The organism is Bradyrhizobium sp. (assembly GCF_027307225.1).
In the GTDB taxonomy this organism is placed as follows: domain Bacteria; phylum Pseudomonadota; class Alphaproteobacteria; order Rhizobiales; family Xanthobacteraceae; genus Bradyrhizobium.
This window is the reverse complement of record NZ_DAHUXJ010000082.1, coordinates 1-57,236: the sequence shown is the minus strand read 5'-3', so window position 1 is coordinate 57,236 and position 57,236 is coordinate 1. Positions and strand designations below refer to the sequence as shown.

The window sequence follows — 57,236 nt, the reverse complement described above, 5'->3', positions numbered from 1 at the left end:
GCGCGCAGCAGCTCTATCTCGACCGTGTCAGCCAGATCAGGATGGAAAGCTGGTCGCAAGGCCGCGTCGTGCTTGCGGGCGATGCCGCGTTCTGCGTGTCGCTGCTCGCCGGACAAGGCTCGGCGCTCGCCATGATTGCAGCCTATGTGCTTGCTGGCGAACTTATGCGCGCCGACGGACAGCACGAGAAAGCCTTCACCAGATATGAAGCATTGCTGCGCGCTTTCATGGACGGCAAGCAACGCGGCGCCGAACGGTTTGCGGGAGTGTTCGCACCGAAAACCGAATGGGGCTTACAATTTCGCAACCAGATGATAAAGGCATTTGCCATTCCAGGGCTGGCGAAACTTGCAGTCGGAAGAGATATTGCCGACAAGTTGCAACTGCCGAGCTACGATTGGCCTTTCTTGAAATAACTAGGCCTTCAACCCGGTGCCGCCGTAGAGCCAGGCGAGATCGCCATGCCATTCCTCCTGCGACTTGGCGCTCATGATGGCGTTGCGCAGCCGCGCATGCTCGCCGTCCGGATGATAGATGTGCTCGCCGATCGCACGCGAAAGCATCTGTACGCGCGCCGTGCGCGGAAAACGCAGCGCGCGATACTTTTCCAAGGCTCCGGCGCGATCGCCGGGATGATTGCCCAGCATATGAGAAAGACAAACCGCGTCTTCCATCGCCTGGCAGGCGCCTTGCGCGAAATATTGCAGCATCGGATGCGCGGCATCGCCGAGCAGCACGACGCGGCCATCGATCCAGCGTTCGGTCGGGTCGCGGTCGCAGAGCACCCAGAGTTTCCAGTTGGTACCGTGGCGGATGATCTCGAGCGCCCGCTCATTGATATGCGCAAATCCTCTCATCACCTCTTGTTCCGGCACGGGCTTGCCGGCGACCGGCTCCGGCGCGTCGTTGTGGCAGGTGACGACCAGGTTGAACACTTTCCAGCCCGACAGCGGATAGTGGACGAGATGGCATTTCGGTCCGGCCCACAGCGTCGCCGCGTTCCAGCGCAGATCTTCCGGCATCTGCTCGGTCGGGATCACCGAACGATACGTCGTGTGGCCGGAGACGCGCGGCTTGCCATCGCCCGCGACCTGCTTGCGGACGTTCGACCATAATCCATCTGCACCGATCAGGAGCGAACCGGTGACGCGATCGCCCGAGGCAAGCTTTGCCGTCACCGACGAGGCGTCCTGATCGTAGCCCACGACCTCGCAGTTGACGCGCAGGTCGATTAAATCGGAATCGCGGCAGGCTTTGAGGAAAACGCCGTGCAGATCGCCGCGATGCACGACGGCGTAGGGATTACCGAAGCGCGTGCGAAAGGTGTCGCCGAGATCGACGTGGCAGATTTCCTTCGCCGTCATCGCGTCCATCAGACGGAGATGATCGACATAAACCGCCATGTTGCGCGCGGCCTCGCCGACGCCGAGATAGTCGAAGGCGTGAAAGGCATTCGGCCCAAGCTGAATACCCGCGCCGATCTCGCCCAGAGCGGGCGCTTTCTCGAGCAGGATCGAGCGGATGCCCTTTTGCGCAAGGCCCAAGGCGACCGCGAGGCCGCCGATGCCACCGCCTGCGATCAAAACCGGTTGTGTGCCAGCGCCCGCCATCAGCCTGCCTTCCCTAAATGCTCCAGCGCATCTTCGGCGCGGAGCGGCACGCGCGAGGCCTCATTGTTGAGATCGACAAGCTGTTCGAGCAACCCAAGCAGCGTCTTGCGATCGGCGGACTTGAGCGGCTGCAAGATCCGCGCCTGGACGCGGTCGACCGACGGCATGATATCGCGCAACAGGTTCGCACCCGCCTTGGTGAGGTACAAAAGCTTGACCCGCTTGTCCTCGACCGCAGGCTTGCGCTCGATATAGCTCTTGGTTTCCAGCCGCTCGATGACGCTGCCAAGCGTCGAGCGGTCGAACGCGATCACCGCGGAGAGCCGGGTGGCGTCGATACCGGGATGGGTACCGATCGCTATCAACGCGGCGTATTGCACCGGCGTCAGGTCGAATTCCTTGCATTCCTCGATGAAGATCGCGACCGCGATCTGCTGCATGCGGCGGAACAGATAGCCGGGCGCGGTATAGACCGCGTCCATGGTGACGTTGTCGGGCTTACTCGGCATCGCTCTGCCGCTCCGGCGCGGCGTCAGCGAACGCCTTGAGGGCTTTCGCCGCCGCTTCCGCTTTCAACAGGCGGGGGAACGCCGCGACATCGACGCCGAAGCGGCGCGCGTTCGCAAGCTGCGGCACCAGACAGAGATCAGCGATGGTGGGAGCATCGCCAAAGCAGAATGGCCCGGCTTCGTTGGCGATCAGCTTCTCGCAAGCGATAAGGCCTTCGCGATTGGCCCATGCGGCCCATTCCGTCACCTTCTCTTCGGACAGACCGAGTTCGCGAAGTCGCGCCAGCACTTTCAGGTTCTGCACTGGATGGATGTCGCAGGCGACCACTTGGGCGAAGGCGCGCACCAGCGCGCGGCTCATCGGATCTGTCGGCAACAGCGGCGGCGTTGGGTGGGCTTCGTTCAGCCACTCGACGATGGCAAGCGACTGGGTAAGAATGGCGCCGCCCTCGCCTTGCAGCGTCGGAACGAAGCCCTGCGGGTTGATCGCGAGGTAGTCAGGAGCGCGCTGCTCGCCCTTGCGCAAATGATGGCTCAGGTGTTCCGCGCTTAACCCTTTCAGGTTCAACGCAATTCTGACCCGATAGGACGCGCTGCTGCGGAAATAGCCGTGCAGCTTCATGGCCAACCTCCCGTTTTATTTTGTCGAGCGGCCCCTGCTGGCCGTGATTGACGGCAGTGGAGTGGATTTGACATTCGCCATCCACCTAGCCGCGAGTTCATTCAGCGAATGTCAAATCCAAAACTCCACTACAAACATATACTTGCTAGTAGTCCTATAGTTCTGACATTTGTGAAGGTGCCCGCAAATGTTAGAATTGGACTACTAGCCCACATTGGCAGTATACTGTCAATTAGCAAACGAGATAAGGGAGGCTAGCGATGGAAGCGGTGCAGAAGACGCCGGAACGCGAGGCATTCTACAAGAAGATCGACGGCGAAAATCTTTCCGCGCTGTGGAACGTGCTTGGCGATCTGATCACGCCGGAGCCGAAGAGCGCCTGCCAGCCGCATCTCTGGAGATTCGACGCCATCCGCGCCTACATGAACGAGGCCGGCAAGCTGATCACCGCCAAGGAAGCCGAGCGGCGCGTGCTGGTGCTGGAAAATCCGGGATTGCGCGGCCAGTCGAAAATCACGACCTCGCTGTTTGCCGGTGTGCAGATGGTGGTGCCGGGCGACGTTGCGCCGGCGCACCGTCACAGCCAGTCGGCGCTGCGCTTCGTGCTCGAAGGCAAAGGCGCCTTCACGTCGGTCGACGGTGAGCGCACCGCCATGTCGCCCGGCGATTTCGTCATCACGCCCGCCTGGACCTGGCACGACCATTCCAATGAAACCTCCGAGCCGATGTTCTGGCTCGACGGCCTCGACATCCCGATGGTGAAGTTCTTCGACGCTTCCTTCGCGGAAGGCCTGAAGGAAGACCAGCAGAAGATCACCCGTCCTGCCGGCGACAGTTTTGCGCGCTACGGCCGCAACCTCCTGCCGATCGACGAGAAGCGCAAATCAAAGACGTCGCCGATCTTCAACTACCCCTATTCCCACACGCGCGAGGCGCTTGAGGTCGCCAAGCAGCGCGACGAGTGGGATCCCTGTCACGGCTTGAAGCTGAAATTCTCCAATCCCGAAACCGGCGACTTCGCGATGCCGACGATCGGCACCTTTATTCAGCTGCTGCCGAAGGGTTTCAAGACCGCACGGTATCGCTCGACCGATGCGACCGTGTTCGCCGCGATCGAAGGCAAGGGCCGCACGCGGATCGGCGACCAGACCTTTGAATGGGGACCCCGCGACCTGTTCGTGGTGCCGAGCTGGCACTGGGTCACCCATGAAGCGGAGGCGGATTCGGTGCTCTTCTCGTTCTCTGACCGCCCGGTGCAGCAGAAGCTCGACCTGCTTCGCGAGGATCGCGGCAACGCGTAGCGATATCGCCTCGCTCCATCCTTCGTCATGGCGCGCACCTCACCGTCAGATGTGAGGGGCAAGTCGGATTTCCGGTAGATTTGGCGAATATAATGCCTCGCGCTGAAATTTTTTGCTATCGAAGATCAGCACCTCAAACCATGAAAGCAGGGCATGATCACCGTTAGCGCGAAACGTTTCACCTTTTCATTTGCCGGGCTGCTCGCCTGCGCCACCATCGCGCTCAGTGTGACGCCGGCTCAAGCGGTGGAACAGTGCCGATTCATCCAGGCCAAGGCCGAGCGCGAAGCGTGCTACCAGCGGCAGGAGGCCGAGCTCGCCGCCAAGCGAAAGCCCGCAGAGCCGCGCCGCAATGCGACCATGGAAGCGGTCGAGCAGATGAAACAGGAAGACCAGGCACTGGACCGGCAGATCCACGGCATCTGCCGCGGCTGCTGAACACCTGAGCTTAAGCGGCGACGACTGACTCCGCCCACCCCGCGAAGGCATCGAGAATTTCGTTCATCGCCTCGCGGTCGTTGCGGCCCGAGCGCGCCAGCACATGGAAGGAATGATCGGCGCCGGCGACGAAATGCAGCTTCGCACGCGGACCGAGGCGCTGCACGACGGGCTCGACCAGTGCCGTTTCCGCCAGCGTGTCGCGCGTTCCTTGCAGGAACAACATCGGAATATCAATCTTGCCAAGGTGGTCGGCACGGTCGGCCGAAGGCTTTCCCGCCGGATGCAAGGGAAAGCCGACAAAGGCGAGGCCACGCACGCCCGGCAGGGGAGCGGCCGCCTGCGCCTGCGAGGTCATGCGGCCACCAAACGACTTGCCGCCCGCGATCAAACCAAGATGCGGAAAAATCTCTGCGGCCTTTGCCACGGCGGCACGCACCGTCGCCTGAGCCAAAGGCGGCGGATCCGGCCGCTTGCTGCCCTTTTCCATGTAGGGAAATTGATAGCGCAGGCTGGCGATGCCGCGTTCGCTCAAGCCCGTCGAAAACGCCTGCATGAAGGAATGGGCCATTCCGGCGCCCGCGCCATGGGCAAAGACGAAGCAGGTACGAGGCGCATCTGGACGCAACGCGAGCGCCGAAACCGGTCCGGATTTTCCGGCTTCAAATGTCAGTTGCTGAGCGCAGTTGGCTTTCAATGCATCCAACGCTACGAAGAGGATGGCGATCCCGGCATGACTCGAACATGCGACCTACGGTTTAGGAAACCGTTTCAGAATATAATAAATCAATGACTTAGTCACCGCGTGTTGCATATGTGTTGCGCCCGCAACTAGGTCGGCCGATTGGCAAACACGGGCGTTCGTGCCGAAATCGTCAAGGCCCCTCGGCAAAACGGCTAATTTAAATACAGCACCCTAAGCGGGTGAATGAGGTCGTCATGACGGGCGTTACGCCTTCCGCCGACGGCGATGGTCGCGTCCCCGGAGTCCTTTCCGAAAACCGTGTCGGCCGCATACGCGAGATCGCCGAGAACCATTCGGATATTGAAGTGTCGTGGCGGCCGAACTCGGCCGTCGTCAAAGACCGGACAACTTCAATTCGACGAGGGGACCGGCGGGTGCCTCACCCTCGCCTGCTCCAGCGCGGCATTTAGGTCATCGCCCCGGAGTTGATGCAGGATCAATAGCTGAGCGCAATCGGCGGGACCGAAGCCCTTAACGGGCGACATCTGCACGAAGTTTTCGTTCGGCACGCAGTTTGCGGCCCGCCCTGTCATGAAAAATATCTCCATCGCCGACATCTTCGACAGACGCCAACCGAGCGGCAACGGTATCACGTACTTGCCGAAATCGGCCTTCTGTACCCGGTTGATCCGTCCAAGCGCATCCTTGGCGCCTCGCTTGACGACGCCGAGGTCGCGGGTCGCCAGATCGACGGTCGAGTAGGTCCGGGCCGTCCGGCTGTTGAACAGAGCGACCACCGGCGATACCGCCTCGCTGAAGGCGTCCGAATTGCCGTTGTCGTACTGCCCCGACGTTAGCACGATGAGATAGAAGCGGGCGTTCTTGCAACATTGCTGTGCGCGATGCTCGAGACGATTGATGATTTCGACGGCGGTGGCCACGCCGGAATTCTCGAAATATCCGCCGTCGACGACATGGAACCTTGCGGGGCCGCCCTTTGACGGGTCCGCCGACCCATTGTTTGCCCAGAACCAGGCCGCAGGGGTGAGCCAAGGAAACCGCGCGCTGGCGACCGCTGCGACGCTCACGGGGACGTCGTAGTTTTCGGTCAGAGGCAGAAATTGCGCGTCGGTCCGGAATTCGGGGCCGAAGCCGAAGGGTGCGATGATGCGGCGTCGGCCTGACCCGACTTCGGTCGTGTTGAAGAAGAGAGCCGGTTTGAGGCCGTTAGGATCCCAGGACGCCAGGATACCGCCTTTGAGTGCATTGGCGCCGGTACCGTCGAACTTTTTGGTGGCGATGTCCGCCCATGCAGCCTCGATCGATTTCTCAAGCGCGCGCGCCCTGGATAGCGCGGGCACCGCCGGCCAGAAGAAGCGCTGTGCGAAATCTGGAAACAGCGCCGACGCGACGAGCGGCGAAAGGAAGTCGTAGTCGTTGCGGACAAGCTCGAATGAAGACTGCTGCGCGCGTTCCATCTGAGGAGTCTCAGGTTTTCCGAGACCGAGTTCGGCAATGCTGCGACAGGGCTTTTTCGTCGCCGTGAACTCGTCCGTTAACGCGGCGTAGAAAGCTGCGCCGACGCTGCCTCCCGATACGCCGCTGATCGCGAACAGGTGCTGAGCGAAACGTTGACACGTCGTGTGCAGCTTGGTCAGGAATTGAACGGCTTGCGCAGCCGCGTAGATACCCCCGCCCTGCGCGGCAACGACGTAGACAGGATAGCTCTGCCGCTTGTATTCGTCTTCGTCCTTGTCGACACGCAGGCCGTACCACTTCTCGAATTCGTCTTCGACGATCCCTGGAGGGCCGTCGGTGGCCGTCATGGACGAAGCCACCGCCCGGCCATCCTTGTCGATGCGGCGCAACTCGTGATCGTCGTTCAGGTCGGTCCACGCCAGGACGGCGGCCAACGCCAGTAGCGCCGGAATGATCGGAAAATCTAGGCGACGTGACCAGAGGCTCAGCCCCGTGGCATTCATCGTAAGACAGCCGATGAAGACGGCAAATATGGCAACCGACCCCAAGGCCTGGCCCATGGGCACCGGAAACGTTGCGATCGAGACCACGGCAGCCAACGAAAGAACGATCGAGACGAGGAATAGCTTGCGCGTGATGCTCCAGAGCCGCGCCCTTTGGGGCGCGGTCACCGGCCTATAGAGAAGCACGATGACGGTGGATATCAGGACAAAAGCGGCGGCGATTGCGCCGAGAATCTCCAGTCCGATCTTGAAGTCTCGGTCGCCCGCCCTGGCCCAGTCGAACACCAATTTCAGTTGGCCGGCGAAATTCGCATTCCCGAATTTCAGGATCTCCGCTATCGAGGCGTCTTCCATCCGGACATTTACCGCCACCGAGCTGGCGTAGAATCCACAGACGCCGGCGACGAGCGGAAGCGTTCCGAACAGGACCGGCAAGAAGTTAGCGGCACGCCGGACGCAAGCGGTGCGATACAGCGCGGGCCGACTCCGCTCCGCGAGGAGAACGATCGCGCTGTATGCGAGGCACGCCGCCATACCCAGCAGAAAGATAACCGGCAAAGCCGCATCGACCAAAGCGGCGGTGGGCGTCCCGTCTACCTGCGGATCGGCAAGGTTTTCGACCAGCAACCGGTAATAGTCGCGCGTCTGATCAGGCAGAAAGAGGACTATCGACGAGAAAGCGGCGAGGCAGGCGGGGATCAGCAGGATCCTGAGGCACAGGAACACGTCGCGCAGGCAATAGGCGATATTCCGCAGAAGGGCCACGGCAAGCTCGATGATCGTTAGCTTTGGGCGGGCTGGTCGGGTGTAGTCACCGTATGTCTCCGCGAGCGGACCAAATTGCGAGGTAGCTACTGTGTCGGCACGTGGGTCGCGAGAAACGATCGACCGTCTTGAAATTGAACGAGGAAGGGGCCGGGCTTGTTCGTGACCGCGGGTTTCGCCAGGTCCGTCGAGGAGAGCGTGTCGCATCCGCTGGTGTTGGACGTGTTGCAATTCCTACTGCCCAGCGCGGGCTCCGCAGTCCACAATCCATGATCGATATGGGTCAGCACGAGCCGCTTCCGCGCGCGAGGATAGGTGACGACGAACGGCGGATCAGGCAGCGCGGGACTCGGGTCAAGGAATGCTCCTTTCCGAATGGTGTAGCACGAGCTCACGTCTTTCGGGGGATTGCAGCCCGCATGTGCGAACGAAGGAAAAAGAGCGCAGACAGCAACGCAAGAAGAAATATAAATGATGCTCCGGTTCATGGCGCCAACCTTCGGTTTGACGGTGTTACCGATTGTCGCGCGAGGCTGTAGAAGCTCGCTGTTAAAATTTCGCTCGTCCCACCTCGCTACTGTCGCGCACCTTATCGCGAAACTTTCGTTTCGATCAACCTTTCCGTGAATGTGGATCGCCGCTTTTCCCGGGTCGTTACGCAGCGGCGGATCGATTTCGAGAAGGTACAGCCTGCCTGGGGCGTCGGGCTGAGAGCGCACTCAGAGAACCCGGGGGATTTATATCGTGCCGAACCGAATTCGAAGACCTTTCAACTTGACGATGTGTTTTCGATACCTCACACTTTCACCACCGATGCAATTTTCATCACCTGCCATCTTCCGATTTTAATGCGTTCCTTGGGCGAGCTTAGAGTGGAATTGTCCACATGCCGAAGAAGATCGTCGTTTTTGCGGACGGGACCGGAAATGCCTTCTCGATGCAGGCGTCCAATATATGGCGCCTCTACAATGCCCTCGATCAGTCGCAACCGGACCAGATCGTACATTACATAAAAGGCGTCGGAACGTCGGGGTTCAAACCCTTCGCGCTGCTCGACGGCGCAACCGGAATCGGGGTGCCCTCCAACGTTCGAAAGCTCTACCGCTTCATCTGCTGGAATTGGGAGCCCGGCGCCGAAATCTACATGTTCGGGTTCAGCCGCGGAGCCTTCACCATACGCACGTTGATTGGGCTCATACACAGTGAAGGTCTGATACCTGTCCAAATCGAAGGCGAAGCCGTGTCTCGCGCCGAAATGCGGCGCAATACGACGGCAGCCTGGCGCTCGTATCGGTCGAACACGACGTCGCTCGGGGATACGTTCATCACGATACCCATCGCGCGGTTCGTTCGTAACGTTTTCCTCTTCGTCTTCCATCTCGCGACACGGATGTTCCTCGGACACAGGATGTACGGGACCGTGGCACAAGCAACGGCGGCACAAAGGCGCAAGCGGATCGTAATAAAATTCGCGGGGCTTTTCGACACCGTCGAGGCCTTCGGAGTTCCGATCGAGGAATTGCGGCGCGCAATCGACTGGGCGATTTGGCCGATTTCGTTTCGCGACCAGATCCTGTGCACGAACGTTCAGAACGCACGTCATGCTCTCGCGCTCGACGACGAGCGCGAGACGTTTCACCCCGTTCGCTTCGACCTCGCGAATACCAAATGGCCCAGGCGAATCAAGGAAGTCTGGTTCGCCGGCATGCATTCCGACGTTGGCGGCGGCTATCCCGAGGACGATCTTTCGCATGTTCCGCTGCTCTGGATGATCGACGAACTCAAGGGCCGCCTGAGGTTCATTCCTGGCGCCGTTCAGTCCATGCGAAGCCAGGAGTCCGCCTACGCGCCGATCCACGATTCCCGTAGCGGCTTGTCGGTTTTTTATCGCTACTCACCGCGAACGATCGGGGACAACCGTGGACCGCCTATTATCCACCATTCAGTCGCCGAGAAGATCGCCTTCGGGGCCGAGCGCTACGCGCCGGTGACTCTCCCCGAAACCGCGCTGGTGCTCATGCCCGACGGCGCGACCCGAAGGATCAGAGGGTTCGTCAGGAACCTCGCCCCGGCCGCCGCCGCTGACGCTCGCACAGCCCTCGCGCAAAGCGCCGTCGACCGCCTCAGAGATCCAAGTCCGTTGCTCGTGTCGGTGACGCGCGACGCTATATGGAAGCGGCGTGTCGCTTACTATGGGCTTCTCCTTGCGGCATTTGCGGTTGCCTCGCTGCCCTGGACGGCGAGGTTCATGGTCCATCAGTTTCGAGACCGGATCCACGACCTCGCGTATGCCGTGAGCGACAACCTGGGACGTCAGTGGGACTGGATCTGGGGTTGGCTCGCCGGCACGGACGAAGGAAGCTCGGCCTTCGTCGCCAGCCTATTTCAGTATATCGGCACCGCCTTGCCCGGCTATGCAAAACCTTGGTCGGACGCCTTTATCGATAAGCCGTGGTGCTGCGGGATCGTCACGGCGATTGCCCTCTATCTGTATTGGAAGAATGGGAGCTTGCGCGATACGATCGGCGACCTTGCACGCCGGGCCTGGGTGCCGACCGAGCGGATCGGGCAGCACCAGCTTAGCGGCAGGTCGTTTGCCCACTGGATGCGGACCGAGCAGTTTCCGAACTGGATTGCACGCTTCACCAGCCGCTATGTGCTTCCGGGCGTGGGTTTGGCGCTGATCTTTTTGACGATCGGGATTTCGATCAGCCGGTCCGTCGTCACCTTCCGCGAAGGAAGCGGAGCGTTATGCGCCTTCGAGGCATCCGCCAAGCCGGTGAGACTAGAGCCAAACCAAACTCTTTCGCGCGAGGGCTTTCCGACCGACCATTTGTGTTGGCCAAGCGGCCTGCTTGTCGAAAAGGGCCGGCATTACGAGTTGACGCTCGATATGGTCGAGCCGTTTTTCGATCAAACCTTGATGACCGACGTAGCCGGCTTCAAGGACGCTTCGTTTCGCCGTCTTTCCGCGCAGTTCATCCTTCGCTGGTGGACGGCGGATTGGTTTCAGCCGATAGCCAAGGTCGGCCGAACGGGCAGCGACGCCTGGCCATTGATCTCGGCCGACGGCGATACGGCACTCCCGATCGGCACCGATAGGCTCGGCAACCGCATTCCGGAACATTTCTACGATGACCCGAGCTACAAGGACCGGCTGTCGGAACTGCGCGAAGGACCATCCGAAAGTGATCCGAGCCGGATTCCGTATTCCAGCAAGATACCCGCGAGCGAACTCGCCACGGCTAATGCGATTGACTTGAAGTACGCGCTGCGACGAAAGTTCGTCTCACGCTTCACGTCGCCCGAAGACGGCGAATTGATGCTTTATGTCAACGATGCCATCGCGGCGATACCTTTCGTCGGCACTTTCGATGGATTTTATCGCAACAACAGCGGACGCGCGACTATCACGTTGAAGCGGTTGTCCGTGGCACCAACTCATTAGGTACTAGAGCGCACCAACGTCGCGACGAGGACGTAGCGCACCGAATTGCTCACGGCGAAGCCGATGGCCGGCCAGGGCTATTGGCCATCAATTAAGCGGCCTACTCCCAAGCTAAACATTTAAATTCTTCGATCCTTAAAAATGGATCTCGAAGATCATCGTGGAAAATTGCGATACCGCTCCCAACTCAGCGGTTGCAAGCGGCCCGCCTGCGATCTATGGTTGGCTATTTTTTAGAGCATTTTTGCTTGGATTATTTCTTATGTCATCGTCCGACAAGGATCGTCCAACAAAATACGCACTGCTCGGCGATCTTTTGCGGCTCTCTGCCGTGCCTGCCGTCGGTCTGCCTTTGTGGATTTTGGGCATTTCCACTTTCTCGTACGTAGGCATCCTACCGGCCGGAATCATAGCACTATCGGCGGCCTCGAGATTTTTGCTTTTAGGATACCGGAAGCGATTTGAAGATCGGCCAACGATAGAGGACATTTCGACCAAGCTGATCCTTATGTGCTGGGCCAGCGGAGCGGTTTCTCTGATTTTTCTCGCATTTCAATTTACGGCTTGGATTTGGATAACGCGTTACTCGCCGACCTTGGATAGCCTCACTCGCTTCTACAACGCGATGCCGATGGAGACGATCAACTCCATGTCGAAGCGAGCGGCGCTTCTATTGCGCATCAGCCTTTTGGCCTTGTTGTTTCTGACCTTCGCGTTTGCGCCGCTTCTCTCGGTCGGAGCAGCAAGGTTTTCAAAATCTCTCTCTCGTTTTATCGACGTCGGAATCGCAGCTCTTCTAACGGCGACCCTGTTCGCATTTTACGGCGCGGAGTCCGGGGGACTGAACTCCGTTCTTGTTGTCCTTCGTGACGAGGAGGCGAAAGTTAGACACCTTTATAGGGATGCTATTTCAAAGGCATCTCAGGACATCTTGGCTAAGGCAGTCTACGCAGCTACGAAAGCCCAACAGGACGCGGTGCAAAGCGCTAATTCGAATCCACCCACTCCAGGCGGCGGAAGGGACTCTGCCCCACCGAATAGACCGTCCCCGTCGGCTGGTTCCCCATCTGATCTAAATTCTTGGGACAAAGGCATATACAAATACGTCCTTTCCGAAGACGATCGTATTCTTCGCGAGGTTGCGCGAGAAACGCGCGAAAAGTCCATAGGCAAAAAATCCGCAGGATCAGAGGTTCCGCCGCCGTCAGCCAACAAGTCCGGCCTAGAGGCGATCAAACAACTTGATATCCCCTTGGAAGGCCTGAGCGGTTCCGCAGTGAATGTTGAAAGCGTCGAGCAGATGACGAAGGTCGCTCTTGATGCGGCGGAACTGCCGGCAGTCATGGGGCCTGAAATCGTGAGGCTTACATCTGAAACGGTGGTCGGGGCGGGTGTCAAGGATGTTGTCGAATTGCTGAGCGACTCTGCCTTTCAAGATGGATTGCGATCGATGGCATCGCAGTTCGTAAACGAGCTGTTGACTACGACTCCCACGCCGAACTTTGCCGCAGAGTCAGCGCGAAAGTACGCGACCAAACTCTTGAATACGCCGACGGGCCAGATGTTGGCCGAGCGTATGCGCTCCCTGCAAGATTATGGCGCTAAAGTGGTCGAAAGAGTTCTCGCATTCCGATTGAATCCGGGAGATCGAGTTTTGGCGAGGGCCGAGCAGTTGGAGATCCTCGACACCCAGCATGCTATTCGTGGACTAGCGGTAATGCCAGACCATCTCTCAAGCAGGTCGATTGAGAACTTGGAGAATACCTCGAAATCGATTAGCGATGGTTACGTTGAAAGTATCGCGCGCTCTACTAAAAACCGAACGCAACTTACCGAGTCGCTTGCGACCCTCAGACAACGCGCAGCGTCTGCGTCTACCCCGCGGGAAAAATCGGACATACTCAAAAGTCTTGAGACCGCAGCGGCTTCTATTGGCGCGAGGTCTTCGACCGATATACTGTGTCGTTGCGTTAATACTCGCACAAGAGCAGTGGTCTATTCTTTTTTTACAGAACAGCGTTTATGTCAAACGGGACTTCCATGTTAGCGGTGAGAGCACTCGTTACGTAAGGCTTGGTTTCGAGTTGCTAGACTTCACGCACCATGACGAGCCGTCAGCCGATAGTCCCCATGTTTTCCAACCTTTGTTGCCAGCCGCTCAATTCGTCCCATTCGGTGAAGCGGAATTTCCCGCTGAGGTCCGTGAGGGTGATGTTTTCGACCGTGTCGATCACGAGTTCCTCGAGTATGACCCCCTCGATGCTTATCGGGGCCGACTCGCGGCCTACGAGGCCGGATAGCTCGCGCTCCATGAATTCCCGAGTTTCATCATCGTCGCAGACGATAACCAGCGAGATCCCGTAGCGTCGGGTCGGGGGAAGCTCGTCGTCCGTAGACCACTCGATATAGACGGACACAACTCCTTCGTCCGCGTTCCGTCCCTTCCGTTGCATGGCGAAGGTCGAGGCTATTTTGGAAGAGATGCCTTCGGGTTTGCGAAGCCTGGTGACTAGCTCGTCAGGGAGCGCGATTCTCATATAGTAATGCGCGAGCCAACCCTTGAACGCGTTGAGCGCCTCCTTGCCGAGCCAGGGGCTTCCCGGCTTCCAATCACGAAAAAGCTTGCGGGGGACGAAGGCCCGCCTTCCGAGAAGGCACTCGAGTGCCTGGACGCCGGCGATGCCGGAAACGGGAAGTTGGAGCGTGTGGCTGGTCCTGCCTTTGGAGTCCACGTGCTTCGGATTGTATCGCGGCAGCGGACTGCCTACGAGGATCTCCAGCAACGGTTCCTTGTCGAAGTTGGCCGCACATACGGAACAGGTTTGCGTACAGACCACGAGCCACTCGTTCGGGCCCAGTTCGAGATAGGGTGACAGAAGAGAGGAAGCGTCTTCGCTCGGCCGGAAGATGCTTCCTTGTTTCCATCCAGCCCGCTGGATCGTCGTAGCCCAGGATTCCTGCTCTTCCTTGGCTGCGCACATGGCCGATTTTCTAGTTCGAGGATCCCGCCGTCAGATGCAGCGTGAGCGACGATGCCGGCGACCGTTCGCGCGAGTTGCGCTTGCGGCCTGCGTCGGCCTGCATGGCGCGTTCGACGGCCGGACGCAAGGCATCGAGCGCAACTCGAACGGCGACCCGATCGATTTCCGGCGCGACGAGCAGGTCTCTCAGGCACCGGTCGCCGACCACCCCGCGCTGCCAAAATCGATGGTAGAAGCGGAGCGAGCCGGCGGACTCGTCGGCGAACAGATCGTAGATCGCGCGAAGCCGATCGTAGTTTCCGGATTTGGCTTCCACGCCGTCGTCGAGCCAAGAATAGATGGTCTTACGTTCGACGTCGAGCATCTCCGACAGCGCCGAGATCGGCATGTCCATCGCCTTGAGTTTTGAAATCATGTCCTGAGTGCTCAAGGTCGACGGAGGGTTGGCCGACCGGGCTGCCGGCGCGCGTTGGAGGCGGCCCAGAGGCGGCTGCCGAACCCACCTGCTCAACAGCGTATACACGACCGCGAACTGCTCCCGGCTATCGAGACCTGGCCTGGCGCAGATGGATGTTGCGCTCATCTTCCTCTCCATACCTTGATTGCGTGATCCGAAGCTCCGCCCAGGAACCAATCGCTGACGAAGCCGCAGAGGCCTTCGATGCATGAGCCGATTTTTTCTAGATCGAACGGCTGGAGGGGCTCGAATCGGCAACTGTGCTCCAAATCCACCACGGCGAAATCGCGCGCCGGCACTGGTCTACTCCATCCGTTTCCGCCGACGAGAGGCGTGACCAATTCGGGCGGTATGGTCGAAGGAGGATTCCTCAACGCTTGATATCGGAGTTCTCCGACCTTCGACCGGCTCGACATTACGTACATGCTCTGGTTCACCGGAACGCTCGTGCCGTCGTAGAGAGTCGGTTGTTCGGACGGAAATGCCCATCCACGAAAATATTCCTGTAGGCCCTCTCGTTCTCCCGGAACGACGAGATTGACGTATCGAACGCCGATGTATCCGATCCATCCGATGGCCGCCTGCTCGATATCCCGGAGCGCCCTGGCTCCGCCGACGAACCGCTCGACGAACTCCATGTGCTGCTCATGGGTATCCGTGTGCAGAGCCAGCATATCATCGGTCAGAATGAACGCCCATCGTTTGTCCGGCGCGGCGAACTGTCGGAGCGTGGTGACCTGCTGACTGAACTTGAAGCCGTCGGAGTTGAAGTCCGCGGTGATCGTAGGCGCCTCGACGTCTTCCCGGATCGGATATCTTTCGCGAATACGCGCGTGAAAGGCGTCGGCGACCGACTCGATCACCCCATGCGGCAATTTCGGAAACTGAATCGAACCCAAATTGTAGATCAGAGGCGCGTTCTCGAACGTCTCCAGAACCTGGCTGGGCTCCCGTGAGGCATTCTGCATGGCTTGCTACCGTCCGAACTGAGGGCTGATATATACACAAGACTATACATGTCACTACACACAAATTGTTAAATTTCTCGCGAGCGTCCACTTTTACGGTATTATTTTACTGTTATATACGAACCCTACCAATCGAGGAAACCGTGGCTCGCCTCTTGTCGATCCGGACCGGACTACGTCGAATTGTGTTTAAAGGGAGGGTAGGCGGCCATCGCCTGTCCGCTCATGGAGCCGGAAGAACGGTAAGCGAAGCGGGAAAAGGATCGGACCAATGCGCCAAAGCAAAAATGAGATGCGGAAGACCGCGATGGGCGCCATCGGGTCCGGAAACGTATTCGCCGACCTAGGGCTTCCCGATCCGGAAACCCTGCTAGAAGTCCAAGCTAGTCGCCAAAATCGACGAAGTCATCGAAAAGAGAGGCCTCACCCGAACCGAAGCGGGCAGGATCATGGATCTTCCCAAGCCCAAGGTCTCGGAGCTACGCAACGGGGCGACCGGCGATTATAGCGTCGAACGCCTGTATCGCCTTCTCAACAATCTCGGCGTCGGCGTGACGGTCGTTCTCGAGGAACTACCGGATTGGACCAAGGGCGGGGTCGCCGTCCGTGACGCTTAGTGTGGAGCGCGATCCGCAATGACGACGGCAGACATGCCTTGTCTCGTCCTTACCTAGGATGAGCGCGCGATACTCGGTGAATTGATAGAACTCATAGGCTTGATCGAAAGCGAGCTGACTGAGTCCGCGGCGCGCGTCGACCTTGTCGCATCGAAAAAATCTGGGAGCTCCCGTCGGTATTAAAGGCAGCTTCGGGTAAAGACCATTGACGGCCGTGTTGGCGACGCCCAAATCGCGACGCTCATTCCATCCACATGATGGGCGCCGAGTCTTTTATCAGCGCCATTGACAAGCGGCTAAGACGGCAGCAGGATCACTCAATTACTACGTGCATATTTGTGAGACCGTATTTCCTCTGAAGTTGTTTCAGTCGGGGGTTCTTTCGTGTCGATTTCCGGTCGCGGTTGCGACCTTCGCATCGAACTTCTTGGCCTGAAAGCCGGCAGTTCCGAGAAGCGAAAGCGCGGCTCTTACCCAGCTGGCCAGGGTGGAAAGAACTGCGAGGGCCAGTCGGATGCGCGCGGACGAGCAGGCGCGACGAAACATGCTCCGCTAGATCTGCCAAGCGGGCTGCCCAGCCACTTTCGCAAGCGTGCGCCGGACGCGGAGAATTCCCACGAAATGAAGGGTGTGAACTCCGGTCGGCCAGCCGATCGGACACGCGTTTCGCACTCGCCTTCTTCGGTTACCGAGTCACGTAACCAGGCAACCCCTTGGTCCGGTTGCCTTGATGACGGCGCCAACCGCCGCCGCCTACGGCCAAGACCCAAATATAGATCAGACAGGGGGGGCATCATCCAATGCCAATCACCGATCCAGCGGCTGCACGCGTGCTCGTATACAACATCGTCGTCGATTGGGTCGGCGATGCCGTCAACTTAGCGCCGGACCAGGTAGACGTATCCCGGACCTTCCAAGGCGCCCCTCCGGCCGGCTACGGTTTCGACGAGGGTCGTTTCCTCCAGATGTGCGACGAGATCGCGCCGAAGCTGTCTCTGGCGTCCGGAAGGGTTCTGAAGCTACCCGGAAACTGGCGCGTGCAGCACGAGAACGACGCGATCAACACCTTCATCGATGCGGTGGCCCTCCGCCTCATGGCCTCGTCGATGACGCCCCTCGGAATCAAGGCGCACGCTTTCGCTATGACGCACCCCGGGAGCCAATCATGACGACGAAGCTAATCGCGTTATTATTCCTGGCCGCCGTCATCGTTTCGGGACCAGCCTACTCCGCTGGCTCATTCGAACCCAAGCCGGAGGACGTGTGCAGTCGCTCGGCCTCGAATCCGAAGCTCATGGTGCTCGACGGGAGAAAACTCGTCGGGCAATTGATCGAGAAGAATGCCGGCATCACTTCGATCGATCTCAATCCCAGCGGTGCCGGCATCGTCTTTCCGGAGACTTCGAAGGCGCTACTGAACCCCGCCGCCTTCTGCGCCGCCAACAAATGCAGCCAGAAGACCCAGACCGCACTCGGCGTAGCGTTCGTCAATCTGATAGCCTTCGTCGCACACCACGCGAAGCCCGGACAGCCGGCCCCGAGCATCGATACCAGTGGCCTGAACGCCGGCGTGGAGCCGTTAAGGCTATTCCTGTTGGGTCTTCCGGCCCCGCAGAGCGTTTGTCTGCTGACCCCGCCCGCGGCACCGACTCCCAAGCCGCCCCCCGTCGCACACGGCGCTTCTCCTCCCGGGCCTGCTCCTACTCCGACCGGCGGGATGACCGATGCCGGCGCCGGAATAGACTGGTCCACGGTCCCACACTACTTCTCGCTGCGGCAGCAGGTCGAGGATCTTCCGATTACGCAGGACGACGCCAAGTTCAAGGGACTCAAGCAGGCGAGCATAAATTGGACCGACGACTACATTGCGCGAAAGGCCTCGTTCGGTGTCGATCTCGCGGCCGGCTACACCATCGGACGCGTTTCGCTGGACGAAGAGGGCCACTACATCGGCCAGGTCACGCCGTTCGTCACTTACGACCAACAGATGGTCCAGGCGGCGACGCCTGCGAACAGCTCCCGTGCACAGAACATCGGAGCCGGGCTGCTAGGGGATCTGACGTTCCCGACCGGCTTCGGTGGCTACCAAAACATCCAGATCTACCCGAAATACGTCCAATCATTGAGCAACGGCGCTGAGGTGATGTCAGGCAACCTCGTCTACACGCCCGAATACGGAATATCCGGAATCGATAACGTCCTCTACGTGATTCCGGAAACGCTCTCGTTCCAGTTTACGCCGAAGGTTAAGACCGTCTTTCACGACGTCCTGACGTCCGGCACCAACACGGCACTGTTGAAGTTGGGCAGCTATGACTGGATCGGTCCCTATCTGTCTCTTGCCGTCTACGGGGAAGGTGCGCTCGAAGGGTTCACGTTCACCACCTCCTACGAAACGTACGACGTGTTCGTGGGCACGCTGCGGGGTGTCTCGATGTTCCAAGCTCAATTGAACTACGACATCGGAAAGTCGAAGCTCGTTTCGCTGCAGTTGAACTACCAGAAGGGACGCAACTTGGACACGCTCGAGCTTATCAATCAGATCACCGTGGGACTCGGAGTGAAATACTAAGGCGTTTGAGGTTCGGCTTAGATGTGGCCATCGGCTGCTCGGCCAAAAATGGGATATCGAGCAAGGAGGAGCACGAGATGACCAGCGACGTCCGCGCGGCGCGTATGGAAGCGGAAGCATTCTCCGAGATACCGACGAAATCGACACAGAGCGTGCAACCTCAAGCGCAACCGACCTACGCCGGTCTCGATGCAGGTTCGTACCCAGGTCAACCCGCCGTTGACACCTACCGGGGCATGGGTTTCGCGGTGACCGCGCTCTATCTCAGTCACGCGCCGGCGCGATCCATACCGCACGAGGTCGACGCCGGATGGATCGCCGCGGCCGATTATCTGGCCAAGTCCGGATGGGGATTGGCTCCGATCTACGTCGGGGCCGAACCTGCCGGAAGCTCGACCGTGCCTCCGCCCGACGATCCCCTGAACGACGCTCAGGTCGACGCGACCGAAGCGATCGCTTTGGCGCAGAAGGCGGGCTTTCAGCCGGGACGCAGGATATTCCTGGACGTCGAAGCGGCATTTCCGGCCAACACTCCGTACGAGTCCTACGTATTGAAGTGGCTTGAGGTCGTCCAGGGCGCCGGCTACGGGACAGCGCTATACTGCTTTCCCAATCAAATAGGCTGGTGCGCTGCCCACGGAATCCCGATCTGGACCGTGCACTTGAACAAGAACACCGGAACGAAGAATCCGCAAACCGGAGTCATCACCTGGAGCAAATTGAGCGCTCCGCTTCCGGCAGATTCAATAGACGTCGGCGCGATGGGGACGCAGGGTCGGTTCTATTGCCAGGCGGCCGGTCTGAACGTTGAGCTGGACTACGATCGTTGGACGGTCGTGGATCCGTCGAATTCATAGAAGAGGTCATCTGACATGGACTTCTCGGGACCTTCGCTTGATCCTCCCGTGTTAACTTCGCAAGCGCACAAGAATCTATTCAGAACCACTTCATCATGCGTCGCGGAACCGCGGTTTCAGACCCGGGGCTCAAGGGAGCGCCGTCCGTATGCCTTGCGGATATTCGGTACGCGCGCGGCGGCGTGGGCCACTGAAAATAGCGACGCTTGATTTGGAGGAAATGCCCGTGATTGGCATGTTGCACTACGCGATTCCTGCATCGATTTTCGTAATCGTTCTCATTTTGCTGCGGTATCTATGGCGAGATAGGGACCCCGACGATGCATCGGCTTGGCTGAAACAGCTCGTTCCGGCCGCCATCGCCGCGTTATTAAGCTGGTTTGCATTGCGGTTTGTTGAGAATCTGCTGGCGGTGCATTTCCTGGCTGGCGGCCCGCGGGAGAACGCCGTCGCGGAGACGGCGAGTTGGACCTCCCTCGTCTATTTCGTCGCCATGGTAGTCGGCATGATCGCACAATCGATCTGGCATGCGCTGCAGAATAGGAAGCCCAACAAGCCGCCGATCTTCGACAAGTGGGAATTCGTCAAACCTGCTCTCGTCGCTCCGATTGTGTTCATCGCCGTGTATCGCAACATTTTGGAGCCGCAAGTTTCGATGGTGATGCTTCTGTTCTCGTTCCAGAACGGATTTTTTTGGCAAACCGTGCTTAGGACAAGCAAACGTTAGCCGCTCGGCGTGTGTATGACGAATTCCATTGCTCGGAAGTTACTCATTTTATGTGCAGTAGTTCTGGCCGTTCCCGTCTTGGGCGGGGTGGCGACCTTCTTCGTGCTGCGGCGCGACATCGTAGCGAAGTATGACGCTTGTGTCGCAGGCTTATCCGAGCAACAACGCCGTCTGCCCGGACTGGAATCGATCGTCGATGATCTGAAACGCGTCGAGCGTTTGAAAGATCTTCGCTGGAATCTGAATTCGCCTTACGACTCCGGCGCCATCAATATTCTGGTGCCGGCGACCGCAGACGGCGCGTGGCACAAGAAGTGCGGGCTGGACGAGGCGCCCGCCGATTGCCTCGCGGCGCCACACGAGAAGTTCGTCATCTGCAACGCCGCCCTCGGGCACCAATTCACCGACCAGCGCTTGAGCTTGGACATCATTCGTGCACAAATTCAGCAACCTCTGCGCTTTCTCGCGTTGACTTTCCTGGGTCATGAGCTTGGACACCTTCAAGTCAGTTCGGAGGGACGCGTCCAACATCTCTTTCCTATGATGCGCGTGAACGGCTTGCGCTGCCGACGAAACGACCGGGTACGCCCTACCGAAGAGGAGGCGGCCGACGACTTCGGAATAAGCGTCGCCTGCGAAGCGATGAGGCGCCGCGACGATGAGGCGATCGGCACGGACGCACGATCCGCAATCGACACGCTGTCCTACTTGCGGCAAAGCCTAGACGACGACTTCGACTTCGACGATACGTGCGGAGGCGACGACAACTATCCTAGCGTATCCCGTCGAAAGAGCACCTTTGGGTTACAGTACGCAAAGTGCATGTTTCCCGAAAAAGCGTTGCCGTACGCGGCAGTCGCGAACGACCAAGACGACGCGTTCAAGCACCTGGAGGCTTGGCTTCGAGCACGCCAAGTTGGAGGAATGGTCGGATCAGCCCTGTACGGCATCAGTCCGCTGTACCGGTTCGACGTCGCCGGAACCGACAACGACGAGCGCTTTGTCGCTTTCGATAGCACAGGCAAAAGCGCACAGATCTCGACCACTACGTCGGACGGGGAAAATCTCAACCACTCCGTTCTCGCGACCTGGGATCGAGCGGGAGAGATGATCGACCTCCGCTCGATCCCCGGAACAGCCAACACCGACTTTCTGATTTCGTTTGCGGCTGCCAACGACACGACGGATGTCCGCCACGGCGTCGTTACATGCCAATACCATCCTGCCGACTGCAGGGTCGAGCAGAGCCAGAAGATTATCCCGCCAGGCGTGGAGATCTACAGCACCACAGAGCACGCAATCGTTGAGATCGCCGGCGATCGGCTGCGGGCGTATAGGTCTGCTGCCGACTATTTCAACGACAAGACCGTCGTCGATGCTACGCCACATCTCGATCTGCAGGGCGGTACGCCCATCGTGGACGGGCTCGCCAGTCGCTTTATTTTGGCTCGGCGGCCGGCGGAGGACGAGTTACCCAATGGCCTCCACCGTGCTGCTTTCATTTCTGCCGGCAAAGTTACTTGGACGACATTCACAACGGCGCCGAAAAATATGAACCCGCTGCACGCCGTGGGACTTTACGGGCAGCGGATCGCTTTTGCGCTCCAACCATCCTCGCACCAATTGGCGACGGGAACTCAATTGTGGGTGTGCCCTTCGGAACCCTTTCAGAGCGCTGACGCGACCCAGATCACGGCCGGTTGTGACGTCTACGACCCTCCAGAGGACGCCTCCTATTCCATCGGCATCGCGAACAACGATCTGACTAGTCTGGGAATCCGGTTCGCCAAGGCCGACTACTGCGTTGGATACATAGTCGTTCGTCAGGCCGGATGGTTGTGGCTCGTCAATCCGGAGACCCATCAGCAAGATATTCTGCCCGGTACGGGACTCGTAAATTGCGACCCGGACCGAAAACGTGCCGTTGTCTATCGGATGCGAAGGATCGACGAAGTCACGCTGGACTTCAAGAACGCAGAACCCACCCGGGTTTCGATCGGTTTGGTCCGCACGGCATCTGAGCCTCACTAATACCGGCTTGAACTTCAGGGACGCTTGGTGAACGTCGATGATAGCTACCGCGGCGAACGTGGTCGCCACGCTGGCGGCGATGATGGCAGAGAGCATCGTCGCGCCCCGAGTTCAAGGCAGGGTCCTGCATAGGCGCTGACGATGGCCGGACCCGGCCGGAGCCGCGTCTTGGGACGCGGGCCTTCTATGGGTCGGCCTTTACTATTGAGACGTCAGATCGGGGTTCTTGCCCAAGTTCATCGAACGCGACGATTCGTAGATGACGCGAATCTCGTCCCCGGACAGATGACGACGCTCTACCAACCGGCGTGCCACGGTCTCGACCGCGTCGCGATGGTGCCGCATCAACTCGATCGCTCGTTCGTGCAGCTCGGCCAAATGCTTATCGACCCTGCGCCGAAGAGCCTGATCATGTCTGAGGATGGCCAAGTAGTCGTCGATTCCCCCCAGATAGGCGAAATCGCCCATGAGACCCGCGGCATGCAGGCCGCATACCAGACCCGTCGCGATCGCGAAATCAGACGATCGATCGCCGCCCGCGCCTGCGGAAGCGGATCCGATCACCGTTTCCTCCGCTGCCCGGCCGCACAGCGTGACCACGACCCGATTCTCGATGTCGGACTTGGTCGGAATCGTAGTACGCTTCGACTCGAGCGACGTTCGACCGAAAGATCCCTCACCGTCGCCGAGGACGCAGTTTTTGACCTCGATGCCGCCCGAGGCCAGTGCTCCGATCGCATGACCAGCTTCGTGAACGGACGTCAGCCATTGCTGATCGGGGCCGAGTTCGGTCTTGGGTAGCACTACCTCGCGCAGGTCCTGCACCGAAAGGGCGCGACGATTCTGTCGAGCGAGGCGGCGCGCGTCTCGGACGGCTTTCATGATCACCGCACCCGTCGAACCTTGGATCAATCCCGCGATCTCCGCGAGTTCGTCGTCGCCGATGTCGCCTGCCACGTGATGCCTGAGGATATTCAGAGTTCCTTTGGCGTCCGGCGGCTCGATCTCGATGGTGCGTTCGAGCCGTCCCGGTCGCACGAGCGCAGGATCGAGATTCGCGACGTGGTTGGTCGCACCGATCACGATCACTCCTTCGCGCTTCCCGGCGACCGCGTTGTCGAGGTTCGAAAGGACGTCGTTGACCAGCGGCGTCCAATAGTCCCTGTTTCGCTCCGACATCGTTTGACGGTTCGGGATGGCATCGATCTCGTCCAGAAATAGGAGACATGGCGCCGCTGCAGCGGCCTGGGCGAACACCTTTCGCTGAGCGCGGATCACGTCGTTGAGATACCCGCTTCCCTCGACCATCCACGACGCGACGTTGGATTCTATCAGTGGCACCCCGCACAGGTGGGCCGTCATGCGGGCCCAGAGCGACTTGCCCATTCCGGGCGGCGAAAATACCACGGCGCCACGATCGACGGCCGACCACGGAATCCTGCCTGCTCGATAATCTTCGATATCTTTCGCCAGATTCATGGACCATTCGCGGGCCTTTCCGTATTCCGTCGCGTCGCGCAGGTCGGGGAGCTTCGCGCCGCTCGAACTGCCGCTCATCCGGGCGGACATGGCAGCGAGACGGTCGCGGATATCCGCCGGTGTCGAGCCCTTGCGGAACCCGGACAGGATGTCGGGAAAATCGAGCCCGGCAAGCTGGATCGTCGAAAGATCGCTGCCAAGCTTCTCGCCCGTGTACCGCTCGATCGCATCGGCGAGGCGTGCAGCGGTCGGAGAGTGAATTTCGATCTTCACATCGGCAGCCGTGACGAGGACCGAAGGAAGCTCCGCGAGATCGGCCGAAATGCCGACCACGCTTTTCCCATGTGCGAGGTCGTAGGCCGGGCTGTGCTCGTCCCGTAGGAAGGCGGGTCGCCTGGCACCGTCGGAAACGACTCGTCGCCAGGCGTCGCCGAACGTCTTCTCGAAAAAGGAGCTCACCGGCGTCGCCCACGCCGGCGTGGGTACCCGGATCACGACTGCGAATGTCTCGATCCGGTCCTCCAGCCGACGACGCGTGATGGGATCCGTCACCAGGTCGAAAACCGCACCGACGATCGCGTGCGCGGGATTAAGCTGATCGGGACGCGCCTGCCGCGAGGCCTCCGGCCGAGTTTGCTCGGAATCGGCTCCGGTCTCTTCGTCGTGCTTTGCGGCGGGAGATTCGTCGGTCATCGGTCCGTTCCGGGGAGAAATTTCGTAAGAATAGGAAGGCTTGCGGTGGCGTCCTCATGGGTCGCCACCGCCCTCGCCTCGCCACGCCGGGCCATGCCCTCCTCACCGGGCCACGCCCCGCCGGGGGGACTCGTCAGTCGGGCGGCAGATCCTCGACTGTGAACTTGCCGTAGCGCTTGCGCCAATCGCCGATACCGATCTGCGAACCGGCGATGCGGAAAAGATCGATAACCTGCTCGCGATTGATCACCGTGGCGAGGAAGGTCACGTCGGCGATGGCGCTCCAGTCGGCGAACAGCGGGCGCGTTCGGGGTGTCAGTGCCTTCCTTACGCGCACGAGCTTGCGGAAGCGGAAATCTGCATCTTTCGCCAGGCGCTTGAGATCCTTGGGACCCTCGTACTCGAGCAGCGCCGGCCGATCGACGACCACGGCCGCCGCGAGCGTCGCGCCGTGATTCCTGGTTTTGCACGCGTCCTCGAACGCCTTCTCGATCGCGTCGGGAGGCAGGCAGGCACGCCCCTGGTGCGCCCACAGCTTGCCGCTCCATTCGATGTCCGCGATGCGGCGGTGGTCCGCGAGCGTTTTTCTCCTTTTGCCGGTGACGGCGGCGAGTTTCTGCGCATCGGGGTCGAGCGGATCGGCGAGCCGCGACGCGTTCATCACGAGCGGGCCGGCGGAGACAAGCCTCAGACGCAAGCTTTCGCTGCTCATGCGGCACCTGCGGCGATTGAGGCATCGAACAGCGGAGCGCGGGAATGGAGGACAATGTCCACGACCGTCGGCGCTTCGATCATCGCGTAGCTACGGGCACGGAGAAAATTTGTCACCTCGTCATGGCATCGCGCGCAAAGCGCCGTGAGATCGTCGGGCAATTCGGCACCGAGCCGTTCGTAGGTCCGATGGTGGGCCTGCAACGGGGCTTCCGACGAATCCGCGTTGCAGATGCGGCAACGGAAACCGGCCGAGCGGAGCGCTTCGAAGCGTGCGGGACTGTGCGCCCAGGCATCGCCTGCGAGGTACATTCGATAACGTGGCTGCATTTCGGCTCCTTTCATCAGACACATAATGTCACCAATTAGATGCCGATGCAAGCGTCGGTTTCTTTTTGTAACTGCTACGGTTAATGGATCCCGTGGCGTCCCCCGCCGAGACGGTCGCGCGGAAAGCAGAAACGGCGGTACGACATAAAGAGGCGGCTGCGTCCGCGTTCTGGTCTTACGGCCGACGGACGGGCTAATGTGCGATGGCGAATCGCCGACAGAAAGCCGGCGAAAGATATAACGACCGGTTGGGCAAGAATGGCCGCACAGATCGACATGGCCGACGTCTGGCCGACGCCCGCGCTTTTCCGCGCGGCGCGCGGATTGCTTGGCATAGGACAGGATGAACTCGCTGAGCAGGCCGGATGCGCGCGTAAGACGGTCGTCCTGATCGAAAGTCACGTCGGCGCGACGATGGATGCGCGGCGGGTAGCCATGGTCCGGGATTTGGCCGCGTTCCTGGAGAAGCGCGGAATCGAATTCGTTCGGCCGCCCAGCGGCCAGAAGGGCACCGGCGTACGCTTCGCAGATGGCAACCGGGAGGCCAAAGTGACCGCCGAACTCCGTGACAAAATCGACCGCCGGAGGTCCGCGCGGCAGCGAAAGATCAAAAGGAAGACGACGTCTAAGCGCTAGTGTTGGACCGTACGCGCGTCAGCCCTGCTTTACGTAATTCGCCGGATCGTTTCCGGTCCACTTGTAGATATTCGGCCGCGTCAACTCTAAGAACGGGGGGTTGCGTTTTCGTGCCCGGGTGAGCCGCAACCGAAGCCAGGAATCGCCGAGTTTCGATAAGTGTTCTCCGCAAGCCTCCTCTATTTCGTCAAACGTGAAGGGGCGCCCCACCTTTGAGATCGTAACAGCGACACGCCACCACAACTCTTCGCCCCTGGCGCGGCGCCTGGCTTCCTTGCTATCGACTCTCCATGGCCGGACCTTGGGGAATTCCTCGCCGAAGAACCAGAACCATCCCCCCTTGAACCACCTGATCCTGGACCCCGATAGCCCTTTCTGCAGATCCCGTTGGGCATGAGGGGCCGTGCCGGGTCTCACGCTCGGAAGCAGCCTATTCCATATGTCTCTAGCCCTTAGCCGCGACCCTTCCGATCGAAGGGCTTCCGCGACCGCTTTGGCGAGACGCTCGTCGTCCGCGCCTCTCCAATCCGTCTCCGTAGCCTTGGGACGCTTAATCTGCATCGGCGGTACGAGCTTTATCGAGCCGACTTTTCCCCGGGCGGCGGGCTTCGAGGAGATTCCGTCGCCTGCGGCGGCCTTCTTTGGAACGGATCGCTCGGGCCGCTGTACGTCGGTAAACAGCACGGCCCGAGGGCCTCGAGACGCCTTCGTCGTGGACCGCACGGCCGGACCGGGTAGAGGCGCTGGACGAGCCTTGGGTGGGCCGGACCGAGGAGCCGAGTTGCTGTCGCGACGTTCGCCGACATCCATCTCCGCATCCTGCGAAACTGGGCCGCCGGCGAGCAGCCGCGCCATGAGCCATAACCTGCCGGCAAACTCCTCCGCCGCCGCGACGAGAGCATCCGGCCTCGACCGCATCAGAGCCGCGCGCGATGCCTTCCACTCCTCGAACAGATCCATCACGTCGTTGGACGAGCCCTTGGCTCTTTCCCTGACCTCGCGGTAGCCGAACCGGTCGAATGCGCCGCGCTCGACGAAGAGTTCGTCCGCTGCGGCATACACCCGCTCCCTGAGATCCGTCTTCGTCATCGTGCCGTTCCGCCTGCAACTGGAGGCCCAAGCCTAACCGCGACGGGTTTCGGAGCCGTCAACAGATTTTGGTGGCGCACCGCCACCGGCTCCCGAAATCTCCCGAAGCGTCGCGCGGAGTGCGAGGAAACCCAATAGCCACGGGCCTCCGCGCGAACAGGGCTCCGTCATACGAAGACGGGGAATCGCCCTCTTTTCGCGGGTACGGAATCCTTGCGGAGGCCCGTCGTTATTGGGTTTATCGTCAATGGCTTAAGCGAGATCGGCGCGGTGCGCGACGACCTGAACAATCCGCGAACCTAAGCGGAACATCAAGGAAAAAACCGGAGCCAAGGGGACCCAGACTCCCGAAATTCTCCCGAAGTGCGCACCGCCACTATTTTGTTCAACCACGCCATTCGGCACCATGCGCGTCCGGCCGCGGCTCGGGCGGCCGGACGGCTTCGGGCGTGGCGCAGCGCCACTATTTCCGGAAGGTACGGAAGGAGACGCGACCCGCCACTCGGGCGACGCCTGCGGCGCCGCCCCGACGAGGTGCTCAGGCGGCGAGAGAACCTGCGGCCGGCTTCGTCGGCGCGCGGACGGCGGGAGTGGGCAGCTTCCAGCCGCGGCCGCGGCGCGCCTTGTCCATGCGGTGCACACCCGCCGCGACGTTCGCCAGCGCGACCTTGATATAGCGCTTCGTCATCTCGATGGAGCCATGGCCGAGAAAGATTCGGGTGGCCTCGTAGTCCTGTGTCGCGAGATAGTAGCGGGTGGCTGCGGTCCGGCGAAGGTCGTGGAAGCGCACGTGCGCGAGACCGGCGGCCCTGAAGGCCTTTTTCATCAGCTTCGAAAAATGCCGCTGCTTGAAAGGCACGCGGACCGTCACCGCCTGCGGCAGGCCGTCGACCGTCCGGACGGTCTCGACCGGCCGCGTGAAGACGTACTCGGGATGCAGACCCTTCATGTCCGAGAGTATCTGACGGGCACGCTTGTTCAGCGGAACGGGATAAAGCTTCCGGCCCCTGTTCTTGCGGTGGGCCATGATGCTGCCCTTCGCCAGATCGACCCGGTCCCACGTTAGCCCGGTCACGTCGCCGCGACGGATGGCGGTCTCCAGCTCGAAGGCGAACGGCGCGTGGCATGCCTCGGGCAGATGCGCGCAGATCTTCTCCTCGTCGTCGTAGTCGATGATGACTTCGCGATCGTCCACCGGGAGGTACACCTCCTTCATCCGCGGGCGGTCGGGCAGCGGGCAACGCATGTGATTCTTCGCGACGTTCAGGACGGCGAAGACGACCTGCATGCGCTTATTGACCGTCCCGTCTTTCAGCCGTCCGCTTGTCGTATCGGTCGGCGCCATCCGGATACGGTCGCGTATCTCGATCATGCGGGTGGTGTCGACGGCGGGACAGGGCGTGTCGAGACCCACGAAATCGCCGACGAAGTTCAGATACCCCCAGTATTCGATCTCCCGCTCGATCCGCTCGGGACTTTTCTCCTCGCGGGGACGCGGGTCGTAGACCTTGAGCGTCCAGTACTTGCCCATGGCCTGGTTGAAGGTGACCGTCGGGCCCGAGGCGTCGCGGGCCGCGACCTCGCGGGCGACTTGTTCGCGCTTCTCGACCTCGAGGACTTCCGCCTCTCGGCGGCTGGTCGTGCCGCTGCTGAACGAATACTTTTGGCCCTTGTACTGGAAGGCGATCTGCCATTTGGGCGAATTCTTGTGAAGGTAGACGCCCATCCGCTAAATCCCCAGGCGGCACGGGTCCGCGAGCGCTCCGAGGCCTGACGCGGTTTTCGCACCAGAGACGGTTCGGCATACCTCGATATCGAGGTGACCCAGGTTCATCGCGAACGCCCTGGACGGGTCGGCCGTGGGATGAAGCCGATCAGGCCGCCGGCGGTGCTGGACGGCACGGCCGCCCCCGGCCTCGCCGCGCGCGGCCCGGGTTCCGCAGCCAAACTTCCGGCGTTCCGGTAGAAAGCCATGACGTCGCCCATCGTGAACCTGCGCCTGATCCTCTTGCGCCCGGTTCCGACCGAGCGGAAGGGCAGTTTACCCGCGCGGACGTGCCTGAGCAACGTTTTCTGGTCCAAATTCAACAGCTTAGTGAGGTCCTCCATTCCGAGGTCGGCGCGACCCCCGAATCCTTGACGGAGGACGGATGCCAGTTCGGCTTCCGCGGAGGCCGTATCGCCTTGCTTTGACGTGTCCCTCATCGCTCGAATCCTTGCTTTCGAATCCTTGAGAACCGCGCCGCCCGGAACCCGGACGGTCGACCCGCCACCCGCTCTCGGACGTCGGGCCGGCGCCCGCGACCCGGTTCGCCACCGCAATCGTTCGCGCGTGCCGTTCCTTATCAGTATCAAAATGTAACTGACAAAAGGCGCAACGCAAGCGGTCCTTGCCGCCAAGGTTAACAACTGAAATTCCCAAGCGAAGCCCGGCGGACGCCCGTTCTCAGGCCGCTTCGGCGGATGGCGGCGGCTTGGAGCTGATGTTGAAATACGCGTTGAGAGAATCCGGATGGGTGGGACGGGCCGAAAACCCCAGCGCCAGGGCTGCTGCGATCGGCATTCCGTTCGCCACGTAGCCGCCCTCGAACTTCGACGTCACGTTCGGTCTCATCACGCCGGACTACTTGGACACGCTCACGGCGCGGTTGACGAAGATGACGCCGGCCCACCGCGAGCTGATGGCAACCGAAATGGCCATGCCGTCTATCGCCGATGCCGTCGTGGCTATCCTCGATCTGCCCTCGGACTGGCCGACGATGGATCCAGCGGAGATCTTCCGCCGGGCGTGCGAGCGCGGCGCATCGTTCCATCCGTAAGGAGTGAACCATGCCTGCGGTTGAGCAGCACGCGAAGATCATCTCGCAACGCGAACTTGGCGAAGGCCACTTCGCTTTCGTTGCAGACAAGACTGTATTCTATCCGGCATCTGGCGGCCAGCCGTCCGACGTCGGTATCGTCCGATCGAGAAACGGCTCGGCGGAAGCGACAGTCGAGCGGGTCACGATCACCGCTTCGCCGAACACCCGCGACCCGGCGCAAAGGACTCGGAGGCAGCCTCCGAAATCGAGACGGGTTGAAAGACGTCACGATCAGACGCGGCAAGAAAAACGATCGAAGGCGGTGACCCGCTTCGACAAGATCTCCGCGTCGGAGGTGCGATAGATTTCGGCGCACAGAAATTCGAGCTCGCCCTGCTCGTCGCAGACGTCCGCATGCCACGACCGCGGGCGTCCGTCGGACCCGTCATTCCATCGATATCCACGACGCTTCAGCGTTTCGCGTAACTCGTACGGAGCTCCCGTCGCCCAAATGCGCCACCTGGGCTTCCGTGCGGAATCGAGCAGAACGGCGAGGCCCGTTCGTCCGCTTAGGGGAAGCGGTCGCGTCAAAATCTCGATTCCGGCCAGGCAGTCATGGACCGCGCGGTGACCGTCGAAAAACAGGCCGTGTCCATTCGCAAGATGCGTAAGCCTAGAGCCTTCGAAACCCTCCTCGCGCCAGGGAACTTCGGTGAGCGAACACGCCCACGGCAGGTTCACGAATGCATCGCACAGCCGCTCGCAGAAGCGCCGGTCGAAACTTGCATTGTGCGCGACGACGACGGCTGCCTGACTGATGAACCGGCGGACGTCGTCAGCTTCGATCGAGCGTCCTGCAACCATCTCTTCCGTCAGTCCGGTCAACGCGGTCACTGATGCGGGAATCGGGCGGCCGGGATCCCGCAAGGCGCTGAACGGAGGCAGGATCGATTGGATCACGCCCTCCACATCATAGTCGAAGGGTACCATGGCAAGCTCGATGATCTCGTCCAATTCGACGTCAAGCCCTGTGGTTTCGACATCCAAGAAAATGCCTCGTCTCGTGGAGCAGTCGACTGCGGAACGTGGCTGGTTCGGCCACTCGATGCGTCGGAGAATCCGGTAACGACCGGACGCTTCGAGCCGGCGGGCCATTTGCTCCATATCGTCGTCGGAAAGATCGGTCGCGGAATCGATCGCTGGACTGCGAAGATCGGCAAGGGGAGTATCCAAGTTGCTCTCAACGGCTGTTATGAGTGTCTTTTTGTAACCGATTGCCGACCGCGTATCAAGTCTTCCGATTCGAACTATCCACCGATGGAAGGAAAGGAACAGTTGACACGGGACGGAGCGGCTAATGCCTTAGAGGAAAGGCTCCGGTCAAACCCGGCACCGGGTTCGGTCTCGTTTCGGGCGCCTTTCACTTATGATTATCCGCGCCGATACGGGCCTTCGCCCGGGCATGCTCTCGACATCGGGTCTGGATCGGGAAGAGACGCGGCATGGCTCGCGTCGAGCGGCTGGACGGTGGATGCGGTCGAACCGCCACCGACGATGCTCGCAGGCGCCAAGCGCTTGCACGCCGCGCGGCAGATCACATGGATCGACGACAGCCTTCCGGGACTGCGTCAGGTTCGCGATCTCGATCGGACCTACGATCTGGTGCTGGCGAGCGTCGTCTGGATGCACCTGAGTGCCGGCGAGCAGCGACGTGCCGTAGAGACGGTCTCGTGCCTCGTCGCTCGGGAAGGAATCCTGAACATCACGTCCCGCCGGGGCGGAAGCGAGGTTGATCGAGACTTCCATCCCGTAGATATCGAAGCGACCGTGGACGCATTCGCGGCGAAGGGATTCAACCTGCTCGACAAATCGGCTGACCGGGATCTCCTGGGCAGGGAGGTCGTATGGCAAAAGTTCACGATGAGACAGCGTACGTGAAATAGCTATTCGGCGCACCGTGCTCTTCGATCTGTCTTAACGGCCGTGCATGATAAGCGGGTCGGGCCAGACTAAGAACGAACACGGGCCCGCATATCGAAAGCCATCTGCCTTCCGGGCTGCATTCGGGGCACATGACGTTCGCCTTCGAGCCTCACCTCCGTGTAGTGGCGGTGCAAGGCCTTCTTATGCAGCGGCGAACCGCTCGCCGCCATCGACCTGACGTGATCCACCGCCTCCTGATCGGTTTGAAACCGATCGGAATCCCCGTCCACTTTCTGGATAGTCTGCCTGCCGTTACCCGCGTCATGGATTCCCCAGCCTTGGCGACACATCGACGTCCGCATGGCCCGCGTAAAATCGAAGCAGTCCAGACCCGACCCATCGTCCGGCGGGTGGTCCGTGATGTCGCGCATGAGCCGACCGAACCGGCGCAGCGCTTCCGGAGGAACATCGAGGCGGCTCTCGAAGGCGAAGTTCAAGCGCGTGAGGGTTACGGCCGGGTGAAGGTCTGCGAAGAGCGCCTGGTCCGCGTACAGGAACGACACGTCTCCATCAGAGAGGTCCAAGTGCAGGGCGCCCATCGACTGCATCTCGCGGTTCCAACCGATCGTAATGCCGATCTCGCGGCCCATGTCGTCCGGCCGTTCTGCGTCTTCTGCTCTTGCGCAGATGTTGCGCAAGACCGCAGAAAGCTGCGTGCCGAAGCAATCCTTGGCGGTACCTGCCGACGTCCGGGCGGTGCGCCTATCGCCGCTCGCCTCGGCGCCGAAATCGCATTGAAAGTCCATCGCGATCACCGTACTTGCCGCCGCGGTGATGGATTTCACGTCGGCGGCGGGGCTCGAACAAGCGGCAAGAAGAAACGTCGCATCCTTGGAGCTTGCCTCCGCGGCCGTATCGGTGGGCTCCGGGATGATCCGGGATTCCAGCAGAGCTTCGACCGCCAACCGTGCTTGTGCGGGCTCCAAACCGAGAATTCTCGCTATCTCCCCCACGAATTCCGAAGGCATGCATAGCGCCCGCCTCTCGGACATTCGATCCAGGTGACAGGCGTCCTTCCTCCCCGACTGTTCGTATGAGCAACCCATGGCTAGTCGTCCTCCCTCTCGACCTTCGCCCCGGAGAGAACGCCCTTCCACCAATGCTCGAGTTCGGCGGTCGCTCTGTCCAGCTCGGAAGGCTGGTAGTCGCAGCCGGTCATTTCTCCTGCGAGCCCGAGCGCCTCTTTTTTCGTGAGGCCGCGGATCCGACGGTCGGTGAAGCCCCTCCCCCACATGCGTAGAATGCACCAGAGGGCGTGGCCGCGAGCCGCTTCGATCGCGTCGCCCGTCAGGACGATCGTGCCGTGTTTGGAGATCGAGACGTGTCCTGCACTCATGCTACCAGTCCTTTTTCAGTTGCTGCTTCGAGGGTTCGACAGGCCGAACAACGGAAGTCCATCGACCGTTTTCTGCGGCGGGGTTGCCCTACGTTTGGTCCGACGCTTCGGTCGTGTCATCCATTCGCACCAGCGCATGTGCATCGCGATCGGGACCGAGTACTCGTAGCGCACGATCGGGCCGAACCGATCTCGCGTTGCGATCTCGATCGTGTGTCGTTCCACGAGGCCAGCTTCCGACAGATCCGCCAGCGTCCGGTCCGAACTCCGCGGTTGCGCGCCGGACGCGATACGGTCGAATGCTTGCCGTGCCGCACGCGACAGCCCCTCGCAAGGATGCTCGGGACCCTTCATCGGTCTCGTCTCCTGTTCGGCGTTCTCCGAGCTCGTCATCTATGCGGCGGCTCCGGATCGTTCTCGCGCGCTTCGATCCATTGCAGCAGTTTCGTTTTGCGCGCGTAAAGCTTGTCCCCGACCTTGAACGCCGGCAGGGCGTGATTTTCCCGTAGGTGATAGACTTGACGCCTGAGCCGCTCGTCGGCTGCGCCGAAGAGGAAGAGCGCTATTCCGTCGCCGCCTTCGATGAGGTCGGCTTCACCCTCGATGAGGTCGGCGTCGTCCGGTCGGTCGTTCATGGATCGTCAGCTCCTCAGGCACGCGGCAAGTTTGCGAAAGGTGATTTCGGTGCATCGGCCGGTGCGGACGGAATCGAGCTCTTTGAGACCGTAGTTCCATCGCTCGGAGAAGCGACCGTGAACGCCTACGACCAGAGAAGCCGAATACTCGGGTGAACGGATTTCGAAGTTGGCGTAGATGCCCCACTTCCCGGGCCCCCGCCGTTCGCTATAGCCGTGGGGAAGTTCGTGCTCGTGCATGAAGAACGTTATGAGAGCGGCGAGGCCGTCGAGCGCGGTGTGGTTCGGTTCCAAGCCCAGGCTGAACGGCGGCTCGGAGTACGGGTAGCGGTACGCCGAAGAGGTGCTCACGCGATGGCGTGACCAGGGACGAGCCTCGAGTTTCTTCAAGGCGGTGATCGTGGCGGCGCTCTCCTGGATCGCGGGAGCCGCATAGATCGCGCAGTAGAGGGCGGCGGCATCGTGGGCCGTCATGTCAGGAGCCGTAACCCCCCGCCCCTTTGCGGGCGAACTGTCTTCCGCCTCCCTGAGATCCCTCATGTAGCCGATCACGCGCGACAACGGCTGACGGGTCAGCTCGGCCATGCATTCGACCAGTTCACGCGAGTTAGCCATCTTTTGCAGCGGATTCCCAAACCTGTTGACAGGTCGCCTCGACCATGGTTCTTGAGCAAATGGGATTTTCCCATCTGCCTAATAGATACGTCCTATCAATGCGATAAGTCAAGCGCGCTGGAGCGGTTTTTAGTGAGTATCAGGAAGCGGGTCCTGAAGGTGAGAAAGTCGGGACGACGCACGACAGTGTGGCAGGTCGACTATCGGGATGCCCAGAACAAGCGCAGACACAAGCAGTTTCCTACCCGGAAGGAGGCGGACGACTGGTTGATCGGGGCACGATCGGAAGTTCGCGCGGGCACCCATGTACCCGCGAGCCAATCGAAAACGTTCAAAGAAGTAGCGAACGCCTGGATTGACGATTGCAAGAAGAGCGGGCTCGAACGTTCCACCACGGACGTCTACGAACAGCGGCTTCGCGACTACGGCGAACCCCTCTGGGGCGATAAGAAGATCGGACAACTCACCACCGCCGACGCGACCCAGCTCTATGAGGACGTCCTCGACAAATCGCGCTCGCACGAAACGGTGCGGCGAGTCCGGATCGAGGCGGGAGCCGTTCTCCGCTTTGCCCAGCAGAAGGGTTGGGTGGTCAAGAACGTCATCGCCTTGACGCCGTACAAGCACAAAAAGCGCAAGAAGAAGCGGCCGCCGATGCCGACCGTCCAGGAGAGCAAAGCGATCATAGAAACGACGACTGCGAAGTGGCCCGACTATTTGGCAATGTTGTTCGTCCTGATCTTCTGCGGTCTGCGCGGATCCGAACTGCGCGCGCTGTGTTGGGCGGACATCGATTTCGGGAAAATGATCGTCTCGATCACGAAGCGTGCGGATCGATGGGGAATCGTCGCCCACCCGAAATCGGACGCGGGTACGCGCGACATCGTCATGAACAAGACGACTGCGAAGGCGCTCAAGGAATGGAAGCTCCGCTGTCCAAAGAGCGATCTCGGTCTCGTGTTTCCGACTTCCAAAGGAACGGTGCAGAACCACTCGAACCTGATGAATCGTTTCCTTCGTCCTGCCCAGATTGAAGCCGGAGTCACCAAGCAGAAGCTGGTCGAGGGTGACGAGGGCAAGCAGCGCGGGAAAAAGACCGCGAAGTTCGGCATGCACGCATCGCGCCACTTCTGCGCCGCGCTCTGGATCGAGGCCGATTTTTCGCCGAAACGGATTCAAACGATGATGGGCCACGCCAGCATCATCCAGACCTTCGACATCTACGGCTATCTTTTTGAAGCCCGGATGAACGTCCAGGAAGCCAGGGATCGGGCCGAGGCGATCGTCATGGCCGGCTGAGAGCAGCGTTTTAGATGACGGACGAAAAGCCAAAGGAGTACGCACGATGACGAACTGGGTACGACGCACGAACTTCCTATTCGAAGTTGAGACAGGCGGTCTGACGCTGATCGTGGAAGACCGCAGCGATCGCAAGCTAGGATGGTGTTGGAGCGTCAAAGTCTGGGGTTGCTTCAGCGGGCACGAAGATCCAGGCGAAACGATCTGGCTAGGCGCAGGCGCGCCAACCGCCTCGACCGCTATGAAGGATGTGGAATCGTATGCCCGCCGATTTTGCACGGAGGCCTTGGAAGGTTTGGCGGAGAGCCCCTGCATGGTCGACGAGGAACTTCCGGCGAAAGCCGTCCGCGGTCTTTAGTCGACAAATAGCAAAAGTGTGCGGCGGGGAGATCGCCACGGAAACGATCGCGCTCATCTAAGCAACAAACATCTGATGGCGTTACGCGGGGTGCCAAGCACCTTAACGCGCGGGCGAACGTTCGCCACCGACGGGCTGGCTTTCGGTCTCGCGGAATTCGAATCGGAGAAGGACCGCCTGCTTCCCGAAATCGACGATCGCTCCGTTTGTTCGCACATCGAAGCGCTGTCGGGACATCAGCCGATCGATGCTGGAGCCCTCCTGTGTCAACGGGGGTTCGTTCGGCATGTCATCGACAGAACTCGGGACCGCAGGTCAGTACGGTACACTTCTGTCGTTCGAATTCGCGCAGCGCCGGGGGCTTTCGTGGACGACTCTGACTGCCATCGCATCTTGCATGAACTCGTCGATCTGGATGACTGCGAAACGTTCGATGGCGCCACCGCGCAGAAGATCATCCATCGCCTCGAAACCTTTCGAGACAAGGCGCTGTCGGCGGAGGATGACGCATTCCTGGCCGATCTCGGTCCGTGATGAGCACCCCACCTCGTCCCCCGTCACTGCGCGCCGGCGCACCGCGGAGAGCGCGCACGCAACCAGTCGCCGTACGCCGTCATGGCCAACCAATCGCGATGCTCAGCGCCGTACACGGATTTGACGGCTAGGCTTCCTTCGTACGCCGCATCCACGACGGTGCGTCCTTCTTCCCAAGCCGAGAGGAACGCGGGAAGTCAATATTATGAGTGGGCCAAATTAACCAAGCTTTTCCAGAATTTCCTTTGTCCGTCGGCCTAGACTCCTTGGCGAAGGAACGGACGCGACGGCGGTTCCCAGCGCTAGATCGCTTGGACGCGGCACCCCGTTGCCCCAATGATTCGGAGGCAGAGGTTTCTATTGCTTTCAATGAATAGTGCGACTATAATCATTCCCGCATAATTCATCGAAACGAGAGACTTATGGTTGCGACGAAGTCGAAATCGAGATCGACCTCCCTTTCGCAGGGATCCGAGCTGCGCCTGCGCGTCATCGCGTCGCGGGAGAACCGGACCGTGGCGAACGTCATGGAAAATGCCGTTCGTGTCTTCACACTACTGCCTAAAGACCTAAGGGACCGTCTCGTCGAGATCACGGCTGAAGACAAGACGGCCGGCCCGCGACTGGAAGAGATGTCCCGACGTGTTCTATTCGAGCTTGCCCGTCTCCGGTATGAGCAAGCTTCGGCTGCCATGGCAGCTTCCGAGAATGCCCTCGTCGACGAGAAAATGCTGGCCGACGACGAAATGATCATAGTCTCTTCCCCGGTTGTTTGATGCCGGTGGGCGAGCCTGATCCGCGCGCTAAAACACTTACCGTCGTGGCCGACGTAAACGTCTTGGTGTCTGCCCAAAATGCCAACCGGGCGGGACGGAGGGCCACTATCAGCCAGCGGATCGTCGGTTATCTGACGACAGGATCGGCGAACGGAACGCCGACGCAACTCGCCTTGTCATTCAGGATGATCGACACGTACCGGGAGGTGCTCATACGTATAGGACACGCCGCTGCCGTGGCGGACTCCGCAGCGCAAGCGCTTGTCGAGATCATGCGATACGGTCCGCACCGGTTGGACCCTTACGTCGTCTTTGGAGGCACGCCGGATCCGGCTCTTCGCGACACGGAGGACGGCGGAGTGCTTGCCACGGCTTTTGCGGCTCGCGCCGATATTCTGGTAACGGACAATCTTTCCGATTTCGCGACGGACGACTGTGAGTCCTGGACGACATCAGTCGCCCAAAGGTCGGATGGTTCGAAACGAAATCTATCGTGCCAAATCCATACGCGGCCGGATGGCCGAACTCTAATGGTCGTCCATCCGGCAGATTTCGTGCATTGGGTCGAACGAGGCTTCGAGATTAGCCCGAAGTCGCTGAGAGCGAAATTCAGTGGTAACCAGCCAAACCCCAATTCCTAGCGCGTCATCCCGGTCCCTTCGGCAAGTCCGCCTCGGACAGCTTACTTCATCTAACGGCGCTGATCGGGTCCAGGAAAGTTGGTCCAACGAACGGTATATTCGCGATATATTTTCGTCTACAGGCTGGGCCGCCTCCGAAAGAATGAGTAGAAGCGCTTGAGGAACGGGTCGGCTGGCGCAGGACGATTTTGTTAGCGAACGTTTCGGTCTGCCGAGAATTGTCTTCTGTTGCGCGTCTCTTGGAACGCTCGATTCGACAGATTCTTCTTATTTTGACGACGCAGTCGTGAACGGGCCGAAACGCTATTGCTCCGGAGTGGGCCGGGCCGGCCCGCGGCGGCTTGGCAAGACGCAGCAGAAGTTCCAGTCATGTCCGAGCGCGACGTCATCTTCATCAGCCACGCGACGCCGGACGACAACGAGTTCGTCCGCTGGTTGGGAACGAGACTGACCGGCTATGGCTACAAGGTCTGGGCTGACATCTTCGACCTCGCCGGCGGCACTCCGTTCTGGGTCAGCATCGAAGACGCGATCCGCAAGAAGGCTCTCAAGGTCATATTCGTCGTCTCGAAGGCGAGTTGCCATGCCGACCGCAGCGGCGTCCGGAACGAGATTTCCGTGGCCGACGCCGTCAAGAGGTCGCAGAAGGATCCCGAGTTCATCATCCCTGTGCGGATCGACGACGTTGCGTTTGGCGAGCTACCGATCCAGATCCATCAGCTCAACACGATCGATTTCACCTCGGGATGGGGCGCCAAGCTTGTCGACCTGGTCGAACCGCTGACGAAGGCCGGCGTCCCCCGTGTCGTTACCGACCTCACCGCGGAGTTCGACCGTTGGCGCCAAGCATCGGTCCGCTCGGACGTTGTCGTCGAGCGCGGCGAAGAACAGTTGCTGACCAACATCCTGCCGATCATGCGGCTTCCCACCGAGACCGCGAGCTCGCATCCCGCCTCGGCGGCCGCGACCGGCTTTTCGATTTCCGGCTTCGGTCAGGCGGAAGCGCCGTCCGATGAGGACGGGGTCGAACCGTTGGATGCGGAGCAACTTGTAATCCAGAGCGCATCTAGGAAACCGAGCATGAGGAGCGCTCCGGTCGCGAGCAAGGCATGGCCGTCGCACAGCAGGGCGAGCGGCGCCCAAATGGGGCTCGCAAGGGCTGCGATCACGATGGCACCGACGAAACCATCCAGTATGGTTTCCCGCTTCTCCTTGAGAACGTCGAGAACGCAGTCGACCGCGGCATGCTGTGCTACGGCGCAGGAGATCGCGAACGTTCCGAGCAGCGCGCACGCCGGGCCGATCCATGAGCCAAGGTACCGGCCGAGCAGAAGCTCAAGCGCGACGAATAGGCCCGCCCTGAGTAGATAACCGAGGTAGCGCATTTGCCGTCCTCGCGAAGGTCGGTAGTCCCGCAACGGGGAAACGCGGTCATTGTTCCGACCCGGCCTTCACTCCGATTTCGTCAGCCGGTCTTTACCGCTGCAACGGCCGCTCCATGGCCCGCGAGGCGCGAGACGGACCGCCACTCTTGATGTCGTAGCCATCGGCGAGATCAGACGCTTTCTGGTGAACGGGTCGGCCCGCTCGGTGCGGCACCCGGCATAGTTCGTCCCCTGCTGCCTCTCCGACTTGCTGGAATCGTTGAGTCTGGATTTCGCCTGCCCGCGCGTGAAATAGCCGAGACCGGGTAAAGTACGTCCGCTAAAGCCGAGTCGCGGCGTCTTCGGACAAGGGACTCAGGCTGGCCTTCTGCTGCAACATCTGCGCTGTCAGGGTCCGAACTTGTGGGCGGGAGGCGCTGGAGCTTCGATCGGCGCGTCAGCGAAGAGGTTCGGAAACAGCTTTTCGCGGTAGTCGATCGGGAAGGATATCCGAAGCGCGCCCTTCGGCGTCTCGGATTTGAGGAAACCCATCTGCGTGAGCTTCGACACCGAGTTGCGCGCCGTACGTTCGGGCACGCGCAGTGCGGACGCCGCAGCGCCGCGCTCCAGTTGTCCCATCCTGAACACCGTAGCGACGAGATCAACTGCTCGCGGTTCCAAATTGAGATGCACCAGTAGATCCTTGTAACGCTCCTCGATCCCGTCGAGCCTGAAGACCGCCTTGCTGAAGCGTATCTGGTCCAACATGACCTTCATGAACCATTCGGAGAACTCGATCAGGGCGGCTCGCGAGAGATTACCGCGGCCGTCGAGGTCACCTCTGCGCGGGCTATCTGCGGCATTCATCGCCATCTTGTACTCATGCCGGCCCGCAAGTCCGCGAGCCAGGCCGCGGGAGATCGACCACAGTCCGCCGCCGCCGATGCCGGCGCGCAGCACCATGGCGTGCGACATCAGCCGGCTAACGCGCCCGTTTCCGTCGATGAACGGGTGGATGTAGTTGAACCGGTGATGTGCGGCGGGAATTGCCAGGATGCGGGATCCTGCCCGAGCCTCTGCCGGTGAGAACCGCTTCTCGAAATAGTCCATGAAGCCCGCAACCACGGCCGAAGACGGCGGCTGGTGCCAACCGACGTCGACGTCATCTCCCGGCTCCGATCGAAACTTGCCCGGCACGATCGGGATCCTTGTGCCATCCTTCCTTTCGGCGAACCGGAATTCTTCGGGCATCTCATCGTAGAAGCACTTGTGCACCCAAGATATGAACTTGGCCGACACGGGGACGGGAAGCTTGCCGCTGCGATGTGCGATGTCGATTGCCCGCTGGACGTCGACATGAGCCTTGGCCTCCAAGGCAAGCGGCCGCTTGTCCTGCTCGACCTCATCCCCGGCCAGCGCGCGCTCGATATCGCGCGGCCGGGTGTTGTGCCCCTCGATCAGATTGGAATAATAGCTGTTCATGATCCGGACGAGGTCGGCCAACTCGGCTAGACTGTCCTCGTTGAGGTTCCGGCCGATCGACGCGGATTCGGCCTGGATTTCAACGGCCAAGTCGGTAAGCGCGGCCGGCACGTCGCTCTCGAAGAGACACGGTTCGATCCTGGTTGGCGTCTCAAGCATTTTGCCAATCCTCGATTCTTTTAGTCTATTGATAAAGCTATATTTTTAGCCAGAAAGTGGCAATAGTTGCCGATGTTGGTTGCCGGTCTTTGTCATGAGCGTCTAGCCGCACCAACCGACGCACAACTTACTGTCTTGCCGATATCATATCAGTATTTATTAATGAATATCAATGCATTAGAAAGAAAATTGGAAATTTTTGCCGAAGTTATTTGCCGATTTTCGGCAATGCCGACTTTGCGGGGGCCAAAGGTATGTCCGCGAAGGGTCGCAAGGAAATCCGTCGCTCCTTCCGCGGTCGAGGACGGGCCAGCGCTCTAACCCATCGCATGATTCAAGGCATCAAGCGCCGTGACGAGGAACTGCGGGATCCAGAGCTTCCTGCTCAAGCATCTTTGGTGAACCGCCGAACGCAAGCCATTCTGCCAGCCCCGCGATTGCGCTGTCCGACTGGGCGAGAGCAGCAAGGCTTGGATCCACTGGTGCCTCCCGGCCCTTGGCTTCGGCCAACTCTCTGGTCATCAAGTGTGGCCGCGGACCGCGCGACAGGCTTTCTTCCAGGTAGCGGAAGATGCGCAAGCCACCGGCATCGACGTCGCCCCAATGAAAGAACGGCACGTCGCCCGGCAATGCCGCCAAAACTCTCGAGAGGAGCTCGACGATGCCTGCGGCGGGGAAGCCGCCGGTGTAGACGACCAGGCTGCCGTCGTCGATCTCGCGGACGTGTCTGTTGAAGCTCGCGTAGTTCTCGATGGTCAGTACGGCGGTGGGTATCTGAAGAAACCGAAGTTGCGGCAGCATCTCCGGATGGACTGATGCGAATGGTCTGCCGCCGCCGTCCACCAGAAGCCCGCTCGGCCCCTCCACTGCTACGGGACCTCTCAGGTGGACCGGGTGGCTGAATCGCTCCAGTCCGACATGCGTCCACACCACGTCGGGCGTGGCGCCGGGCTGTCCTATTCTGACTGCGAGAACCGCCGCTAGTCGGGAGGCATGGCGGTCGAAGGCCTTTGTGTCTCCGGTCGCTCTGAACGAAAAGGTTCGAGCATCGAGCCCTTGGGCTGCCCGACGGGAGATGGCGGACAGAAGAGTGAAGAATTCGGCGGCGGAATCGATCTCGGCCGCGTTGAGCCGCTGCGCGCTTTCGCCCCGTGCCCAGCGGCTCGCCATCTCCTCCAACAGGCCCGCCACCCAAGGTTCTCCGGTCGAGGCGATCGGAAGCAATCCGTCCCGAGCCTGCTGCGCGACCGCGGTCGCGGTGGGGCGACCCAGGTGCCTGGCGAGCAGCGCGGGGTCGCGGACGCGGACGCGCTCGATCAAATGGACTCGATCCCTCCGGCCGCGCTGCACCTCGACGGCTCCGAACCTTTCCGCCGCGATCATCAGTTCGTGAAAGCGGTCGATCTGCTGCGCGCTGGGAAGGTTGTCGTATTCGGGAGCAGCCGACGCCGGACGAGATCGGTCAGGGTTGCGTTCGCTCCTTTCCAGCAGGCGTTCGAGGAACTCGACGCCTGCGTCGACCCCCGGAATCTGTGTCATTCAGCGGCCTGGTCCTGCTGGACCGACGCGTCCGATTTCTCGGCCGCGATCATTTCCGACTTGAACACGTCGAAGCCCTTGCGGTACGGGTCCGCAGCGGAGAGTGCGTCTCGCGCTTTTTCTGTCAGGAATTCCGTGTCGATCATCACCTGGTTCCCGAGCCGATTGACGTTTACTACCGTGTCGACGACTTCCATGAACACGTGGCGTTTCTCGTCGGGCGTCGCGAGGACCACCTGCAATCCGAGATCTCCCATGAACTCCGAGCACTGACCGATCGCCTTCGTGTCCAACCGGTTGAAGGCCTCGTCGAAGATCGCGAGCGACAGCCCGCTCTCGCCGGTGCGTCGGTTCTGGTAGGTGGCGGCCAGCGACGCGCCGATCGCGATGTAGAACGGCAGTTGCCCTTCGCCGCCCGATCCGGTTCCGGCTCGGCTCGTCAGCGACGAGCGGATCTTGCCGTTTGCGTCCTGGATGTAGAGCTCGAAGTTGAAGTATTTGCGCGGATCCTCGATCTCGTCGGTCCGCGCCTCAGGATTCGCCAAGATTTCCTCTATCCGCCGTACTGCCCGCATGATGGGCGTGTTCGTTTCCTCGGTGCGGTCACCGAAGAGCGGGAGGCCGAAGTCGGGTCGCCGGGACTCGTTGACCAGGTCGATCATATCGACGTGGGTCGGCGCTTCGAGCGCCTTGAACGAATAGAAGTCGCGACCGTGGAACTGGCGGTCCTTGAGATGCCGATTGAGCTCGTTCAGGGTCGCCTTGATACCGGTGAAGGCGTCGTCGAGACGGTGCAAAAGATCGTCGCGGAACGCAGAAGTCATCTCCTTCGCGGCGTTGCGGCATTGCTCTTCGTACTGGACCAGTTCGTGGGCATCGAGCCGTTGCTTCTCGGAGGTCGCCCATTCCTCGACTGCCGCCGGAGTCGCTTCTTCTGCGGTGAAAGGAGGCATTACGTGGAAGTCCTGACCGTGCCTGTTCATCGCGTTGGTCATTTCGCGCATGAGACTAGAACGACGGTCCGTCGCCCGGCGGCCGCGGTCCGCCGAGAAACCGGTTATCAGATTGGCAATCGCGGTGGTGGCGATGCCGTCGATTTCCGAGCAGTACTCGCTCATGGCCCGCGAAAGGGGGAAGGACCTGGTCAAATCGCGGGCGCGCGCTCGCCGGTTGGACGCAAGCGTCTCGCGATTCTTGGACATGTAGCTATCGTACGCACCTTCGGCCCGATCCCTGGCGCCTTGTGCCTCGCTCCACGCCCGCTGGGACGTCGACTTGATGGTCGCCGCCGCCGAGACCGCGTTTTTCAGCCTATCGGATTCCGCGAGCAGTTTGGGATCGCGGTTCCGCCTTGCGGCCTCGATGTTCTTCGCGATTTCGTCGAGTTTACGATCGAAAGCGACCAAGGCGGCGCCGCCGCTCACGCAAGTGAGGCCGGCGGTCCGAATCTTCTGGAATTGCGCGAACATGAGTTCGAACAAGCGAGCTTCGTCTTCCAGCCGCCCGACCTCGCGCGCCCGTTCTGCGAGCTGCACCACCAAATTCTGTCGCTCGGATTGAAGCTGCTGCCGCATCTGGGCCTGCGTAGCGCGGCCGAGCTTGAGATACTCCGGTTTGGGAAGACGCCGGATCGTGCGGCCGCCCTGCATCATGCGGTCGGGCGTGATGGCATTCTCGGCGGCTACCATCTTGTCCATGGTCTCGACCATCATCAGCCGACCGAGGCGATAATTGAGGAACGCTCTCGCGTGCCGGTTCTCGGTACTGATGATCTGCGCCAGCGAGCCCTTCTCGGCCGGTCGGGTACCGTCGGTTTTGGTGGTGTTGATGACCTCCGCGTGCTCGAACGAATATTCCCCGCCTTCGCGATAGATCTCCAGCGCGCGGACGGCGCGGCTCGGCTCGACGATCAATGCCTCCCGAGTACGCCCCAGAACCGCCTCGGCCGCCATTCTCCACTTGTCGTCGCGTATCTCGACCAGATCGCAAAGGGGGTCGGCCCCGATGCCGTGCGAGCGAAGTTGTTCCATCAGAGCTCGCGTCCCGCGTTCGATCGGGCTCAGACCTTGATCCATTCGCTTCAAGTTGCTGTCGATCTGATCGATGCGGTCCTGAATATCCTTGGTCCCAACGCGGGCGTGAAAATGCGCATCCGAGAAGGTCTTCCTGACCGCCTCGAGACGTTCCTGGTCGACGGCGGAGAGCGCGGCGTCCAGGTGCGAGGCGGCCTCCTCCCAGCCATCGGGCAGCGGCTTGTCCCAGTCCGACAGAGGCGCTCTTCCTCGGGCTACGACGACAGCGCTCAGGAGCGCGTGCAGAAGATCGTCACGGTGGACGAGCAGATTGCGCTCCACGGCCGTTCCGACCGACGCGATCAGCCCGTCGATCTCCTTGACGGGGGCCATGGCGCTCGCGCGTTGACCCAACGCCAGGTTCTTGTCGGATTCGTACATCAGCGCGAGCTGTTCGCCGTCGCTGGTCTTGATCGACAGTTCGACGGTCTGCTGCTCGGTCTCGAGCGTGGCATGCCGGGTCGCCGCGGCGATGGCCTCGATTTCGGCCTTTACCGCCGCGCTCCGCAGATGCGTCAGGCGTTCCTCCTGACTCCGCGCTTCGCGGCGGAAAGTCTCCCATTCGAGGCGGGCGATCTGCCAGTCCGTGACAGCGACGATCCGTTCGTTCTCGATGACGCGTGCGACGATACGAAGAATGCCGAAGAGACTTGCGCTCTGCGCCTTCAGGTCGCCGATCTTCGCCGTCAGGATGCGCCAGTGTTCGATGCTTCGTCGAAGCCGGTCGACCTGAATCGGCTGGACGTCGAGAACGTAGTTCCGGACGAACTCGGTCGGATTGTCGACCGGTTTGAGAAGGAGGGCGTTGCGGAACGCCTTCTGGAAGCGCCTGGGATCGAGCGGGAAACCGGCCGGCGACAGGGCTCGTAGCGATTCGGCGACGAAGTCGGTCGCGCTCGAGAACGCGTCGTCGACTTCGAGGCCGTTCGCGCGCAGTGCGGTACGCACCGCATGCCATTGCAACGTCTCGACCTCGTCGTCGCCCACGGGCGCCAGAAGATCTTCCTTTGTCAACGCGCCTTTGACGATGAAGCGGCCCTCGCAGGTCTCGTCGCTTCGCGTTGCGGCTGCTGAAAAGGCGACGCCCAGGCTCACCGCCGAGCCGTCCCTGAGGTCCTCGAAGACGAGGACGACATAAGTGTACGCGTGCGGCCGGGTGGGTTCGGAGCGCTCGCCCTTTTCGTCGAGCGACACGACGCCGAGACAGTAGTCCCGCAGCGTCCGCTTGCTTCTCACGTTGCTCTGGGCGCTCGGGTTGAAACGGATGCTGGCCATGCTCGCGCCGGTGAGCACGGTCTGGACGGCATCGATGATGGCCGATTTTCCGGCGCCGTTCGGACCGATAATCGCCGTCATGCCTCGCATGTCGACCTGCTGCGCGCGGAACAGGTACCAGTCGATCAATATGATGCGGCGGAGTTCGATCAAGCTTCGACCTCGCTTTCGGTATCGACGCTGGTCGCAGCCGCGGTCGAACGCGCCACGAACTCTTCAAGAGAGCCCAACGTGTCCTTCGAAATCACGATCGGCAGGGCAGGTCGCAGGAAGAGGGTGAAATTCTTGTCGTCCTGATCGACGATCCGCACCAGACCGCGCTGCTTAAAACCAGAGAGGATCTCCTTGACCCGGCCGAAGTTAGGGCGCTCGCGGTGGGTCCTGTCTTCGTAGATCTGGAGAATCTGTTCGCTTTCGACCTCGATCTCGCCAAACTCCTTGGCTTCGAACCGGGTGAAGGCCTCTTCGTAGTGAAGCCGCAGCACCAGCAGCAGCAGGCTCTCGTCCAACTTCATGCTCTGCCGGGGCGGCAGATCGATCGCGATCAGTCCGATGTAGCCGTCGTTCGGCCGTCCCACGACGCGATAGCCGAGCGCGTCGAACAGGTTCTCGAAATAGCCGGTGTGCCGCCTGAGGGCTTCGTACGCAGTTTTCATGCCCCAGTCGTTCTCATAGATGAACTGGGCGCGCCAAAGCTGCTGCGCCGCCTGGCGCAACTCCTTCTCGAGGAGTTCGCCGTCGCCATTCTCCGAGTCTTCGTCATCGATGAGCTTCGAAAGGTCACGCAGCATCGGCCGCAGTCCTCGTTCTTTCGATCCGGAACGCCGTCACGTCGATCCAGCCGTTCGCGGTCCGCCCGTCCTCGATCGTGATCGTGAATTCGCCGAATCGCGTCGTTCCGTTGACGGAAGCCAGGTTCGGAATGGCACGATAAGCGAACAGGTCCGGGATGCTTTCGATCTCAACCTCTCCGGACGAGGCGCGATCGCGTCCCTGCATCTTCGTCCGGACGAACTCCAACAGCTTCTGGTCCGTGACGCGAACCATGCGATCGAACTCGGTTGTAGCCTGAACGTAAGCTCGCAGATACGGATCCTGCTTCGGTACCTTGAAACGGGTGCGCTCCGGCGGCGCTTTCGGTGCTGGAGGTGTGTAGAGCGCAAGCGATGTGAACGGGAGACCGACGTCCGGTGACCGCAGACGGATCCCCACGTCGTCGCTGCAGATGGCCGACAGTTGCTCGATCAGCCGGACGATCCGCTCGGCAGATCCTTCGCCCATGAAGTCCATGTAGTGCACGGTCGTACGAATTCGGCGTTCAAGCCGGTCGCGGAAATCCTCGATCTTGTCCATGAACGGCCCGACGTCTTCGAACACGCTCCTAATCTTCTCGAGCTCGGTGACGACACGCTCCTCGGCGGATGCGAGCGTGCTGCCGGCCGCTAGGACGCCCTGCTCGACGTAGGCTCGGGCGATCTTGCCCAGGCGTTCGGCGTCGGCGAGCATGTCGCCGGCCAGAGATGCTATCGTGCGGCGATGGCGGTAAGGGTTGTTCGACGTCTTGAGCTGCTTGTAGTCAGCGATCAGCAATCCGTCGACGAAATCCTGAAAAAACGTGCGGAGGATGGCGGCCGCGTTGGGATTGCCGAGAATGCGATCCTCGATGTCGCGCATCCCGGCTAGGATGCGGCGCATACTGCGCGCGAACCGCAACGCCGTATCGTGCGCGTTCGCGAGCCCTTGGGCCATGGTCTCCGGCTCGCGGAACGCCGCTTCCAGATTGTTCTTCACGTCGACGACCGCGCCGGCGACGCGGATGCGGCTGTTGCCGAAGTCGGTGACGGCGCCGAGAACCATGAACGCATCCGGGTTCATGTCGACGTAAACCCGCCACCTCTCCGTTTCCTCGGTGAGCCAGCCGGTATTCTTCAGTCGATGGTAGGCGAGGTAGTGCGCCTGGCTGGTGGAATGATCGTCGGTTTCGTCTTCCGACAAGTCGCTCGACGAGCCGATGCCGAACTCGGAGAGTCCGATCTCGATCTGCCTCAGGACTTCTTCTCTGAGCGGCGTCTCGAGAATGCGGGCGGAATACACTCTTTCGTAAAGCCGCATCAGAAGACGGGCGTACACATGCTTCTTCGGGCCGGCGAGCGGCTGAAAAAGGGTCTCCGGCAGATAGCCGAACAACTTCACGTCTGTCTCCCCTCGCCAAAGATGAGATTGAAGCTTCCCGATCGCGGAACAGCAAGTCCGAGCATCGATAGACTTCAGTCGCTTAGCCGGCGCTTTCGTCGCTTCAGATATTCCCTCGCGGCATCTTCCATCACGCTCCAGGCGGCCCGCTTTTCCTCGATAGCTACTTCCTTGATGCCTGCGGCGATGTCCGGGTCGATCATCATCAGAACCGTCACCCTGTCGCCGATCGCGGTCCGCAAACCGCGTTTCGGCAGCTTCGTCTTCCCGACCATTGAGCGTCCCGCGCCGTGCCAACCTTTCGTTAACCTTAAGGCATAAAGCGCGCCGGCAGGAAGCTCTTATATAAGACGTCCTCCAGGACTGACTCTCTCTCTTATATAGCTCTTTTATCTAATATATTGACATTACCTAATATTTTCTGTTTCAATGCTTACGTTACGTTCTGTGGCGTCGAGGTGAGAAATGGCTGGTGTCGTGCGGGATTGGCGGGCCGAGCTGGTTGAGAGCTATCCGGACCTCTTCCGCTCCGGTGATCCGCCGAGAGTCCAAGGCTGGCCGGCGGTCGGCGACGGCTGGCGAGACCTGATGCAGCGGGCCTGCGTCCGGATCCGCGCCGCAGTCCAGGCCGACGGCGGCACGTTCAAGTTCACGCAAATCAAGGAGAAATTCGGCAGCGCCAGGCTCTACTGGGACGGCAAGCTCCCTCCGGAGGGCGCCGCGCAAGTCGAGGATGCCATCGATTTGGCGGAAGCCCGCTCGGCTTGCACCTGCGAAGTCTGCGGTCACGAAGGCCGACTGTACGGTCCCGGGTGGCTGTTGACGCGATGCGACGCTCACAACGAGGGGCGGCAGCGTGAGCCGATCCGGCCGGGTATGGAGAACATTTTTTTCGAGACTCGGATAGTCGGCGGCCAGCGCGAAGTTCGATGCCGGCGCTACGTCCGGGAAACCGATTCCTTCGTCGACGTCGATCTCAGCACTCTGGAAATCGAGGAGGATTGACATGAGGCGCCGCCAATTCCTGAACGGATCCATCGCTACGGCGAACGCCGCCATATGGGGACGTTTCGCCGGCGCCATGCCATCGATCCGACGAACGCCGACTTCTCCGACGCCTAACTGCGCGTCGCGACCATACGACGTCGGGAATCTCCGCGACGGTCCGCCCGAGAAGACCTCGCTGCCGCGCGGCGGCACCGAAGCGGGAGAGAACTAACCATGGCCAGATTCCGCTGCCGCGCGTGCGGCCAGGAAGGCACTTTCCGATACGACGGACGGCATGCTTGCCCGTACTGCGGTTCGCAGGATGTGCAATTCGCGCTCGGTATCGAAGAGATCCCGGACGACCACCCGCTGATCGAGGCAATGAAGCGTTTGGCCGAAAGCCACGATGAGGTCGACGCCGAACCGTCAGACGATGAAAAGGGAGAATGACTTTTTGACCGCAATGGCAGCAATTACGATCATCGAAGACCGCGCCGATCGCGTGCGGTCGATCCATGTCGAATGGAACGGCGACGTTCGTGTCTTCGATAAGGATCGTCGCTTCAGATTCCGTGCCGACGTGAGGGGCGCCCAAACGACGTGGCAGCTATTGTCGCGAATTACCCCGTCCATCGCTGCAGCCGAGCTCCGCGCAATCGCTATCGAGAAGGTCGCCGATCGGTGCCGCACGGGATGGCTTCCGGTTGCGGACGAGATTGACCCGCTAGTGGAGCAGCGGACGCTGCGTCGTTCCCGTTTCGGTGTGGATTTGCTCCGCTTCCCCGACGACCCGGAATTCGCGCATCTGAGCCGTGCGACGATCTTGACGGGCCGCGACAAGTTCGGCCGGGCGCGTGTTACAGGCGAAATCCTTTGGATCGACAGCCAACGCGCGTGGGCCGTCTGCGAGGATGGATTCTGGTGGACGCCGGGCCCGGAGGTGGATGAGCAGCTCCCCCGGGATCAAGACAACGGGGACTGACGTGAAGCTTTGGATCATGAGCGATGTCCATCTGGAATCGACTCGCGGCTGGGATCTGCCGGCGGTGCACGCGCGTCCGGAGTTCGACGTCATGGTAATGGCCGGCGACCTGATCACCCGCATGGAGCGGGGCGTGAAGTGGCTGCTCGAGCGCGTGACGGACCAGCCCGTGATCTATGTTTCGGGGAATCATGAGCCGTACGGAGGCGATATCGACCGCACCGTCGAGAAGGCCAGGCGGGCCGCGCACGGCACCAACGTGTTCGTGCTGCAGGACGACACGAAACGCATCGGAGATACGATTTTCGCCGGGGCGACCCTTTGGACCGATTTCAATCTTTTCGGCAATCGGCGGCGCGCCATCGGCATCGCCGCTGACCGGATGAACGATTTCCGGAAGATCCGGATGAATGAATATCGCGAGCGCTTTCGGCCGGGATATGCGCTCGGGCGCCACCAGCACTCGCGCGAATTTCTGGAGCGGCAGATGCGAAAGCCCCGGGGCGACGCGAAACTCGTCGTGGTCACGCACCACGCGCCGGTCCACGATCTTGGCTATCTTATTGCTCCGCCGGAGGCCGAAGAAAAGTTCAGCGACGAGGAGATGCTGACCGCAGCATTCCGCAGCGACTTGTCGGAATTGATGCGGCCACAGCCGGCTGTCGACGGGAAGGGTCCGCTGCGGCCCGCGAATATCTGGGTACACGGCCACACGCACGAATCCTTCGATGCCGTCGTCGGATCGACCCGCGTCGTCTCGAACGCGAAGGGTTACGGCCCTTGGCCAGGCCAAGAGCTCACCTGGGACAACCCGCATTTCGACGTCAACTTCGTCATTGAAGTCTGAGGAGGACGGCATGACCGACGCCGACAACCACGAGCGGCCAGGTGCCGGCTATTTCACGCACGCGCCGACCGAATCCCGACTCAACGATTCCGGGAAGTTGGAGCGCTAAGCCGGCGCCGCATTGGCGCTTGACCGACAGCATCAAGACGTGGCCGCGCCCACGCTTGGCAACCGGTAAAAATAGGTTTGAAGACCTTTCGCTGTGTGAGCGTCGGTGAATGATTTGACAGAGTAATTCTGCTTCCACCGCGCAACCGGATCATTCCGCGAGGGGCTGTGATTCGAGTATACGAGCCGACTACCGCCCGTGCCTGCGCCCAGAATGCCGACATGACCAATACCCTTGCTGGTCGTTGGCGAGATTATTATTGCTCCTGACGGGAGGTCATCGGCCTTGTCAGGCTTCATGCCTCCTTTTTGAAGTTCTTCATAAAATTGCGCGGTACCATCTGTCTTTGTAATCCACGCACTAGTGGCAAAATAGACAACGTGTCGGCAAGCCCACATGCACGCTAGGTTTCCGTGATCGGGCCCATCCCCGGTTTTATAGACATCGACCTGTTTGACCGCCTCCGCGGCGACCTTCGCGTGGTCACCGTCGCTCATTGTACCGCTATAACCAACTATGGCTTCAGTCATTAGGACTGCGGAGGGGAAGTCTACGACGTTGTCTATCGCGATTTGCTCCGGGTTGGCGCCGGCGATTTTGAAGAGTAACTGGCCTCCCTCCCCCTCATCGAAATGCTGGGTTATGCGGACATATTTTACGCCGCCGACCTCGCTTGTCTCCACGTTGCTAACCGTACCCTTAGGATCGACAAAAGGTTTGAGCTGAGGATAATCATTGATGCCAGCCATCCTGTATTCTCCGTCTGCGGTCGGCCAAAAAGAGAAATCCAAGGAATATCGAGAGATTACCTGCGAGCGATTATCTATGCAAAAAACATTTAGGTTGCGCCATCGTCCAGATTGGCGGAGGTGTAACTAGACCGGGCCGCGAAGACCGCGGCGAAGCGCTACGTTTTCACGGGAACGTTTCCGACGAATGAAAGCTAATGGCAAAGCCGTACCGTGGCTTTTTGAACTCAGCTTAGCGAGATGGAACCCGGTATGGAGCCGCAATCGTGAATATGCATGCTCTCGACGAAGTGAGATGCGACGCCTGCGAGGGCTCGGGATTTCCTTCCGTCAAACAACCGGCGAGGCTTGGCGTTCGCCTTTACCCAGCCCGGTGCAAGAAATGCGAAGGGAAAGGACGGCTACCTGGATCGCAGAAGCGGGACCCGGCAAACATCCCCAAATTCGGTCGGCCGGTCACGGGTTATGCCAAGTGGCCGTGAGCGATTAATCAACTAATCCCATCCCTCCTTCCGTTACAAGAAGCGGAGCGTTTTGCTTTTATTTCTCTGATTTCCGCTCCAGGTCAGCCTAACGTCGATACCGCAAGAGCGAGGGATTTGCGCATTCACCCTCGAGGCCACCGGGGCGGAGCTGCCGCAGCATAACGCGCCGTCGAGACTCCGCGCCGAGCCTCTTGCCTTGCCACGTCATGCAGCGCATCCGTCGTGGGACGGATTCTGCTCCGTCGACCACGTTATGAACTTCCTTTAGGACGCCCTCCATGCCGGAGTAGACGCCTTCAATCCCACTGGCGCGGGATACCGCGCGAATCCATGCGGCGGACGCGTTCTGATCTCCTTCTAGAGGAATCAAGCGTTCTTGGTTCGCCTGTAAAAAGACGTCGAATTCTGAACGTGTCTCAGTCAGCCTGGTGCGCGTAAGCGCGAATGCCGGATGCACCGATAGCATCTTTCATCATCATGATCTTCTTGGTTTCATCCAGGTCCGATCGGAGGATGAAATGGAACGGAAAATCTCGCATTTCGCTCTCAAGTATCCGAAAGGCGGTGCTTTCGGAGGCGGGGTCGCAATCCACCAAGAAGTCGACATCCGAATGAACTGAGAACGTGCCGCGAGACAGCGACCCGACGATCCATGCGGAAAGTCCGGCTTTCTCCAAGGAAGACAAGGCGGCAAGCGCGCGCGTCGAGGCGATAGCCAGTCTCTGGTCCCTGCGCTCTTTCATGAGACTTTCGATTCGCGACACTGGCAATTTACTTCCGGCTCTTGTTTACCCCTACCGTCCTCAATGAATGAGGCTGATATTCCGAATATAAACAATCGGCTGGCAACAAAAAAGGGTGCCTATTCTAGTCCGAAGGCCCTGGTTCACAGGTTATGGGTTACGGCTTCCGGGAATTGGCGGGCTTTGCTCTCTGCGGACCGCTCCGATAGCCAAAAGCTGCAGAGACAAGAACTCATCCGGGCAAACTATGCCCGCATTCACATATCGTGCGTCACTAGCTCCCGCATCGAGGATATTGACGTCGCGACGAACGGCCAGCTATTGCCGTCGCGGTGCACAATCGGGGAATCTAAATAACGTCTGCGCCAAAACGAACGACGATTGAGACGGACACCCTGCAGGAAAGCCGCGCAGCGAACGGGCGAAAACCATGAAGATATTTTGGGCCTGGCAGTTCGAACTTCCGGGAAGGATTTCTAGGCATTTCATTCGCTCCGCACTCGAGGAGGCGATCGCCAGGATAAATCGTACCTCGGACATCGACGAACCGGACGAAGACTTCCAGAACTCCCTGCAAATTGACTACGGACGGAAGGGGCTCAAGGGAAGCCCGGACCTGGCGATCGAAATTCTCAAGAAAATCGATTCCTGCACCGTCTTCGTCGGCGACGTTACTCCAGTGGGCAGGGGCGCCGCGCACAGGACTGACGAGGACGTCGATTCGCCGGGCAAAGCGCTCATGAATCCGAACGTAGCGATAGAACTGGGATATGCGTTGAAGTCCAGATCGACCGAGAACGTCCTGATGATCATGAACGGGCACTACGGCAAACGAGCCGACATGCCGTTCGACTTGGGCCACAAGGGCGGCCCCATCATTTACCGCCTGGCACCGGAGGCGACCAGGCAGGAGATCGAAGCGGAGAAAGCGAAGCTTGTCGCGGTTCTCGCGGACGCGCTGCGGGAGTACCTTCCCGAGCCGGTCCACGAGCCGTTCGTCGAGATGAAGCCTAAGATCGGTCAGGGACTGTTCTTCCAGGAAGGCGAGATCCTTGGCCAAAACGTTCACGACCAAGACAAGACCAAGTTCGTCATGTCCGCCCGCTCCGTCGCCTGGCTTCGCGTCATCCCGACGAGGCCCCTGTCGATGCCTTTATCGCTTCAAACGCTGCTCACCAGCGTGGGGCGCTATGGCGCCTTCGGCCAACCTATAGGTGGCGAGGCCATCCGGAGAAACGCGTATGGCGTAGCGCTGCTCTGTCAAGCCGGGATTGCGCAAGAAGTAGGCAGCATCTCGCAGTACGTCCGCGATGGCGAGATTTGGGGCGTCAACGCCGATGTCCTTCGGGAGGGCGAGCGTTACGGAGAGCTATTCCTCTACTCATATCCCTTCGAAAACAATTTTGTTCAACAGCTCGCGCAGTACATCCGGTTCTTGTCCGAAGTCTCGCATGTGCCGCCGCCCGTCGTGGTCGAGGCAGGCGTCGAGGGTGTCACCGGCGGCCGCATTGCGCATGTCGGCCACGCTCTTACCATCGGCCCCTCCCTCTGCGGCGCAGGAGATCCGATGCACCGAGATCGGGTCGTGCATCGGGAGACATTGAGACGCGTCGACGAGGCCGACCAGCAAGATTTCTTGCTCGAATTCTTTCGCAAAGTGAACACAAACGCCGGCGTGCCAAGACCCGACGGTCTCTACGGGCGCGGTTGATCGGTCGAATGTCGTAGAGATTTTCTCGCTTCATTCACGATCAGCCTCGCGGACACCGGCGACGTCGTAGAGTTCGTCGAGCCATGCTTCGGTGGCACCCCCTATGGCACTTCCGTAGAAGGCCCGACAACTCCACGACGTTCTCGCGATCGTCCAAATGGATTCGCTCGCCTAGGCGGCCTGTTGCATTTGCGGCGCCGGGACGAGACCCAGCTGCATCATCACTCCCAGCGCGTCGAATGCGCCCCAGTGATCGGAGACGAGACCCGCCTCGTTGAAGGCGAAGATGTCGGTGCCCTTGACCTTGAATCGCTTGCCGGTGGCCGGTGCGCCCATGAACGAACCAAGGTGGGTGCCCTCGGTCGTGACGTAGGCGACCAGCTTTTCCTCGTCGGCGACGATGAAGTCGATGGTGAGCTTCAAATCGGGGAAGGCATCGCGGAACAGCCCCAGAACCCGCTTGAAACCCTCATGGCCGTCGGCGGCCCCGGACGGCAGCCCATAGTCCTGATGGTCGACCCGATCGGCCGCGAGATAGCGCTCACTTAGATCGAGGCGCCCGGTATTGATGACCTCCGACAGCAGATTGCGGATGGCAGTCTTGTTGCGTTCGATGATGACGGTGTTGCTGAACATTTTTGCGTCCTCGGCTGGAGTAGAAGGTCTCGCCTTCCAACTTAGAGACGCCTGGGGTCCGAGAAATCGACATCGGCCGAAAGATTTTTTTTGCCGAACATCTGAGGCCCCTCGCAGGCCTCAGGCGCCGAGAGTCGCACGCCGGCGCTCGAGCCAAAGCCGCTCGGCCGGCGGCGGCTGTAAGGACAGCACCCTATCGTAGGCCGCCCGCGCCTCGTCGCGCCGGCCCACCCGGGCGAGAAGGTCCGCGCGGACGGCGTGGTAGGGAGCAAAGCCGTCCATGGCCACGCCGTCCAGCGCCGCGACCTCGTCGAGACCGGCTCGCGGTCCGGCGACTTCGGCCACGGCCACGGCGCGGTTCAGGCGGACGATCGGGCTGTCCTGCACTTGCAGCAGCGCATCGTACAGACTCAGGACCGTCGGCCAGGGAAGGGGATCAGCGGTGCTGCGCCGGGCGCACCAAGCGCTGTGGATCGCCGCTTGGAGGCTTCGCGGGCCGGAGGGAGAGCAAGCGGCGGCGACCCTCAGATACGATTCCGCCGCATGGATGAGCGGGCGTCGCCAGAGGGAGGGGTCCTGTTCGGAAAGCGGGACCATCGCGCCAAGCTCATCAAGTCGGGCCGGGCGGCGTGCCTCGGCGTATCGCACAAGTGCCGCCAGCGCCAGGGCTTCGGCCTCCTCCGGCAGCAGTTCCGCGAGCACGCGGGTCAGATCCAGGATCTCAGTGGCAAAGCCCGCGTGTGGGCCCGCGCCAGCAGCGTCGGCGTGCGCACTGGCATAGGCGACCTCCAAGGTCGACAGCACCGAATCCAGCCGCGCGTGCCACGCGTCCTTTCCGGGGATCTCGAACGGCACCCCGGCGTCAGCGATCTTACGCTTCGCCCGCACAAGGCGCTGTGCCATCGTCGGTTCGGGCAGGAGGAAGGCCTGAGCGATCTCCGCCGTAGAGAGCCCGCATACCAGCCTGAGCGTCAGCGCGACTCGAGCCTCTGCTGCCACCGCGGGGTGGCAGCACACGAAGATCAGTCGCAGCCGCTCATCTGGGATCAATCCTTCGTCGTCAAGCATGACATCCTCGGCGGTTGGGGGCGGCGCTGGCGGGTCCGGTTTCAGGCGTTCCCGGGTTTTCCGGCGTCGAATTGTGTCGAGTGCGAATCGATCCGCGACGCGATACAGCCAGGCTGCCGGATCCTTGGGTTCGTCCTGTTTCGGCCACACCTCGGCGGCACGTGCGCAGGCTTCTGCGAACGAATCCTCGGCGAGATCCAGATTGCGGTAGCGGGCGGCGAGCGCTGCGATCACACGCCCTCCCGCCGCCCGCGCAACCTGGTCCAGCGTGGTGCGGGTCAAGGGCGGGCCAGCATGGGCCGGATCTCGATCGCGCCGTCGCTCGCCAGAGGCACCTTCTCGGCGATGG

Annotated in this window: 54 protein-coding genes, 1 tRNA gene and 1 pseudogene (1 of these 56 running past the window's edge); 25 read left to right on the top strand and 31 right to left on the bottom strand. The window is 60.7% G+C overall.

The window, feature by feature from the left end:
• Positions 1-416, top strand: the 3' portion of a protein-coding gene (locus tag M6D32_RS14600; RefSeq protein ID WP_298257318.1) for an FAD-binding domain. Its footprint begins 784 nt before the window's first position; only the last 416 of its 1,200 coding nucleotides appear in the window; its start codon lies beyond the left edge, outside the window; it ends in the stop codon at positions 414-416.
• On the opposite strand, the gene M6D32_RS14595 is transcribed toward M6D32_RS14600, so the two are convergent.
• The 3 genes from M6D32_RS14595 to maiA are packed head-to-tail and all read right to left on the bottom strand — an operon-like array spanning position 417 to position 2,741.
• A complete protein-coding gene (locus M6D32_RS14595; protein WP_298257316.1) occupies positions 417-1,610 on the bottom strand; it encodes a 3-hydroxybenzoate 6-monooxygenase in 1,194 nt (397 codons plus the stop codon).
• Positions 1,610-2,119, bottom strand: a complete 510-nt coding sequence (locus M6D32_RS14590; protein WP_298257314.1) for a MarR family transcriptional regulator — start codon at positions 2,117-2,119, stop codon at positions 1,610-1,612. The genes M6D32_RS14595 and M6D32_RS14590 overlap by 1 nt, the downstream gene beginning before the upstream one ends.
• Positions 2,109-2,741, bottom strand: coding sequence for a maleylacetoacetate isomerase (gene maiA, locus M6D32_RS14585; RefSeq protein ID WP_298257312.1), 633 nt, complete (start codon positions 2,739-2,741; stop codon positions 2,109-2,111). Before maiA ends, M6D32_RS14590 begins: the two co-directional genes overlap by 11 nt.
• Positions 2,742-3,001: 260 nt before the next feature.
• On the opposite strand from maiA, the gene gtdA reads away from it, so the two are divergent.
• Positions 3,002-4,042, top strand: a complete 1,041-nt coding sequence (gene gtdA, locus M6D32_RS14580; protein WP_298257310.1) for a gentisate 1,2-dioxygenase — start codon at positions 3,002-3,004, stop codon at positions 4,040-4,042.
• A 153-nt stretch (positions 4,043-4,195) separates the two neighbouring features.
• The gene (locus tag M6D32_RS14575) at positions 4,196-4,480 is read left to right on the top strand and encodes a hypothetical protein (protein WP_298257308.1); all 285 of its coding nucleotides are present in this window, start codon (positions 4,196-4,198) and stop codon (positions 4,478-4,480) included.
• 10 nt (positions 4,481-4,490) lie between these two features.
• Here M6D32_RS14575 and M6D32_RS14570 read toward each other — a convergent pair whose 3' ends face one another.
• The 3 genes from M6D32_RS14570 to M6D32_RS14560 all read right to left on the bottom strand — a co-directional run bounded on the left by M6D32_RS14570 (position 4,491) and on the right by M6D32_RS14560 (position 7,912).
• On the bottom strand, positions 4,491-5,177 hold the full coding sequence (locus M6D32_RS14570) for an alpha/beta family hydrolase (RefSeq protein ID WP_298257324.1): 687 nt from the start codon (positions 5,175-5,177) through the stop codon (positions 4,491-4,493).
• Between the two features lie 23 nt (positions 5,178-5,200).
• Positions 5,201-5,287: transfer RNA gene (locus tag M6D32_RS14565), tRNA-OTHER, on the bottom strand.
• A 288-nt stretch (positions 5,288-5,575) separates the two neighbouring features.
• Positions 5,576-7,912: a patatin-like phospholipase family protein gene (locus M6D32_RS14560; protein WP_298257306.1), complete on the bottom strand. Its 2,337-nt coding sequence runs from the start codon at positions 7,910-7,912 to the stop codon at positions 5,576-5,578.
• Between the two features lie 886 nt (positions 7,913-8,798).
• On the opposite strand from M6D32_RS14560, the gene M6D32_RS14555 reads away from it, so the two are divergent.
• Together M6D32_RS14555 and M6D32_RS14550 are read left to right on the top strand one after the other, a co-directional pair.
• The gene (locus tag M6D32_RS14555) at positions 8,799-11,360 is read left to right on the top strand and encodes a DUF2235 domain-containing protein (RefSeq protein ID WP_298257304.1); all 2,562 of its coding nucleotides are present in this window, start codon (positions 8,799-8,801) and stop codon (positions 11,358-11,360) included.
• 262 nt (positions 11,361-11,622) lie between these two features.
• Entirely contained in the window at positions 11,623-13,407 is a 1,785-nt protein-coding gene (locus M6D32_RS14550; protein WP_298257302.1) for a hypothetical protein, read from the top strand.
• Positions 13,408-13,474: 67 nt separating this feature from the next.
• Here M6D32_RS14550 and M6D32_RS14545 read toward each other — a convergent pair whose 3' ends face one another.
• Genes M6D32_RS14545 through M6D32_RS14535 form a run of 3 tightly spaced genes read right to left on the bottom strand, consistent with a single transcriptional unit; the run spans position 13,475 to position 15,766 of the window.
• Positions 13,475-14,341 carry a hypothetical protein gene (locus M6D32_RS14545; protein ID WP_298257300.1) on the bottom strand — a complete coding sequence of 289 codons (867 nt, stop codon included), beginning with the start codon at positions 14,339-14,341 and terminating at the stop codon, positions 13,475-13,477.
• A gap of 10 nt (positions 14,342-14,351) precedes the next feature.
• Positions 14,352-14,924 (bottom strand): hypothetical protein, encoded by a 573-nt coding sequence (locus M6D32_RS14540; RefSeq protein ID WP_298257299.1) that lies wholly within the window; start codon positions 14,922-14,924, stop codon positions 14,352-14,354.
• Positions 14,921-15,766: a TIGR04255 family protein gene (locus M6D32_RS14535; protein ID WP_298257297.1), complete on the bottom strand. Its 846-nt coding sequence runs from the start codon at positions 15,764-15,766 to the stop codon at positions 14,921-14,923. Before M6D32_RS14535 ends, M6D32_RS14540 begins: the two co-directional genes overlap by 4 nt.
• 386 nt (positions 15,767-16,152) lie before the next feature.
• Between M6D32_RS14535 and M6D32_RS14530 the strand changes: the two are divergent.
• The 6 genes and pseudogenes from M6D32_RS14530 to M6D32_RS14505 form a co-directional block, all read left to right on the top strand.
• A pseudogene (locus M6D32_RS14530) lies at positions 16,153-16,383 on the top strand (XRE family transcriptional regulator); the annotation flags it as partial.
• An 800-nt stretch (positions 16,384-17,183) separates the two neighbouring features.
• Positions 17,184-17,552, top strand: coding sequence for a hypothetical protein (locus M6D32_RS14525; RefSeq protein ID WP_298257295.1), 369 nt, complete (start codon positions 17,184-17,186; stop codon positions 17,550-17,552).
• Positions 17,549-18,955, top strand: a complete 1,407-nt coding sequence (locus M6D32_RS14520) for a hypothetical protein (protein WP_298257293.1) — start codon at positions 17,549-17,551, stop codon at positions 18,953-18,955. The genes M6D32_RS14525 and M6D32_RS14520 overlap by 4 nt, the downstream gene beginning before the upstream one ends.
• 23 nt (positions 18,956-18,978) lie before the next feature.
• The gene (locus M6D32_RS14515) at positions 18,979-19,812 is read left to right on the top strand and encodes a glycoside hydrolase domain-containing protein (protein WP_298257291.1); all 834 of its coding nucleotides are present in this window, start codon (positions 18,979-18,981) and stop codon (positions 19,810-19,812) included.
• Positions 19,813-20,038: 226 nt separating this feature from the next.
• Positions 20,039-20,539: a hypothetical protein gene (locus M6D32_RS14510; protein ID WP_298257289.1), complete on the top strand. Its 501-nt coding sequence runs from the start codon at positions 20,039-20,041 to the stop codon at positions 20,537-20,539.
• A gap of 15 nt (positions 20,540-20,554) precedes the next feature.
• Positions 20,555-22,570, top strand: coding sequence for a hypothetical protein (locus tag M6D32_RS14505; protein WP_298257287.1), 2,016 nt, complete (start codon positions 20,555-20,557; stop codon positions 22,568-22,570).
• 201 nt (positions 22,571-22,771) lie between these two features.
• Here M6D32_RS14505 and M6D32_RS14500 read toward each other — a convergent pair whose 3' ends face one another.
• From M6D32_RS14500 to M6D32_RS14490, 3 genes are all read right to left on the bottom strand, one after another.
• On the bottom strand, positions 22,772-24,601 hold the full coding sequence (locus tag M6D32_RS14500) for an AAA family ATPase (protein ID WP_298257285.1): 1,830 nt from the start codon (positions 24,599-24,601) through the stop codon (positions 22,772-22,774).
• 274 nt (positions 24,602-24,875) lie between these two features.
• Positions 24,876-25,454: a hypothetical protein gene (locus M6D32_RS14495; RefSeq protein ID WP_298257283.1), complete on the bottom strand. Its 579-nt coding sequence runs from the start codon at positions 25,452-25,454 to the stop codon at positions 24,876-24,878.
• A complete protein-coding gene (locus tag M6D32_RS14490) occupies positions 25,451-25,783 on the bottom strand; it encodes an HNH endonuclease signature motif containing protein (RefSeq protein WP_298257281.1) in 333 nt (110 codons plus the stop codon). The genes M6D32_RS14495 and M6D32_RS14490 overlap by 4 nt, the downstream gene beginning before the upstream one ends.
• A gap of 258 nt (positions 25,784-26,041) precedes the next feature.
• Here M6D32_RS14490 and M6D32_RS14485 point away from each other — a divergent pair, with 258 nt between their 5' ends.
• On the top strand, positions 26,042-26,419 hold the full coding sequence (locus M6D32_RS14485) for a hypothetical protein (RefSeq protein WP_298257279.1): 378 nt from the start codon (positions 26,042-26,044) through the stop codon (positions 26,417-26,419).
• A gap of 18 nt (positions 26,420-26,437) precedes the next feature.
• Here the strand turns inward: M6D32_RS14485 and M6D32_RS14480 are convergent, their stop codons facing one another.
• The 3 genes from M6D32_RS14480 to M6D32_RS14470 form a co-directional block, all read right to left on the bottom strand.
• Entirely contained in the window at positions 26,438-27,508 is a 1,071-nt protein-coding gene (locus tag M6D32_RS14480) for a hypothetical protein (protein WP_298257278.1), read from the bottom strand.
• Positions 27,509-28,046: 538 nt separating this feature from the next.
• Positions 28,047-29,234 carry a site-specific integrase gene (locus M6D32_RS14475; RefSeq protein WP_298257276.1) on the bottom strand — a complete coding sequence of 396 codons (1,188 nt, stop codon included), beginning with the start codon at positions 29,232-29,234 and terminating at the stop codon, positions 28,047-28,049.
• Between the two features lie 720 nt (positions 29,235-29,954).
• Positions 29,955-30,122, bottom strand: coding sequence for a hypothetical protein (locus M6D32_RS14470; RefSeq protein WP_298257274.1), 168 nt, complete (start codon positions 30,120-30,122; stop codon positions 29,955-29,957).
• A gap of 13 nt (positions 30,123-30,135) precedes the next feature.
• Between M6D32_RS14470 and M6D32_RS14465 the strand changes: the two genes are divergently transcribed.
• Positions 30,136-30,327, top strand: coding sequence for a hypothetical protein (locus M6D32_RS14465; protein WP_298257272.1), 192 nt, complete (start codon positions 30,136-30,138; stop codon positions 30,325-30,327).
• Between the two features lie 273 nt (positions 30,328-30,600).
• Here the strand turns inward: M6D32_RS14465 and M6D32_RS14460 are convergent, their stop codons facing one another.
• A complete protein-coding gene (locus tag M6D32_RS14460; protein ID WP_366145835.1) occupies positions 30,601-31,464 on the bottom strand; it encodes a 3'-5' exonuclease in 864 nt (287 codons plus the stop codon).
• A gap of 162 nt (positions 31,465-31,626) precedes the next feature.
• Between M6D32_RS14460 and M6D32_RS14455 the strand changes: the two genes are divergently transcribed.
• The gene (locus M6D32_RS14455; RefSeq protein WP_298257270.1) at positions 31,627-32,247 is read left to right on the top strand and encodes a methyltransferase domain-containing protein; all 621 of its coding nucleotides are present in this window, start codon (positions 31,627-31,629) and stop codon (positions 32,245-32,247) included.
• Positions 32,248-32,318: 71 nt separating this feature from the next.
• Here the strand turns inward: M6D32_RS14455 and M6D32_RS14450 are convergent, their stop codons facing one another.
• From M6D32_RS14450 to M6D32_RS14430, 5 genes are all read right to left on the bottom strand, one after another.
• Complete coding sequence (locus M6D32_RS14450; RefSeq protein WP_298257268.1) at positions 32,319-33,260, bottom strand: hypothetical protein; 942 nt, start codon at positions 33,258-33,260, stop codon at positions 32,319-32,321.
• Positions 33,261-33,340: 80 nt separating this feature from the next.
• Positions 33,341-33,628 carry a hypothetical protein gene (locus tag M6D32_RS14445; protein WP_298257266.1) on the bottom strand — a complete coding sequence of 96 codons (288 nt, stop codon included), beginning with the start codon at positions 33,626-33,628 and terminating at the stop codon, positions 33,341-33,343.
• Positions 33,629-33,643: 15 nt separating this feature from the next.
• A complete protein-coding gene (locus M6D32_RS14440) occupies positions 33,644-34,021 on the bottom strand; it encodes a hypothetical protein (protein ID WP_298257264.1) in 378 nt (125 codons plus the stop codon).
• Positions 34,018-34,263 carry a DNA-binding protein gene (locus M6D32_RS14435; protein WP_298257262.1) on the bottom strand — a complete coding sequence of 82 codons (246 nt, stop codon included), beginning with the start codon at positions 34,261-34,263 and terminating at the stop codon, positions 34,018-34,020. Before M6D32_RS14435 ends, M6D32_RS14440 begins: the two co-directional genes overlap by 4 nt.
• Positions 34,264-34,269: 6 nt before the next feature.
• Entirely contained in the window at positions 34,270-34,848 is a 579-nt protein-coding gene (locus M6D32_RS14430; RefSeq protein WP_298257260.1) for a hypothetical protein, read from the bottom strand.
• A gap of 162 nt (positions 34,849-35,010) precedes the next feature.
• On the opposite strand from M6D32_RS14430, the gene M6D32_RS14425 reads away from it, so the two are divergent.
• The 5 genes from M6D32_RS14425 to M6D32_RS14405 all read left to right on the top strand — a co-directional run bounded on the left by M6D32_RS14425 (position 35,011) and on the right by M6D32_RS14405 (position 39,857).
• The gene (locus M6D32_RS14425; protein WP_298257258.1) at positions 35,011-36,177 is read left to right on the top strand and encodes a site-specific integrase; all 1,167 of its coding nucleotides are present in this window, start codon (positions 35,011-35,013) and stop codon (positions 36,175-36,177) included.
• 433 nt (positions 36,178-36,610) lie between these two features.
• Entirely contained in the window at positions 36,611-37,069 is a 459-nt protein-coding gene (locus tag M6D32_RS14420) for a hypothetical protein (RefSeq protein WP_298257256.1), read from the top strand.
• 422 nt (positions 37,070-37,491) lie between these two features.
• Positions 37,492-37,845: a hypothetical protein gene (locus M6D32_RS14415; RefSeq protein WP_298257254.1), complete on the top strand. Its 354-nt coding sequence runs from the start codon at positions 37,492-37,494 to the stop codon at positions 37,843-37,845.
• Complete coding sequence (locus M6D32_RS14410) at positions 37,845-38,486, top strand: PIN domain-containing protein (protein WP_298257252.1); 642 nt, start codon at positions 37,845-37,847, stop codon at positions 38,484-38,486. The genes M6D32_RS14415 and M6D32_RS14410 overlap by 1 nt, the downstream gene beginning before the upstream one ends.
• A gap of 369 nt (positions 38,487-38,855) precedes the next feature.
• Complete coding sequence (locus tag M6D32_RS14405; protein WP_298257250.1) at positions 38,856-39,857, top strand: toll/interleukin-1 receptor domain-containing protein; 1,002 nt, start codon at positions 38,856-38,858, stop codon at positions 39,855-39,857.
• A gap of 401 nt (positions 39,858-40,258) precedes the next feature.
• Here the strand turns inward: M6D32_RS14405 and M6D32_RS14400 are convergent, their stop codons facing one another.
• From M6D32_RS14400 to M6D32_RS14375, 6 genes are all read right to left on the bottom strand, one after another.
• Entirely contained in the window at positions 40,259-41,491 is a 1,233-nt protein-coding gene (locus M6D32_RS14400; RefSeq protein WP_298257248.1) for a Fic family protein, read from the bottom strand.
• A 342-nt stretch (positions 41,492-41,833) separates the two neighbouring features.
• Positions 41,834-43,030 (bottom strand): Wadjet anti-phage system protein JetD domain-containing protein, encoded by a 1,197-nt coding sequence (locus M6D32_RS14395; RefSeq protein ID WP_298257246.1) that lies wholly within the window; start codon positions 43,028-43,030, stop codon positions 41,834-41,836.
• A complete protein-coding gene (locus M6D32_RS14390) occupies positions 43,027-46,530 on the bottom strand; it encodes an SbcC/MukB-like Walker B domain-containing protein (RefSeq protein ID WP_298257244.1) in 3,504 nt (1,167 codons plus the stop codon). The genes M6D32_RS14395 and M6D32_RS14390 overlap by 4 nt, the downstream gene beginning before the upstream one ends.
• Complete coding sequence (locus M6D32_RS14385) at positions 46,527-47,168, bottom strand: DUF4194 domain-containing protein (protein ID WP_298257242.1); 642 nt, start codon at positions 47,166-47,168, stop codon at positions 46,527-46,529. Before M6D32_RS14385 ends, M6D32_RS14390 begins: the two co-directional genes overlap by 4 nt.
• Complete coding sequence (locus tag M6D32_RS14380; protein ID WP_298257240.1) at positions 47,158-48,570, bottom strand: Wadjet anti-phage system protein JetA family protein; 1,413 nt, start codon at positions 48,568-48,570, stop codon at positions 47,158-47,160. Before M6D32_RS14380 ends, M6D32_RS14385 begins: the two co-directional genes overlap by 11 nt.
• Positions 48,571-48,644: 74 nt before the next feature.
• Positions 48,645-48,845, bottom strand: a complete 201-nt coding sequence (locus M6D32_RS14375) for a hypothetical protein (protein ID WP_298257238.1) — start codon at positions 48,843-48,845, stop codon at positions 48,645-48,647.
• 190 nt (positions 48,846-49,035) lie between these two features.
• On the opposite strand from M6D32_RS14375, the gene M6D32_RS14370 reads away from it, so the two are divergent.
• The 5 genes from M6D32_RS14370 to M6D32_RS14350 are packed head-to-tail and all read left to right on the top strand — an operon-like array spanning position 49,036 to position 51,386.
• Complete coding sequence (locus M6D32_RS14370; protein ID WP_298257236.1) at positions 49,036-49,575, top strand: hypothetical protein; 540 nt, start codon at positions 49,036-49,038, stop codon at positions 49,573-49,575.
• Position 49,576: 1 nt separating this feature from the next.
• Positions 49,577-49,789: a hypothetical protein gene (locus M6D32_RS14365; protein ID WP_298257234.1), complete on the top strand. Its 213-nt coding sequence runs from the start codon at positions 49,577-49,579 to the stop codon at positions 49,787-49,789.
• A 2-nt stretch (positions 49,790-49,791) separates the two neighbouring features.
• A complete protein-coding gene (locus M6D32_RS14360; RefSeq protein WP_298257233.1) occupies positions 49,792-50,007 on the top strand; it encodes a hypothetical protein in 216 nt (71 codons plus the stop codon).
• Between the two features lie 4 nt (positions 50,008-50,011).
• Entirely contained in the window at positions 50,012-50,539 is a 528-nt protein-coding gene (locus M6D32_RS14355) for a hypothetical protein (protein ID WP_298257231.1), read from the top strand.
• Position 50,540: 1 nt separating this feature from the next.
• Positions 50,541-51,386, top strand: a complete 846-nt coding sequence (locus M6D32_RS14350) for a metallophosphoesterase (RefSeq protein ID WP_298257229.1) — start codon at positions 50,541-50,543, stop codon at positions 51,384-51,386.
• 141 nt (positions 51,387-51,527) lie between these two features.
• Here the strand turns inward: M6D32_RS14350 and M6D32_RS14345 are convergent, their stop codons facing one another.
• Both M6D32_RS14345 and M6D32_RS14340 read right to left on the bottom strand, forming a co-directional pair.
• Entirely contained in the window at positions 51,528-52,244 is a 717-nt protein-coding gene (locus M6D32_RS14345; protein WP_298257227.1) for a hypothetical protein, read from the bottom strand.
• A gap of 901 nt (positions 52,245-53,145) precedes the next feature.
• On the bottom strand, positions 53,146-53,472 hold the full coding sequence (locus M6D32_RS14340) for a nucleotidyltransferase domain-containing protein (protein ID WP_298257225.1): 327 nt from the start codon (positions 53,470-53,472) through the stop codon (positions 53,146-53,148).
• A gap of 430 nt (positions 53,473-53,902) precedes the next feature.
• Here M6D32_RS14340 and M6D32_RS14335 point away from each other — a divergent pair, with 430 nt between their 5' ends.
• Positions 53,903-55,183 (top strand): hypothetical protein, encoded by a 1,281-nt coding sequence (locus M6D32_RS14335; protein ID WP_298257223.1) that lies wholly within the window; start codon positions 53,903-53,905, stop codon positions 55,181-55,183.
• Positions 55,184-55,354: 171 nt separating this feature from the next.
• On the opposite strand, the gene M6D32_RS14330 is transcribed toward M6D32_RS14335, so the two are convergent.
• On the bottom strand, positions 55,355-55,819 hold the full coding sequence (locus M6D32_RS14330; protein ID WP_298257221.1) for an ester cyclase: 465 nt from the start codon (positions 55,817-55,819) through the stop codon (positions 55,355-55,357).
• Positions 55,820-55,939: 120 nt separating this feature from the next.
• The gene (locus tag M6D32_RS14325; protein WP_298257219.1) at positions 55,940-57,169 is read right to left on the bottom strand and encodes a sigma-70 family RNA polymerase sigma factor; all 1,230 of its coding nucleotides are present in this window, start codon (positions 57,167-57,169) and stop codon (positions 55,940-55,942) included.
• Positions 57,170-57,236: the final 67 nt, after the last annotated feature.

Coding starts and splice junctions, on each gene's coding strand:
- M6D32_RS14595 (WP_298257316.1), bottom strand. CDS start 1,610: ATGGCGGGCGCTGGCACACAACCGGTTTTGATCGCAGGCGGTGGCATC.
- M6D32_RS14590 (WP_298257314.1), bottom strand. CDS start 2,119: ATGCCGAGTAAGCCCGACAACGTCACCATGGACGCGGTCTATACCGCG.
- maiA (WP_298257312.1), bottom strand. CDS start 2,741: ATGAAGCTGCACGGCTATTTCCGCAGCAGCGCGTCCTATCGGGTCAGA.
- gtdA (WP_298257310.1), top strand. CDS start 3,002: ATGGAAGCGGTGCAGAAGACGCCGGAACGCGAGGCATTCTACAAGAAG.
- M6D32_RS14575 (WP_298257308.1), top strand. CDS start 4,196: ATGATCACCGTTAGCGCGAAACGTTTCACCTTTTCATTTGCCGGGCTG.
- M6D32_RS14555 (WP_298257304.1), top strand. CDS start 8,799: ATGCCGAAGAAGATCGTCGTTTTTGCGGACGGGACCGGAAATGCCTTC.
- M6D32_RS14550 (WP_298257302.1), top strand. CDS start 11,623: ATGTCATCGTCCGACAAGGATCGTCCAACAAAATACGCACTGCTCGGC.
- M6D32_RS14545 (WP_298257300.1), bottom strand. CDS start 14,341: ATGTGCGCAGCCAAGGAAGAGCAGGAATCCTGGGCTACGACGATCCAG.
- M6D32_RS14540 (WP_298257299.1), bottom strand. CDS start 14,924: ATGAGCGCAACATCCATCTGCGCCAGGCCAGGTCTCGATAGCCGGGAG.
- M6D32_RS14535 (WP_298257297.1), bottom strand. CDS start 15,766: ATGCAGAATGCCTCACGGGAGCCCAGCCAGGTTCTGGAGACGTTCGAG.
- M6D32_RS14525 (WP_298257295.1), top strand. CDS start 17,184: ATGCCAATCACCGATCCAGCGGCTGCACGCGTGCTCGTATACAACATC.
- M6D32_RS14520 (WP_298257293.1), top strand. CDS start 17,549: ATGACGACGAAGCTAATCGCGTTATTATTCCTGGCCGCCGTCATCGTT.
- M6D32_RS14505 (WP_298257287.1), top strand. CDS start 20,555: ATGACGAATTCCATTGCTCGGAAGTTACTCATTTTATGTGCAGTAGTT.
- M6D32_RS14495 (WP_298257283.1), bottom strand. CDS start 25,454: ATGAGCAGCGAAAGCTTGCGTCTGAGGCTTGTCTCCGCCGGCCCGCTC.
- M6D32_RS14490 (WP_298257281.1), bottom strand. CDS start 25,783: ATGCAGCCACGTTATCGAATGTACCTCGCAGGCGATGCCTGGGCGCAC.
- M6D32_RS14485 (WP_298257279.1), top strand. CDS start 26,042: ATGGCCGCACAGATCGACATGGCCGACGTCTGGCCGACGCCCGCGCTT.
- M6D32_RS14480 (WP_298257278.1), bottom strand. CDS start 27,508: ATGACGAAGACGGATCTCAGGGAGCGGGTGTATGCCGCAGCGGACGAA.
- M6D32_RS14475 (WP_298257276.1), bottom strand. CDS start 29,234: ATGGGCGTCTACCTTCACAAGAATTCGCCCAAATGGCAGATCGCCTTC.
- M6D32_RS14470 (WP_298257274.1), bottom strand. CDS start 30,122: ATGAGACCGAACGTGACGTCGAAGTTCGAGGGCGGCTACGTGGCGAAC.
- M6D32_RS14460 (WP_366145835.1), bottom strand. CDS start 31,464: ATGGCCCGCCGGCTCGAAGCGTCCGGTCGTTACCGGATTCTCCGACGC.
- M6D32_RS14455 (WP_298257270.1), top strand. CDS start 31,627: ATGGAAGGAAAGGAACAGTTGACACGGGACGGAGCGGCTAATGCCTTA.
- M6D32_RS14450 (WP_298257268.1), bottom strand. CDS start 33,260: ATGCCTTCGGAATTCGTGGGGGAGATAGCGAGAATTCTCGGTTTGGAG.
- M6D32_RS14445 (WP_298257266.1), bottom strand. CDS start 33,628: ATGAGTGCAGGACACGTCTCGATCTCCAAACACGGCACGATCGTCCTG.
- M6D32_RS14440 (WP_298257264.1), bottom strand. CDS start 34,021: ATGACGAGCTCGGAGAACGCCGAACAGGAGACGAGACCGATGAAGGGT.
- M6D32_RS14435 (WP_298257262.1), bottom strand. CDS start 34,263: ATGAACGACCGACCGGACGACGCCGACCTCATCGAGGGTGAAGCCGAC.
- M6D32_RS14430 (WP_298257260.1), bottom strand. CDS start 34,848: ATGGCCGAGCTGACCCGTCAGCCGTTGTCGCGCGTGATCGGCTACATG.
- M6D32_RS14420 (WP_298257256.1), top strand. CDS start 36,611: ATGGCGTTACGCGGGGTGCCAAGCACCTTAACGCGCGGGCGAACGTTC.
- M6D32_RS14415 (WP_298257254.1), top strand. CDS start 37,492: ATGGTTGCGACGAAGTCGAAATCGAGATCGACCTCCCTTTCGCAGGGA.
- M6D32_RS14410 (WP_298257252.1), top strand. CDS start 37,845: ATGCCGGTGGGCGAGCCTGATCCGCGCGCTAAAACACTTACCGTCGTG.
- M6D32_RS14405 (WP_298257250.1), top strand. CDS start 38,856: ATGTCCGAGCGCGACGTCATCTTCATCAGCCACGCGACGCCGGACGAC.
- M6D32_RS14400 (WP_298257248.1), bottom strand. CDS start 41,491: ATGCTTGAGACGCCAACCAGGATCGAACCGTGTCTCTTCGAGAGCGAC.
- M6D32_RS14395 (WP_298257246.1), bottom strand. CDS start 43,030: ATGACACAGATTCCGGGGGTCGACGCAGGCGTCGAGTTCCTCGAACGC.
- M6D32_RS14385 (WP_298257242.1), bottom strand. CDS start 47,168: ATGCTGCGTGACCTTTCGAAGCTCATCGATGACGAAGACTCGGAGAAT.
- M6D32_RS14375 (WP_298257238.1), bottom strand. CDS start 48,845: ATGGTCGGGAAGACGAAGCTGCCGAAACGCGGTTTGCGGACCGCGATC.
- M6D32_RS14370 (WP_298257236.1), top strand. CDS start 49,036: ATGGCTGGTGTCGTGCGGGATTGGCGGGCCGAGCTGGTTGAGAGCTAT.
- M6D32_RS14365 (WP_298257234.1), top strand. CDS start 49,577: ATGAGGCGCCGCCAATTCCTGAACGGATCCATCGCTACGGCGAACGCC.
- M6D32_RS14360 (WP_298257233.1), top strand. CDS start 49,792: ATGGCCAGATTCCGCTGCCGCGCGTGCGGCCAGGAAGGCACTTTCCGA.
- M6D32_RS14345 (WP_298257227.1), bottom strand. CDS start 52,244: ATGGCTGGCATCAATGATTATCCTCAGCTCAAACCTTTTGTCGATCCT.
- M6D32_RS14340 (WP_298257225.1), bottom strand. CDS start 53,472: ATGAAAGAGCGCAGGGACCAGAGACTGGCTATCGCCTCGACGCGCGCG.
- M6D32_RS14335 (WP_298257223.1), top strand. CDS start 53,903: ATGAAGATATTTTGGGCCTGGCAGTTCGAACTTCCGGGAAGGATTTCT.
- M6D32_RS14330 (WP_298257221.1), bottom strand. CDS start 55,819: ATGTTCAGCAACACCGTCATCATCGAACGCAACAAGACTGCCATCCGC.